Annotated in this window: 39 protein-coding genes and 2 tRNA genes (2 of these 41 cut by a window edge); 24 read left to right on the top strand and 17 right to left on the bottom strand. The window is 41.4% G+C overall.

The features are described 5' to 3' along the window. Positions 1–1,521, bottom strand: partial view of a hypothetical protein gene (locus tag WC222_03620; protein MFA6915459.1) — the beginning only. 8,274 nt of this gene lie to the left of the window's left edge; only the first 1,521 of its 9,795 coding nucleotides appear in the window; it begins with the start codon at positions 1,519–1,521; its stop codon lies off the left edge, out of view. Between the two features lie 183 nt (positions 1,522–1,704). Here WC222_03620 and WC222_03615 point away from each other — a divergent pair, with 183 nt between their 5' ends. The 6 genes from WC222_03615 (at position 1,705) to WC222_03590 (ending at position 15,373) form a co-directional block, all read left to right on the top strand. Continuing rightward, positions 1,705–12,327 carry a DEAD/DEAH box helicase family protein gene (locus tag WC222_03615; GenBank protein MFA6915458.1) on the top strand — a complete coding sequence of 3,541 codons (10,623 nt, stop codon included), beginning with the start codon at positions 1,705–1,707 and terminating at the stop codon, positions 12,325–12,327. 97 nt (positions 12,328–12,424) lie between these two features. After that, a complete protein-coding gene (gene eno, locus WC222_03610; protein MFA6915457.1) occupies positions 12,425–13,771 on the top strand; it encodes a phosphopyruvate hydratase in 1,347 nt (448 codons plus the stop codon). 77 nt (positions 13,772–13,848) lie between these two features. After that, positions 13,849–14,574, top strand: a complete 726-nt coding sequence (pyrH, locus tag WC222_03605) for a UMP kinase (GenBank protein MFA6915456.1) — start codon at positions 13,849–13,851, stop codon at positions 14,572–14,574. A 9-nt stretch (positions 14,575–14,583) separates the two neighbouring features. After that, positions 14,584–15,135, top strand: a complete 552-nt coding sequence (gene frr / locus WC222_03600) for a ribosome recycling factor (protein MFA6915455.1) — start codon at positions 14,584–14,586, stop codon at positions 15,133–15,135. A gap of 81 nt (positions 15,136–15,216) precedes the next feature. Continuing rightward, positions 15,217–15,291, top strand: a tRNA-Glu gene (locus tag WC222_03595). A gap of 8 nt (positions 15,292–15,299) precedes the next feature. Beyond that, positions 15,300–15,373: transfer RNA gene (locus WC222_03590), tRNA-Lys, on the top strand. 203 nt (positions 15,374–15,576) lie between these two features. Here WC222_03590 and WC222_03585 read toward each other — a convergent pair. Both WC222_03585 and WC222_03580 read right to left on the bottom strand, forming a co-directional pair. Beyond that, complete coding sequence (locus WC222_03585) at positions 15,577–16,536, bottom strand: mobile mystery protein B (protein ID MFA6915454.1); 960 nt, start codon at positions 16,534–16,536, stop codon at positions 15,577–15,579. Then, positions 16,529–16,996 (bottom strand): helix-turn-helix domain-containing protein, encoded by a 468-nt coding sequence (locus tag WC222_03580; GenBank protein MFA6915453.1) that lies wholly within the window; start codon positions 16,994–16,996, stop codon positions 16,529–16,531. The genes WC222_03585 and WC222_03580 overlap by 8 nt, the downstream gene beginning before the upstream one ends. Before the next feature lie 278 nt (positions 16,997–17,274). On the opposite strand from WC222_03580, the gene WC222_03575 reads away from it, so the two are divergent. The 4 genes from WC222_03575 (at position 17,275) to WC222_03560 (ending at position 21,066) form a co-directional block, all read left to right on the top strand. Next, positions 17,275–18,195, top strand: a complete 921-nt coding sequence (locus WC222_03575) for an alpha/beta hydrolase (GenBank protein ID MFA6915452.1) — start codon at positions 17,275–17,277, stop codon at positions 18,193–18,195. A gap of 331 nt (positions 18,196–18,526) precedes the next feature. After that, positions 18,527–19,048: a hypothetical protein gene (locus tag WC222_03570; protein MFA6915451.1), complete on the top strand. Its 522-nt coding sequence runs from the start codon at positions 18,527–18,529 to the stop codon at positions 19,046–19,048. Positions 19,049–19,073: 25 nt separating this feature from the next. Further along, on the top strand, positions 19,074–20,624 hold the full coding sequence (locus WC222_03565) for a hypothetical protein (GenBank protein MFA6915450.1): 1,551 nt from the start codon (positions 19,074–19,076) through the stop codon (positions 20,622–20,624). Continuing rightward, on the top strand, positions 20,614–21,066 hold the full coding sequence (locus WC222_03560) for a cytochrome c (protein MFA6915449.1): 453 nt from the start codon (positions 20,614–20,616) through the stop codon (positions 21,064–21,066). Before WC222_03565 ends, WC222_03560 begins: the two co-directional genes overlap by 11 nt. Positions 21,067–21,597: 531 nt before the next feature. On the opposite strand, the gene WC222_03555 is transcribed toward WC222_03560, so the two are convergent. Continuing rightward, positions 21,598–22,866, bottom strand: a complete 1,269-nt coding sequence (locus WC222_03555) for a hypothetical protein (GenBank protein MFA6915448.1) — start codon at positions 22,864–22,866, stop codon at positions 21,598–21,600. 171 nt (positions 22,867–23,037) lie between these two features. On the opposite strand from WC222_03555, the gene WC222_03550 reads away from it, so the two are divergent. The 3 genes from WC222_03550 to WC222_03540 are packed head-to-tail and all read left to right on the top strand — an operon-like array spanning position 23,038 to position 25,779. Next, positions 23,038–23,607 carry a UvrB/UvrC motif-containing protein gene (locus WC222_03550; GenBank protein ID MFA6915447.1) on the top strand — a complete coding sequence of 190 codons (570 nt, stop codon included), beginning with the start codon at positions 23,038–23,040 and terminating at the stop codon, positions 23,605–23,607. Next, complete coding sequence (locus WC222_03545) at positions 23,597–24,664, top strand: protein arginine kinase (protein MFA6915446.1); 1,068 nt, start codon at positions 23,597–23,599, stop codon at positions 24,662–24,664. The genes WC222_03550 and WC222_03545 overlap by 11 nt, the downstream gene beginning before the upstream one ends. After that, the gene (locus tag WC222_03540) at positions 24,664–25,779 is read left to right on the top strand and encodes a CDP-glycerol glycerophosphotransferase family protein (protein MFA6915445.1); all 1,116 of its coding nucleotides are present in this window, start codon (positions 24,664–24,666) and stop codon (positions 25,777–25,779) included. Before WC222_03545 ends, WC222_03540 begins: the two co-directional genes overlap by 1 nt. Before the next feature lie 43 nt (positions 25,780–25,822). Here the strand turns inward: WC222_03540 and WC222_03535 are convergent, their stop codons facing one another. The 3 genes from WC222_03535 to WC222_03525 form a co-directional block, all read right to left on the bottom strand. Further along, positions 25,823–26,542: a hypothetical protein gene (locus tag WC222_03535; GenBank protein MFA6915444.1), complete on the bottom strand. Its 720-nt coding sequence runs from the start codon at positions 26,540–26,542 to the stop codon at positions 25,823–25,825. A gap of 9 nt (positions 26,543–26,551) precedes the next feature. Continuing rightward, positions 26,552–31,483: a hypothetical protein gene (locus tag WC222_03530; protein MFA6915443.1), complete on the bottom strand. Its 4,932-nt coding sequence runs from the start codon at positions 31,481–31,483 to the stop codon at positions 26,552–26,554. A 227-nt stretch (positions 31,484–31,710) separates the two neighbouring features. Next, a complete protein-coding gene (locus tag WC222_03525; protein MFA6915442.1) occupies positions 31,711–36,372 on the bottom strand; it encodes a U-box domain-containing protein in 4,662 nt (1,553 codons plus the stop codon). Positions 36,373–36,693: 321 nt separating this feature from the next. Between WC222_03525 and WC222_03520 the strand changes: the two genes are divergently transcribed. Both WC222_03520 and WC222_03515 read left to right on the top strand, forming a co-directional pair. Beyond that, positions 36,694–37,167: a TspO/MBR family protein gene (locus WC222_03520; protein MFA6915441.1), complete on the top strand. Its 474-nt coding sequence runs from the start codon at positions 36,694–36,696 to the stop codon at positions 37,165–37,167. Continuing rightward, positions 37,167–38,429, top strand: a complete 1,263-nt coding sequence (locus WC222_03515; GenBank protein ID MFA6915440.1) for a replication-associated recombination protein A — start codon at positions 37,167–37,169, stop codon at positions 38,427–38,429. The genes WC222_03520 and WC222_03515 overlap by 1 nt, the downstream gene beginning before the upstream one ends. Before the next feature lie 71 nt (positions 38,430–38,500). Here WC222_03515 and WC222_03510 read toward each other — a convergent pair whose 3' ends face one another. Next, a complete protein-coding gene (locus tag WC222_03510; protein MFA6915439.1) occupies positions 38,501–39,478 on the bottom strand; it encodes an alpha/beta fold hydrolase in 978 nt (325 codons plus the stop codon). Between the two features lie 8 nt (positions 39,479–39,486). After that, complete coding sequence (locus WC222_03505; protein ID MFA6915438.1) at positions 39,487–40,644, bottom strand: hypothetical protein; 1,158 nt, start codon at positions 40,642–40,644, stop codon at positions 39,487–39,489. Positions 40,645–40,690: 46 nt separating this feature from the next. Between WC222_03505 and WC222_03500 the strand changes: the two genes are divergently transcribed. From WC222_03500 to WC222_03475, 6 genes are all read left to right on the top strand, one after another. Next, positions 40,691–41,629, top strand: coding sequence for an LD-carboxypeptidase (locus WC222_03500; protein MFA6915437.1), 939 nt, complete (start codon positions 40,691–40,693; stop codon positions 41,627–41,629). 162 nt (positions 41,630–41,791) lie between these two features. Further along, positions 41,792–42,085 (top strand): 30S ribosomal protein S20, encoded by a 294-nt coding sequence (gene rpsT / locus WC222_03495; GenBank protein ID MFA6915436.1) that lies wholly within the window; start codon positions 41,792–41,794, stop codon positions 42,083–42,085. A gap of 61 nt (positions 42,086–42,146) precedes the next feature. Further along, on the top strand, positions 42,147–43,793 hold the full coding sequence (locus tag WC222_03490) for a CocE/NonD family hydrolase (protein MFA6915435.1): 1,647 nt from the start codon (positions 42,147–42,149) through the stop codon (positions 43,791–43,793). A 54-nt stretch (positions 43,794–43,847) separates the two neighbouring features. Next, positions 43,848–44,531, top strand: a complete 684-nt coding sequence (locus tag WC222_03485) for a phosphocholine cytidylyltransferase family protein (protein MFA6915434.1) — start codon at positions 43,848–43,850, stop codon at positions 44,529–44,531. 207 nt (positions 44,532–44,738) lie between these two features. Then, positions 44,739–45,224 carry a hypothetical protein gene (locus WC222_03480; protein MFA6915433.1) on the top strand — a complete coding sequence of 162 codons (486 nt, stop codon included), beginning with the start codon at positions 44,739–44,741 and terminating at the stop codon, positions 45,222–45,224. 681 nt (positions 45,225–45,905) lie between these two features. After that, entirely contained in the window at positions 45,906–46,118 is a 213-nt protein-coding gene (locus WC222_03475) for a hypothetical protein (protein MFA6915432.1), read from the top strand. On the opposite strand, the gene WC222_03470 is transcribed toward WC222_03475, so the two are convergent. After that, on the bottom strand, positions 46,115–46,864 hold the full coding sequence (locus WC222_03470) for a DUF2608 domain-containing protein (protein ID MFA6915431.1): 750 nt from the start codon (positions 46,862–46,864) through the stop codon (positions 46,115–46,117). The two genes, WC222_03475 and WC222_03470, sit on opposite strands and share 4 nt — an antisense overlap. A 153-nt stretch (positions 46,865–47,017) precedes the next feature. Between WC222_03470 and WC222_03465 the strand changes: the two genes are divergently transcribed. Further along, positions 47,018–47,908: a polyprenyl synthetase family protein gene (locus WC222_03465; GenBank protein ID MFA6915430.1), complete on the top strand. Its 891-nt coding sequence runs from the start codon at positions 47,018–47,020 to the stop codon at positions 47,906–47,908. On the opposite strand, the gene recA is transcribed toward WC222_03465, so the two are convergent. The 7 genes from recA to WC222_03430 all read right to left on the bottom strand — a co-directional run bounded on the left by recA (position 47,905) and on the right by WC222_03430 (position 56,831). After that, positions 47,905–48,966, bottom strand: coding sequence for a recombinase RecA (recA, locus tag WC222_03460; GenBank protein MFA6915429.1), 1,062 nt, complete (start codon positions 48,964–48,966; stop codon positions 47,905–47,907). The two genes, WC222_03465 and recA, sit on opposite strands and share 4 nt — an antisense overlap. A gap of 276 nt (positions 48,967–49,242) precedes the next feature. Further along, positions 49,243–51,216 carry a hypothetical protein gene (locus tag WC222_03455; GenBank protein ID MFA6915428.1) on the bottom strand — a complete coding sequence of 658 codons (1,974 nt, stop codon included), beginning with the start codon at positions 51,214–51,216 and terminating at the stop codon, positions 49,243–49,245. Positions 51,217–51,455: 239 nt separating this feature from the next. After that, complete coding sequence (locus WC222_03450) at positions 51,456–52,736, bottom strand: Y-family DNA polymerase (protein MFA6915427.1); 1,281 nt, start codon at positions 52,734–52,736, stop codon at positions 51,456–51,458. A gap of 15 nt (positions 52,737–52,751) precedes the next feature. After that, positions 52,752–53,192: a translesion error-prone DNA polymerase V autoproteolytic subunit gene (gene umuD / locus WC222_03445; GenBank protein MFA6915426.1), complete on the bottom strand. Its 441-nt coding sequence runs from the start codon at positions 53,190–53,192 to the stop codon at positions 52,752–52,754. Then, a complete protein-coding gene (locus WC222_03440; GenBank protein MFA6915425.1) occupies positions 53,182–54,492 on the bottom strand; it encodes a hypothetical protein in 1,311 nt (436 codons plus the stop codon). Before WC222_03440 ends, umuD begins: the two co-directional genes overlap by 11 nt. Continuing rightward, the gene (locus WC222_03435) at positions 54,492–55,115 is read right to left on the bottom strand and encodes a hypothetical protein (protein MFA6915424.1); all 624 of its coding nucleotides are present in this window, start codon (positions 55,113–55,115) and stop codon (positions 54,492–54,494) included. Before WC222_03435 ends, WC222_03440 begins: the two co-directional genes overlap by 1 nt. 12 nt (positions 55,116–55,127) lie before the next feature. After that, positions 55,128–56,831 (bottom strand): hypothetical protein, encoded by a 1,704-nt coding sequence (locus tag WC222_03430; protein ID MFA6915423.1) that lies wholly within the window; start codon positions 56,829–56,831, stop codon positions 55,128–55,130. Between the two features lie 118 nt (positions 56,832–56,949). Between WC222_03430 and WC222_03425 the strand changes: the two genes are divergently transcribed. Then, on the top strand, positions 56,950–57,213 hold the full coding sequence (locus WC222_03425) for a YggT family protein (GenBank protein MFA6915422.1): 264 nt from the start codon (positions 56,950–56,952) through the stop codon (positions 57,211–57,213). Continuing rightward, positions 57,210–57,671, top strand: partial view of a tRNA dihydrouridine synthase DusB gene (gene dusB / locus WC222_03420; protein MFA6915421.1) — the beginning only. The gene runs 561 nt beyond the window's last position; only the first 462 of its 1,023 coding nucleotides appear in the window; the start codon lies at positions 57,210–57,212; its stop codon lies beyond the right edge, outside the window. The genes WC222_03425 and dusB overlap by 4 nt, the downstream gene beginning before the upstream one ends.

The following is a 57,671-nucleotide window of genomic DNA, read 5'->3' as shown; positions in this document are numbered from 1 at the left end:
GAATAGTTTTTCTAAATCACCAAGGGTAGTAAAACTTATCCCTATGAGAGGGCTGAGGTTACTCTGCACCTCGTCTATTTCTGATGTTACATAAGAACACTTAACCCTGGAAACATTTGAGTATGTGCTTATTTCTAAAGCCGGAAATGTGATTAAGTTTTTTTGCTCTACGGAGTTTTCTATTGCAGGGGATGCAGGCGTCATAACAATCTTACGCTGAATATCCAATATCTCATTTTCATATTGCTTCAAACGGGCATCAATATCATTTAATGTGGCCGTTAAACCGACAAAAAAACTGTTTTCTTCCTTTCCTCGTAGATAAAGCTTTTTTTGCTCATCCCTTAGATTGTTTACGATGTCCCCGATAAACTTTGCATTGATGTAAGTCAACCTTTCAAATGACCCATTTCTTAAATGCTTCATGCAAATTGAAACTAATAAATGAGAATGAATAAGGAGCTTTTGCAGTTTGTAAAATTCAGTTCCAAGGTTGATTTCAGGATTGCCTTCACTGAATAGCTTTGTAAAATGCAAATGCATGCCCCTCATCAGCACTTTGCCGGTGCATGTTGGCCCGCGAGAATTCTTCACATACAAATCAGGATATTTCTCCTGAGACAATGGCTCTAGAAAAATGCCGCCTAAAAGCTTCGGGATGCCTTCGAAAATGTTATGCTCATCTGCATGAAAATTCCTATCCCATGCGTGGCGTGTATTTAGCTCAAGCAGGGTTTCAAAAAACTCCATACTATAAAGCGCTTCTTCATTGACATTTGCTAGCGTCTTGAAGCATTGAAAACGATAATCTTGATCGATAGGATCGACTATTTTAGCATCCCTAACTCTATTTTCTCTAAAATCAATGATAGGATTGTGAAAGCTGCTCCCCGCCCCCATCGTGATGAAAGTAAAACGATCATCTTCAATCCTCGCTAATAAAAAATGTGATTGTGTTGTCGAGTTAACCCACCCAAAGGGAAGCCATCCGCTTCTCGCTTGTTTAAATTTTTCCAGCAGAGCAGAGGCTGTAATTTTAATGTTCTCAGTACGCTCATTTTCTGTGATGCCTTCTCTTGCAAGAACACGCCGTAAATGATTATATTTTTCGATAATCTCCATTATTGAATCTAATTCTCTTGAATAAGTTTCAAGATTTAGGAGTTCTAAAGTGGAAAGCTCCAACCCTGCTAAATTCTGGGATTGTGCCTTAAGTATCTCACTGATATATTTTGCTGCTTGATAGGCGTTGTCCACTCTACCGATCGGAACTTCACCAATAAAGGCATCCCCTGCAAACAGGGCAAATAAGTCCCAGCTAATCTCCACATCCACTTGTTTTAATGGATGGCCATGATTTAACCATGAATTTTCATCAAGATGCTTATTTGACGAAAGCTGTGCTTCCTGTATTTCGTATGCTTTTTTTAATACAAGATTTTCCACGACCGACAAATCACTTTGCGGCAAGGACGGTAAAATCTTGTAACTTGAATTTAATTCAACAATTCTAAAAGTCATAACTGGAAAAGTATAATATATTATGTTATAATATTAAATATTTTTTAAGATCTTATTAAGATACAAAGCATTATTTCACTGAAATTACATATTATTAATTTTAAATATATTTATTAACTTAAATAAAACTACTAAATTACAGTTTATATATAATAATAGTAAAATCCAACTAAGTAGGTTACTATGTCAACGCCGCGGATTAGTGACTTTGCAGGGTACATTCCACATCCCCCTTCAAATCCCCAGCGTAATTTACCTTCTCTACCATTTGTATCCCCCCAGAGAGAGGAACCCCTCTCTCAAGAGGAAATTAATCTTCTATCAAGAGATATTGAACACTATTCTCTACTTAATACCCGGCATGAAACAACAAATTACTTAGGTGCCGAAGGTAATATAAAGGGTGGGTTGGAAAACAGCCCCTTATTTCTTAATTTGGCGCATTTATTTTCACATCCCTGGTTGAATCTACCCGGAATTAAAAGTCCCTCCGTACAAAGCGGAATTGGTATGGCACGGGCACTTTTTGCCCATTTTCCCACCGCCTTAAAAATTTTTGATAGTTTGGAAAAGATAGAGGCTCGCATAGATAAAACTAAGACGCTTGTCAAAAACTCGACCAACTTTAGCGAAATTGCCCATCAAATTAAACAAGCGGCTTTAGAGACCGCCCATGAGGTTAGATCTCTACCGCAAAATCAAGAATATTACATTCCGATCCAATATCATACACAGGGAGGGATCCATAAGATTTTTGTTAATTTCAAACGCATTGATAATGACAAATACGATGTTTTACTGTGGTCAACGGATCGAAACACACAAGAATATCAAACGATTGAAGTTGATAATGCAGAAGCTAAAAATTCACCTATTATCCACTTCACCTCTATCCCCTCCTCCTATTTATTTTTTAATGATGATGGCAAAATACGGTCAGATTTCTTTGAGGCATTACTACAAACCACTATCACTGACAACAAAATCGAATTAGATTTCATCACTAATGGAATTTTTAAAAGTTTTTGGCCCCACTATAACAACCAAGCTGATCAAACCGGAACATTTGTTACAGGTCAGAGGCCTTATGAGTCTAATTGGAATGTTCTTAAAACAATGGGTTATCAATCCTTTGCCGACAAAGAAACTTACAAAACTGCAAAAATACGCTTTCTCACCAAGGCCCTTATCGAAGTGTGGGATAAAGCCCATAACGTTCTAGCTGAAGACAACCCCGGAGCTGAGAATTGCAGACAAGTGTTAAAAGATTCAGCAAAACATTTGCAAAAGATGGTCTTCAAATACTTTGAGGCAGGCTATATCGACGAGGATGAAATCAAGCAAATTCGCGTCACTACACAGGATATTATTGAACGCATCACTGCGCAAAACAATGCGATTTCTGATCAGCGTCAAAGTAGTAAAACCCCTATAGACCCTTATGCAGTCACGCTTAATACACATAAAGATGCATCTCGAGAGGCTATCAATAGTATTAAAATTACCCGGGCAGCTCAACCTGCAAAAATTGCTGCAAAACCCCTTTTCACCTCTACAAGCTTTGTATTACCGGCCAAGCCTAAGGAGATTAAAGAATCCTTAGAGACCTTAGCCACAGCGATGAAAAGTGAGGGTGCTCTGCAAACTCCCCTAGCTTTAATTTCTCAGGTTGAACAAGTCGTCAGCACCCTTTCCCTTTTTGATGATAGATGGGCTCAACTAGATGCTGAGCAACTTGAAAGTGTTCTTAAAAGCTTGGATAGTCTGGGTGATGTGTATCAGCAAGCGCTTGTTAATACCAAATCGGTTACCCAATCCAAACATAGCGCCATTTTTGACAAGCTATATGCCTTAACCCATATTCTAGCGCTAAAATATGATTCCCTGAGCACCGTTAAGACTAATTTAAAAAATTATATTGTCCATTATGGTGCTCCTTCTGTAGACCAACCTGAAATCGAATTCGATCCCCATACAGCAGCAACTAAGCGTCAAGCGCAAGAATACTTCAAACAATGTGGAAGAAGTAGTATTGCTCACAGTATGAAAATTCACAGTGATCTGAGGAACTTACCGCAGAGCCTTTTTAATTTTGAAAACTCCATAGTATTTGCTGAGAACGAAGAAAATTCTCATGATGCAAAATTCTATCTTGAGTTAGCAGGTGGAGATAGGCATAAGGCCCTGCAATATGCAACCAATGTTAATCCGGAAAAAAGAGGATACTATTCCTACTATTCCTCCCTTTTAAACTCCAAAACACCCCACATCCACCATCTTCGCAGCGCTGCTATGCGCAGCCAATTTTTCCAACATCAAAAAAACTTTAGATTTGCCTCTGATAAAGCCTCTTTTTGGGAAGCAAAAGTGGAGAGATCGTCCCATTACAAAACCGATACAATTTCTTATTTTCTTGCAGCTTTGAATAGCGAGAATAAACCTACAGAAATAGGAAAGTTCCAACAACCTACAGCATCGCCTGAACATACTTTTCCTTTGGATTACTATCGAAGCCAACTCATTAAAGATAATACATTCCGTAGAAAGCTCAATAAAACAGAAAACGAAACATTAACCAATAAAGAGACTGAAAAATTATGGGCCAATACTCCCTATACACCTAGGGATTTATTATTATGTACTGCAGACAGGCAACTTCTGCCGTTTCAGTTGATCGAGCATTTTACCAGACACATTGCCGTTCTCACCTCAAATCAAGAGCAGGCATTATTTGAAACGCTTTTCTTCCGCACGTACATCACCTCAGATCCGATGAGACATGATATTTCCGTTCAATACAACAATGCACCATTCCTAAGTGAAAACCACTATGATCCTACAGGCCAGCTTCTTGAGGATGAGCTCGCCTTGCAAGCGCGATGCAAACAGTTTATTGAAAAAGGCTTGGAACGGTATGTAGAGTTGCAGTATAAAAAAAGACCCGTCGTCGATGCTGCCCTATTTTTTGTCCGTTTTGGTGCCAATCTGCATCAAAGAGGGGTCTATGATGCAAAACCGCTGCTTGCATTAGTCAATCAATGGCTGGAATTAGATGACTTAACCCCTAATGAAAAATATGCACTGCACCAACACCGCCTTTATCTTTATTCTGTTCTAAACTCTAATCAGATAGGAAATGCTTTAGAAAGCTGGTATTTCCTAAATAAAGAATCCCGCAGCCACGAATGGACCCATCCCTATCTTACATCCGAAACTCAAGCTTATGCACAGTTATGCGTACAAAAAGCATTAGAAACGTTTGACAGTCCGCAATGGGAAAAAGTAGCTCAAAATATCCTCTCCCAAAATCATCTTCTCAAACAAGACACCTCCTTAACTATCAAATTTAATAGTCCAGGAATCCTAACTGCAACTACACCAAGCAAGGAAGAATGGAACTTCTACCTCTCCCAAGGGATGTTAAAACTTTTTGAAAATACACTCACAAAACAAACCGGGAATTGGGACAAATCCGACCTAGAATGGGCAAAGGAAATCCTAGGAGAAGATCCCTCTGCCCAGCTCACTCATATCGGATCAACTTCAAGATATGTCTCAAAAAAACTTGGCCCCATCCTATTCCCTAACAATTCACCCGGTTTATGCACCCAAAGGGAAATCAATGGTTCATGGTATCAGTATTTACCCTCTCATAAAATTAAAGAAGGTAATATCCCTAGCTCTTTATTTAGAAATACGACGGCCTGGGTAAGTCTTAACACTCCACGAGAGGTCATTTACTCATCGAAAGAAAACGGAAACCCGCTTTATGTGCAATTAAGTGACGGTACAATTCACCCAGCTCATGACAGATCGATCACGTTGCACCCCTATATGCCTAAAGAAATGGGACAAGGCCTAGATCTTATTGAAGATCCCGCATACATATTAGTGGAAGAAAATTCTGAGGGAGAAATCACTGGGTACAGTCTACCGCGCTTCAATGCGCGCTTCCTAGTGAAAGATAAAGAAATTGTCCTTGAAAGCCATCCTCATCTAGTTCTCGCTCCTCTTAGGCAAAATGGTTTGCTGTATGGGAACAATAACTACCTAGTTTTGATCAATAAATATGACGGCTCCTCCAAAATCATGTGTTCTAACCGCAAGATCGTTAAAAGTAGAGGTGAGAAGTCCGCCCATATTTCGATCCGCCGCCCCGACAGCTCCTCATTTATCTTCTTCGACTATGCCAACGGAAGCGTAAAACCTAGGACACTTTCTGAAAGGGTTATTTTATCGAATATTCTGTTAGGGCAAGAGGAATATTTGAAAGCGAAAACGCTCCTGGATTCTATCGAACCGACAGAGAACGTAGACATTCTAAGTGCCTATTGCTTGGAGAGAATCATCACATACGCAGAAAAATACGATTCTTCTGTGGAAGCTGCTGCTATAGGGCTTAAAGCAAATTATCTTCTAAAGAATGCTGTATCGGAAACCCTCATTCAAACTTATCTAAGCAATATAAAACGGCTTTCTACACAGCTAGAGCTTCCCAAAGAAATGGAATTAGCTCTTTTGAGACTTGCTAAATTCATTCGCAATACAAATCTCGATAAAATTATTAAAAATCGCAAAGAGATCTTAAATAAGAAAGTGCCTTCCAAGCAAATCTCCTCTTTACCAAATATCCAATCCCTGGCTGATATCAATACTCCTTCTATCCAGAGGCATTTTAATGAAAGCTTATCCACTCGCTATGGAACACATCAACAAACGCAAAATGCTGAACGTAAAATTCAGCAAATACTTAATTCCTATGACTTTATTCCAACATTAGAAAACCCTGAAATTTCCTTCGAGAACTACTTACAGCCATTTATTTTCACAAACACCCTAGCCCAAGCTCATGGATGGCAGACATGGAAAAAAATGTTTTACTCGGCATACCTCATCGCAAGAGGCAATGTCCAGGGTAATTCCAAGTCTCAATCGGAAGCCGAGAAAAAAAGGCTTGCCTTCAGGCTGCAGTTGTGGGGGGCAAACTCTGACAATTTTAAAAATGAGATTGACCGAGAGCTTTATGCATACCTTCAAACCGCACTGCAACCCAATGCCATGGTTCCTGACGCCGTGACGCCTGTAAAAACCTATTTTGACGAGAGGGAAAGTAAAGCAGAAACGATCTGGAATTTTATTTATAAACTAAACCAAGTAGTAAAAAACAACGAAGGTATAAATCAAAAAAAAGGCTCCTCGCCCTTAAGCCCAAAGTGGGCAGAGCTCCAAGGTCCTCAGCTGCCCTATAAAACATTGAAAAAAGCTCCCAAAAAGGTGCTGCGTCCTCAAGATAATGACTTAACATTCCCTATTCAACCTTCTGCTCTGGCATCTCTTCGGGAACAGTTCATCCCTCCCCTGCCTGAACAAAATAAAGTAAAGCGGCCTGAACCTACCCTCTTCAGTCCCCCTCCTATCACGGATCCATCAGAAGAGGTACTGGAAGAGTTAATTCAAACCGCTTTTGACGAGTTCAATCCTGACTATATCGCCGGTATCGAAGAAAATGCAAACCAAGAGAACAAGCCGATAGAGCCTGAGGTTAGCCCGGATCTATTCTCAAAAATGGCTACTGTTCTCACTGCAAAAGAATCGGAGAATACAAACCGCTCTGAAACCCTCCTCAATTTAGCCAATAAAACGATAAATGAATTCCAACGGTCAAAACGCGAAGCCGAATTCCAACGTCCTTTGATCATGGAAGACCTCCATCACCTCTTCAACCAAAAGAGCCGACAACAATATCTAAAAGCGAATCCAAACCTCACTGAAAATGAAGTTTCCCAGCTTTATCAAATGACCGCTGAACACCTTCAGGCCAGCATCGAGATCCGTAAGATTAAGGAACTGATGGTACTCGGCTCCAAACTAACTGCAGAAACGGATAACAGTAAAAGACAGGACCTTCTGCGGGAAATACGCGCCCTTATGCGTCCTCTCAAAGAGATCTATGACCCACAGAAACTCCCTACCGTCCTGGTTTTTGACTACATGAGCAAGATGACTCCCCGCCCCAAACAGGTCTTCTTACTTGAAAAAATGTCTAAGCTTGATAAAAACGGTAAATATGTTAACCGCATAGTACAGCTGATCATGGGAGGAGGTAAAACAGCCGTTCTCTCTTCCATCCTCCTTTCTCAAGCTGCACGCTCCGGCCGCCGCGCCATCCTAATCGTTCAGCCGGAACAGTTAGGATCTGTCAAAGCAAATTTGAGGAAATCTCAGCGCCAAAACTTCAACCAGGGAGTAATCTCCCTAGAATATCCCCCTGACAAGCTTAACTCCGTTGCAGTCTTAAATGAAATCATCCAGAGAATGAACGCAGCGGAAAAAACCGGCGATGTCATCTTAATGACTCCACAGCTCATGGAATTCCTATGGGCTTACCTCAAGAAAGAAAGTTTAGAAGCTGCCTACTCAAATGAATCCATTGAGCTGATGGCTGATATCTGCAATAGCCAGCGCGAAAAAGGAGATGCTTTAGGCGATGAAATAGACCAGCTATTAAACCTAGGATATGCCGTCGACATCCCCGGAAACGAACCGCAAAAATTAAAACATGAACGAATACTCCTTGTAGAGCAGATCTACAAGTATTTTAACTCAGACAGCCTACAGATTCCTGATGAAAACGGTAAATTAACTTCCCTAAAAGAGTGGATGAACCTTAAAGAAAACAAACAAAAAGGGCTTTCTCCTTCACAATTCAAAAATATTTACTCTGTGATAGCGCAGGAATTGGCCAACTCATTCCCTTCGATGCGGCTCCACCGCCATCCGGATCTTCATTCCGCCTTCATCCGCTATGCCGTCAACTCCATCAATCCTGAATTACAGAGATATGTGGATAATAGTGACAAGTATCAAAAAGAAATAGAACAGCTTAAGGGTACAGAAAAAGATGACTTCCTCTTTCTGCAATACTTTAAAAAACTTAAAAATTCTAAACGCAGCGAAGAAAGGGAAGCTGCGGACGAAATAGCTATTGTACGCCATCTCTATAAAGATATCCTCCCCACAGCTTTTGCTGAAGATGCCGGACGCAACTTCGGCCGCTTGGGAATAGATATTGTCCCCTACGAAGGTGCAGGAATTCCTGCCCTTACCGAAATAGGCTACCACTACCGCAAGCTTGTCCTCTGGTTCCAAAACCTCTTCGGATTCCCTCCAGGCAAAGACCAGCTAATATTCTTCACGCAGAAAATGCGCCAAAAAGCCGAGCAGGAAGTCCTTAAAACAAAAAAACTACTCAACGATACTCCATCAGGGGTAGAGTATTTTGAAGCAACCGGCATCCGCCTCTCCGAAAGCGATAACCCCGCTGCTATGGATGCTGCAGTTAAAAATGTGCAATCAGATCCTTTGCGTTCAATACGCATAGAAAGGGAAATAGCTGCTGAAAAGGTGACTTATTTTCCTGAAAGGTATACTGCCAATGGGCTTACACTTGCCTGGTTGTTTAATAGCTTCCGTGGATTTTCAGGCACACCCTGGAACTACCTAACCTTTGCCAGTAAATTAGTCAAAAACATTCTCCTGGATGTCGGGACCGAAGGCTCTATCATTGACAAACTTTTCCGTCGCGAAAGCAACGGCGAAGTGCCCATCCATGAAACGACAAATAATGATCCTGAATACATCCTAAATAAAATCGTTACCAACAACCCTAATAAAGAAAGGATTGTCGGCTTCCTCGATGCGTCGGCACTCTCTAAACATATTCCTTCTAACGATGTTCCGGGAAGGATTTGGAAATTCTATAACCCCCGCCCTGAAAAAGGATCCGAAAAAATTCCGGAAAGACCCATTAAGAGGCCTATCAACCATATATTCTATCTCCATCATCCCGGCGGCAACGGAACTCCCATTCCCTGTGTGTATTCAGAAAAGGCTGACGGAACCTCTGTCAGGACTTTCCTAGATGGAACGCAACCGGAAGACTTCCAGAAAGCCAATGTCGACATCAATGCCTGCTTTTTCCTTATCAATGAGAAAGGCTGCACCGGCACAGATGTACCACAACCCGATGATGCCATTAATATTCTCTCTGTGGACTATATGATGCTCCGACGCACCTTTTTTCAGTCCCTTTTCAGGCTGCGTCAAATTTTGAATAAAAATCAAAACATCGAAATCGTCCTCAATACTTCTTCCATGCCTAAAATGGATCAGAATGGAAAAAACCTGCGTGCGCAAATGAATACCTTTATCAAGAATCAAGCCATTGAACTAGGAAAAAGGATCGATGAGGCATTCCAATATAAAGCGGATTTCATCCTCGAAAGCACCATCATGGAGCATTTTATATTAGGACCTAGGGCACGTGGAGAACATATCGACTTACGAGAAATCAAACCCTATCAAGAATTTTTGCGTACAACTGTTCAAGATAAACCCAGTGAGGATTTCGGCTCCCTTGAATACACTGTCGATACCAAAGAAGATTTGGTAGGTTACGCCAATGATAAACTAGCAAAATTAAAAAAGATTCCCGGTACTCCCCAAGGGCTCATAAAAAAAATCGAAACCCAAATAAAGGAACTTATTGAAGAAATCAATGCATCTAAACATTTAGCCGAGAAAAAAACCGCAAAAGATATGAAGGGATTAGGCGTACAAGTTACCGTGGTGCAGCAATCAAGCCGTACAGTAACCACAGAACGTACAGTAGAGGTTAATCAGGAAATCAAAACAGAGCTCAACCGCTACAATTTCCCAAAAGAGGAGAAACCTGCCGGTGAATTTGAATGGACCCGAGAAGACATTTTAGCATTCCTAAAAGACCCTCTGAAATCTGCTAGAGTAATGTCGCTGCATGATGCTTTAGATAGAGATAAAGCGCGTTTAAGTTTCAGCTACGAACGTCCCTATAAAAATATTTTCGGTAATCTTCACTATGCCACAGATAACTTTCTACACACTCAAAGCAGCATTTTGCCCATCTTCCACAACTCCTTTAAAAGATTTCAGCAAATACTCTTCATTGAAACCAGAACAGGCATAGTCTCTGTTCAACTTTCAAAAAAAGAAGCCGGTCAATTTATCAACCTTCTACGCCACAGCTCAAGCTATCAGAATGTATGGCTTGTCGACTCCAACGGACAATCTTATTATGATAATCCCCGTCCCCTGCCCAACAATCCCGCCATTCGCCAAACTCTTGTTGAAGTGAACGCCTCTAATGGGAATATGGCATACCTCGATGCCAACGAAGAAGACACAAGCATATGGCTGAACACAGAATGCACTCACGAAAAGCCCTGCACCTGTTTTGATACAAAACAAAAATTTGTCGCCCTGAAGGTGCTGAATACACCCCTTCAAAACGAATTATTTGTTAAATCGGACATCTTCCATCCCAACCTTGCGGCCCTTAAACCCGGCGGAAATGGAAGACTACGCCTTAATCCCGACTCCATCGCAGAACTTGACACACCTGAAGAGATCGAACTCCTCCAAAGGGATCAAGTCAACCACCTATCTTCTTCCCCTATTCTAAATCTTAAAGAACTTCAAACCTATTATCTTAAGGAACAGCAGATCGGCTGGCTACGTAAACCGGAGCTCATTGCCACTCTCACCCCTCAGCAGTTTATCCACCTCCACCCAGACCAAATGCAATGGATACACCCCAAACAAGTTCCTTGGATCGGCAATGATGAAAAACGCCTCCATGCGCTTATTCCTCCTTTACTCGACTCTCTAACAAGTATCCAGCTCACGCATATTCTGGACGAGCAAGTTGAGGAAATACAATTAGAAAAAACCCTCGAATTGCTCAATGATCAGAAAATAAAATTCATCACTCAACCGCAAGTAGCTTTGATCACTCAGGAAAAAGAACTGAAAAGAATCCCTGAAAAATGGAAGTGGATTACCCCTGCACAAGTGAAAGCAGGAATAGTGACGGACGACATGATCCCCTTCCTTGAAATCGCTGAATCTATACAAGCCCTTCCTATAGACAAAATGCACCTAGTTCCAATAGAACGTCGTCATCAACATATTTCTGACGCACAACTACAAATTGTGCACACTAACCTCACTGTTTTCAACTCCCTTGACAAAAGCCTTATTCAACGCATTCATGAAACTGTAGCAATCCAAGCTTTAACAAAAGATTTCGTTCCACATATGTCTCCTCAGGACTACGGCAAGCTTTCAGAACACCAAGTCAAACAATTGGAAGATGCTGATGTATTGAAAAAGTTACCGCAACATCAAATAACGCATGTGGCAAACGAACAGATCCAACATCTTGCCAAATGGCAGCTTACTAGCCTTAACGAAACCCAAGTACTTTCTATTAAAGATCAACATTTTTTCTGCTACTTAAGCAACGTAGGCCTGGGGTATCTTACCCCCGCTCAAATCGCTCTCATTACGGATCGGAATATCATGGCATCCGTCATCCCAAAGCTTCCTCCTAAACAAATAGAACTACTAAATGCAGACCAAATTAAATTTATCAAGGATGATAACCTACCTGACGTTCTTAAACTTAAAAACGACCGTTGGAAAGACTTGTCCGAAGCTCAATTAGATAATTGGCGCATCCATTATGATGTAGCACGCAAAGTCCAAGACATACCTTTTTTTGATTTCATTGATTTGCCCAGCAAACTCCGCTCTAAGGGCGATGGCATACAAAATTTCTTTGCCTTCCCCTATAGAACCATCACCGGACTCATTAGCGCTGCATTCACCACCGTCACTCTTTTCACTCCCATTTTCTGGCTGCGCAATTACTATACCCAACCTCTTTGGAACTTTATCAGTCGCCCTGTCAGAAGGCTATTTTCTTGAAATAATGCTTAGATTTTGGCAACTTCTAGCACAAAGTGCCATTGCCTATACGGCATGAAAATTTTCTGTCTTCAAATGCATATCCCCAGAGTCACCCATGAGCAAAATTAAATCCGTTAAAGCCATAGAAATTCTAGATTCCCGCGGCTTCCCTACCCTCAAAGTTACCGTAACTACCGAATGCGGTGTCTCAGGTTCTGCCTCGGTTCCCTCCGGCGCCTCTACTGGAGAATTTGAAGCATTGGAGCTCCGCGACAATGACGCAGGCCGCTACAGGGGCAAAGGTGTCCTTAAAGCCGTTTCACATGTCAATGGCCCCCTCGCCCAACTTCTCGTCGGCGAATGTGTCCTCGATCAAGAGAAACTGGACCGTCTCATGATCACTACCGATGGAACCGCCAACAAGGAAAGACTAGGTGCTAACGCCATCCTCGGCGCTTCCCTAGCCATCGCACGGACAGCTGCCCATACACTCAAGACACCCCTCTACCGTTATATCGGCGGAACGTTCACCTCCCTCCTTCCTTGCCCTATGATGAACATCATCAACGGCGGTGCACACGCTGACAATAGCCTAGACTTCCAAGAATTCATGATACGCCCCGTCGGCGCATCCAGCTTCCGCGAAGCGCTGCGTATGGGGGCAGAGATCTTCCAATCGCTAAAACAACTCCTTAAAGCCGAAGGGCACGTCACCGCCGTCGGCGATGAAGGCGGCTTCGCCCCTAACCTCCCTTCGAACGAAGCAGCGCTCGAAACCATCATCCAAGCCATAGAGAAAGCCGGCTACCGCCCCGGAAACGATGTCACCTTAGCGCTTGACTGTGCTGCATCTGAGTTTTTTGACAAAACCAGCGGCAAATACATCGAAAAGAAAAAGAAAGCCCAAGGCCAGGAATTTCAAGAACGCACCGCAGCAGAACAGATTGCCTACCTCGAAGACCTCTGCAAAAAATTCCCCATCGACAGTATCGAAGATGGCCTCTCCGAACACGATTGGGCAGGATGGAAACTTCTAACAGAAAAAATGGGTAAGAAAATCCAAATCGTCGGCGACGACATCTTCGTCACCAACTTAAAATTCCTCGGCAAAGGCATCGCAGAAAAATGCGCCAATAGTATCCTTATTAAGCTGAATCAGATCGGTACCTTAACCGAAACCCTGGAAGCGATCTACATCGCCCATATCCACGGTTATACTACGGTTATTTCACACCGCTCCGGCGAAACAGAAGACTGCTTCATCGCCGACCTCGCCGTAGCTACCCGCGCCGGACAAATCAAAACAGGATCTCTCTCCCGCACTGACCGTATTGCAAAATACAACCGCCTCCTCGAAATCGAAAATGAGCTAGGCCAACTAGCAAAATACGTCGACAGCAACCCCGCCTTCATCACCGGCAACAGCGCCGGCGGCTGCGGGTCAAACTGCCATTGCAAATAGACTCGCTATTTTCTTAGGTGCGCTTTGAATAAAGCGCACCATTTTGCAAAATATTTTCTTCTGCTATAACAATGCTTATGAATTCTTCACCCCCCCAACGCATCCTTTTAAAATTATCCGGCGAAACCCTTATGGGTTCAGAACCTTTCGGCATCCAACAAGACGCCTGCCACACTCTAGCCCTTTCCCTTGCAGAACTTCAAAAACAGAACCTTCAAATCGCTCTCGTCATTGGCGGCGGCAACATCTTCCGCGGTATTAAAATTACCGGTAAGGGCCTCCCCCGCGTCCCCGCAGACTATATGGGTATGCTCGCAACGATGATCAACGGCATCGCACTCCAAGAAGCTCTCCGCAGTATAGGCTGCGACGCCATCGCAATGAGCGCTCTGGAATGCCCTAAAGCTATCACCCCCTACGACCTACGAAAAGCGCAAAATTTCCTTCAAGAAGGAAAACTTCTTATATTTTCCGGCGGCACAGGCAATCCCTTCTTCACCACCGATACCGCCGCCGCCCTGCGCGCCTGTGAAATTGGTGCCCATGTCTTATGGAAAGCCACTAATGTCGACGGTGTCTATCCCGCCGATCCGCGCACTCACCCTGGTCTTGAAAAATACAGCCAAATTTCTTACTCCGAAGTCCTTGCGCAAAAACTGCAGGTCATGGATGCTACTGCTGTTATACTATGCCGCGACAACGGCATTCCTATCGACGTATTTAACAAAGCATTGCTCCGCGATCGACAGTTCCTCTCAAAAATGGCTCAAAGCACCTTAGGAACACGTATCGCCGGAGATTAAGGAGTACTTATGGGTATTAAAGAACAAACAGAAACCCGTATGCTAGCAGCTATCGAACATCTTAGAAACGAACTGCACAGCATCCGCACCGGACGCGCTAACCCCGTCATGGTGTCCAACGTTAAGGTCAATATCTACGGCGCTGAAATGCGTCTCCATGATATCGCAGGGATTACAGCACCGGAAGCGCGCCAGCTGCTGATCTCTCCCTATGACCAGACATCCACCCAACCCATAGCAAAAGCTATTCAGGAAAGCAACCTAGGCTACATGCCGCACATCGACGGACATATTATCCGCATCAATATCCCCCCGATGGACGACAACCTGCGTAAAAAAATGATCAAAACTTGCCACGAATACACAGAGCAAACTCTTGTTGTTATCCGTGGAGAAAGACAAGCAGCAAATAAGGCCATCCGTAAAGATAAAGACGATAAAAAGCTGCCGGAAGATTCAGCAAATAAGCTGGAAAAAGAAGTTCAAATTCTTACAGATAAGTACTCTAAAGTAGCTAAAGAGCTATGTGACTCTAAAGAACAAGAAGTTTCTAAGATATAGCTTGCGAAAAAATCAGAGCACTCTGTATATTTGAGCCATCCTTTCTGAGGGATACTGCGAGAGCAAGTGTCCCCTAGATATGGCCCCATCGTCTAGCCCGGCCTAGGACACCGGATTTTCATTCCGATAACAGGGGTTCGAATCCCCTTGGGGTCATTCATATTGGGTCTTTAGCTCAGTTGGTTAGAGCACCTCACTTTTAATGAGGGGGTCGTCGGTTCGAGTCCGCCAAGACCCAATTTTTTCTTAGGGACAATGAACTCATCATTGTCCCTTGTTTTACTCAATCTTCAAACACGATAACTCCCCAACATCGCATAAGGTTCATAATAATACTCCTTTATGCTGCGAAGGGTAACATTTTTCATTTGTTAATAAGACAAATATTTAATCGCTTAGCAAGAATATCGCTTACATCTTTCATATTTTTTTAAATAGAGTTTACTCACGGTATAATTTGTAATATTTCTCATAGCCTACGCCTATAGGTGGTTGTTTCTTTGCTCCCTTTGACAAAAAGAAATCAGCAAGAGTTATATTTTCTTGCAAGACCGCCATTTGAAAAGGGGTCAAACCGCTCTTATCTTTGGTGTCAATATCAGCGCCAAAAGTTACTAAAAGCTTAACGATCTCATTTAAACCAGCTTTTACAGCTAATTGTAGAACTCTATGCCCGTTTAAAGTTTCATCATTTGGATTGCTTCCATTTCTTAACAAGGCTTTCACGATAGCATATCCCTTTTCTCCCTGTATGTATGTTCGGTAGAAGCTATTCTTAATCAGCTCGCTAAGATTCGGGTCGCTCGCTCCTAGCATCTTCATAAAATCAACTAAAGGCACATAATCACCTTTGTCAGCGCTCTTAAGTGTTTTAATATAGTCTTTGCGTACAACACCTTCTTGATTCAAAAGACTTGGCCATATGGGATATTGACATCTGAAAGCAAGAAGAAAACGATCGGCGATTAAGCGCGAAAAGCGCCCATTACCATTCTCAAAAGGATGAATAAAAACTAAGCGATGATGAACCCTTGCAGCCATCTCCAAAATGGTAAGTTCAACAGGATATTGCGACCAGGAGGAAACTTCTAGACAAAGCTCTGCAAGCTGTGTAGGTATCAAACTGGGATTGATACCTATGGATGTTATAGATTTTCTGTATACTCCAGCCCACTCCCATACATCTCCAAACATAACTTGATGAATGGCTTTTAATTCCTTCACTTGAAACCAGCTTTTTGGATCGCCAACTACTCCTCGCAGATATTTTCTTTGTGCATTCATGATATTTTCCGCTTCCACTCTATTGAGATCATTTAAATCCTGAACCCAAACAGGGATGAGCCCACTGCAATCACCTATTGAAGTGGCTCCTACTGGAAATTCAAAACGTTCAGGCATTTTCATCCCATAGTTTAGAATTTGGTCCTTGCAGAAGCCCTTCTTCTTCTTGTTTTATTAGTTCTGCAATAAACCTTGAGTCAGGTTGTTGGTCTTCTAAATTCATTGTTCCTTTAAGGTAGCGTACCTGCTTTTCAGCCATTTTTCTTGCTTGCTTACGCCGAATAGCACCTACCGAATCTTGTAGAAGAGGAACAATCACAAGATCACATGAAATTGCGCCTAAAATTTTGTTCAATGTTGACAGATTGGCATCTCTTTCCCCTTGTTCAATGCGGGAGATTGTAGACTGGGGAACTCCAGCTCGCTTTGCCAATGCCTTCTGCGACATCCCTAACTGTATACGAATAGATTTAATAAGAGCTCCAATCGTAAGACCTCTAACTGCAACCTTTGTTTTTTGAGCAGCTTGCATAATTTCTTCAATAAGAAGCTTTTCTGAAGCAGAATAGGATTTCATAAGTTTACCTCATATTTTATATGATAGCGTATACGACATAAATTTTAATATAAAATATGCCTATTTGGCATATAAATTCATGTAAAATATATCACAAAAGCTGTATATTACGAGATAAGGAGCTGATTTGAAGCATTCCAATAAATAAATACCCTCAAAATGAAATATTTATTTATTGGAATTCCTGGGTATTTTTTAGGTTCATAGATTACTTCTTCGGGGTTTGGTAATCTAACCCATAATGATCGCTATATCTGCTCAACTGTAGGAAGAAAATAATGAGATTTCTCATTTTTAGTATTTGTTTAGGAGTATTTTGCATGCAGGACGCCTTTGCCCTTTCCTGGTGGGACATGACGCCATTGGAAGTTCGCGAGAGAATCAATCAGGGAATTATGAATATCGAAGCACCTATACCTACAGTTTGGGCTATAGAAAATCGAATTATAGTAAATGATTCAAGATCTACTCCAATGCGTATTTATTTACCCAATAAGAAGAAAGATCTTCCAATTGTTCTTTTAATACATGGGGGAGCTTGGGTAGCAGGTAATCTTGATACTCACGACAATTTGGCAAGGTATTTATGCTCACAAGTTGAAGCTGTCGTAGTTTCAGTAGGGTATATGAATGCGCCCGAAGGAAAATTTCCTCTGCAGCTACAGCAAAGCTTAGATGCTTTAACTTGGATAATTAGTCATGCAAATGAATTCTCAGCCAATTCCTCAAAATTAGCTGTTGTGGGTGATAGCGCAGGAGGCAATATGGCGGCTGCTCTCTGCATAATGGTAAGAGATCAGCAAGGACCGAAAATTGATTTACAAGTGCTCATCAATCCGGCTCCAGACTTGCGATGTAATGGCACAATTGATCGCCAAAACGATTGCCTAGATATATTAAGATGGCAAGCTAACCAGTATTTGTCAAATTCAGAAGAAGCTAATAATGCTTACGTTTCACCCCTTAATGCTAGTGATTTACGTAATTTACCCCCTACATTAATGTTACTTGCTGAAAAGGATGAATTAAGGCTAGATGGCGAGCTCTTCGCTGTAAGACTAAAAGAATCAGGCGTGCCTACTTTTATTCATTGTCAGACAGGAATTGGACATTTGGCCGGTCATGGAGCACGTGCTTCTTCACAAGCTAAAGAATCTCTTGATATTGCTACAACTGCTCTTAAGAACGCATTTCTATAAAATAAGGTTCTTCGATGATTTGCGTGGTGAATAAAATTTCTAATTCAAAAAAAGAGTTAAATAAAAATAGCATTTGTCACATCCTAAGCTCTAAGAGGTAAATGATAAACAGTTCGTATTAGAAGACCTCAAAGAATAACATCGTCTGAATATTCTTGTGGACGTCCCTTTTCACCCATATTGTGTTGTTCTGGCTCCGAAATTGGAATTGATTCCCGGGATTGAAGGGGCTGGCAGAAAGGCAAGCTTACCCAGACACGAAAAAAATCAACATTTACATTATTTATATAATTTTTTATACATGTTTGTCATGAAACGAAACCAGGTAAATATGTTTTCTCACATCATTTTAAGATTTGTTTCTGGTTATTTATTTCTCAGTTGTTTCTCTTTATATTCTTACCAGGCATCCTGGGAAACGCCTTCAAATAATAATACAAAGGCTTCAACTACGTCAACATCTGGATATAACGCTTCTTGGGAAACTTCCTCTCCTGATATCCCACCTTCTACCCACAATACATCCACAACTAATAATCAATCTAACACCTCTTCTAACTTAACTTCCCAAAATGGGTATTCGCAAGGTTATCCTTCAAGCCCATCAATGGCAGAGGTAGGTCAAAACGAAAGACAAAAACAATCGAGAACTTACTCTAAAACTGTACTGAAAGAACAAAAAAAAATTGGAAGCGAGCTTTATAGCGAATATGGCAGCGCCATGCACAGGCTTAGACTTCAAAACGAACTGACTCCGGCACAATGGAGGACGACTTTATTGTTTCATAGAGTCAGACTTCCTCTTACTGCGGATGATTACCGCAGCTTGGAACTGGTTTTGGGAGAAAAATAGATTTACTTTAACAAACTGACTCAAGATGCGTACATTACCTATGATGGGAGGCCTACTCCTTTTCTCATTTGCTCTCCTGCAAGCCGATAATAAGCAGGAAATTCAGCAGGAAAAATTTGATAATAATCAAATTTTATGGATTGACGAAGGATACGGAAACCAAAATAATCAAGATGCTTATATTGTCGATCTAAGTGCTGATTCTCCATCTGACCCTTTCGATGAAGAATCAAAGCAATTCTCACCTCCCGATGATCAACCAAAAGACAATAACATCAAAAAAGTAATCACTCTAGAATCCCAGCCTCCACCAAATATTGAAGAGAAAATTGAAGAAAGGTATCCAGTAATAAAAAATTCTAAAATTATAGGATCATGCGACGGTTTTGGAGATTGCGATAAGTCTATTGCTGCCAATAGAAGCCTGTCACGAGATGTTGAAGCTGAACAGATACAAGAAAGCTTGCAAGCTTTGGAACAAGAGATTGTTGCTCTGCAAGAAACGATTGAAGTGTTATCTACACAGCCTAGCGAAGAAAGTGAAGCGCTTTCAAATTTTTTAATTAAAGGTTCTGCTTTTACAAACTACACAATGCTTCACCGTCACAATGGTACTTTTGAAACCGGCTTAACTCCTTTGTTTCTATGGAGATATTCTGATTTCATTTTGTTCGAAATGGAGCTTGAAATAGGTCTAGGAGAAGATTGTTCCACCGAGATAGAGCTAGAATATGCTACTATTGATTACATCTTAAATGATTGCTGGACCATCCGTGTAGGTAAGTTTTTAACGCCTTTAGGTATTGTATGGGAAAAAATGCATTCCGAATGGATAAACAAGCTGCCCTTTTTGCCTCTTCCTTACGATCCTGAGGATCTGTCATTGATACCAAAAAGTGAAATTGGCTTGGATGTACGAGGAGCGCGTCCGCTTAATTTGTATTTCTCGTGTGATTGTATACCAGCCGTCGTTACTTATGATTTTTGGATTAGCAATGGACCCAGTGAAGTTGATGGAGACTTAGTCCTTGGTTGTAATTTTGAGGATAATAACCGTAACTTAGCCTTTGGTACGCGAATGGCTTTTCGTCCCCTACCTTTTCGAGAAATAGGTATTTCCGGCATGCGTGGACAGTGGTCAAGCAATAGTCTGGCCGATGATTTTACGACCAAAAGGCACCTTTATTGGAACGCATTAGTTTTGGATTTAAATTGGAACTTTAATCCGTATTTTAGAGTGATGGGAGAATATATTTGGACAAAAAGGAACCAAATTATCCTTCCTGAAGAAGAGGGAGATTCCCCATTCTATAGGAATGTCGTTGACAAAGGGTTCTGGATTCAAGCAAGTACATTGTTCGGATTTCTTGGTTGCGAATGCTATAATAGTTACGAAGCTGTAATACGTTATGCTGAAGTGGACAGACAGAGTCTTGATATTAATACAAGACGCTTATCATTAGGTTTCAATTATTATGCAACTAATAAGCTAGTTATTAAAAATGCCTATGATATAAACACTGGTCGAACAAACTGCGATAACCGCTATACAATACAGGTGGCGTATGGCTATTAAAATTTTTAAGAATACACTGCTATTTACGCATTTTCTCTGCATTTTTCAAGCATTTGTCCAAGGTCAACACTATGATGAAAGCAATGACAGAACAAGAATTCCCATTTATTTAATGGCTGGTCAGAATACAGGCAATATCAGAGACCTTAAATCTTTGTACGTTCAGAAGTGCAGCTCATGTCATTCTCTTTCTAAATCGAACTATGCAAAGGACATTTTGCCTAGCGATTGGAGGGATACTATCTCTAGAATGGCCGCTTTGAAAAATGCCAATATTTCAGGTACGGACCAAGAACTTATTTACGATTATCTTGTCTATGATTCTGCAACGAGGCGTAAAATAAAACTGGATCAGCAGGTTCTGGCACTGCCCCCCGCTCAACAAGAAAGCGAAAAAGCTAATATTATTGAAGTTTTAAGAAAATACGGACAGATGAACTAAGAAATTAAATTTATGACAATAGAACTACTTTTCGGCAAATTTCATCCTGTATTCGTGCACTTTCCTATCGTTTTAACTTCTCTCCTTTTCATCTGTGATATCATGGTCGTTTTTGGAAAATATGAATTTGAAAAATTCGGTGATTTTGTTCTGTTGCTAACAATAATATTTTTTATTCCCACAATTGCAACAGGCTTTATTACCTCTTTTTCCTATTCAGTAGAGGAAGTATTTTGGCATCAATGGATGGCTGTTATCTCATTTCTTTTTGCACTAATATTTTGTTTATGGCGCTTTCATCTATCAAAAAAACATTTACATAAAAAAATGAAATTGAATTTTCTCTTCAGCTTCATTCTGTTTATACTAATCTCTATTACTGGAGATTTAGGTGGTGTCATTACTCATGGTATTTCACCGTTCATAAATCTTTTTTGGCCAACGTAGAGTCAGTCATACCTCTACCCACAATCTTGCCGGATCTTACGATTCAAGATTAAACATTCTTTAAAGTATTCTAACAATCGAGTCTTATGCTTGCATCTTGTACGGAATAGGGACTGCACGCTGTTCTCCTAAGAAATCTTCCGTACCTACTTTACCTAATTCACCAGGGAATGAGGTATCGTCAGGAAAATGCCAATCGCAATAAGCAAAACCACATTCGATTTCAATAAAAGAGGGGGAAAGATGCCGCCCAAAATCAATTCTCTCTTGACTGTTCGGCACAAAGACTTCCTTCAAAGCCTTTACACGCACTTCTGATGTGATGATTTCAACACTTATTCCTCGTTCTGCGTCCTCTTTTTGATCATATTGAATGTTGCGGTTTAATATATCGTAAGCATAGGTTGACATGAACGGAACGACAACTATGATTTTTAACGGCTTTTCTACCAAAAGTCTGAAAGTTTGAATATAGGAATTTAGCTGTCTTCCACTGTAACTAGCATCTTCCAATAATACTAAAACATCCTCCTTCATTTTTTTCATATTTCCCCAACAAGCTGTAGGGGCTCCCACTCCAATAATTACTCCGCCACCATCAACCGAAAGTCCGGAAGTAGGCGCATAGTTTAAATGCGGAGAGGCTAATTCTGCACACCAATGGGAGCTTTTATTTTCCGATACTCCTACAGCATACGAAGGCATTCCTAGTTCTAACAAGCGGTCATTAAGCTTGCCTACGCATATTTCTAGATGAGTATCTAATTGATCCATAGTAAAATGCTGGATATTGTCCATCGCTTTACGGGCGATGCCCTTATATTTTTCCTCTAACGAATTCACATAGGCTGTTTTGACTTCTTCTCTAATCGGATAAGACCTTACCGGCCTGGCAGGATTTGCCCTAAGTTTAAGGTTTGAATTCCCAAGGATGGACATCTTAGCATAATGCTCATTGCATTCTTCCACTCGTCCTTCTTTTAAATGGAGTCTGCATAATCGCGTAGCAATTTTGATAATTTCTTGAAGATCTCTTTTACATTCCGGACTATTGGCTAACGTCCTTAGCTTATCCCTGACTTCTACAGCATCCAAGTCTTTACGAAGATGTGTGATAAAAAGCTGAGTCGGCACACTGTTCTCTGGTAAAAGCTTCATTTCATCTAATAAAACTGTAAAAGAACGGCTGATACATTTTTGTGCAGTACTTTCACATAACCACACCTTATATCCAAGGGAGCGAAAAAACCTTTCGATACAGCCTACTTGTCCCATGGAATCTTTGCCCGCAAGAAAGGACCCGTTTTCACCTAATTCTATATAACTAGATAAAGTTTTACTTAATGGATTCATTAATTAAACACCATTTTTTCAATAATAATGCATTATTTTAAAATATTAATATTAAGATTTTATAAATCATAATACTCCAAATAACAGCCCCTCTTGAAAATCTAGTGTGGTTAGCATTTACATAATTTTTTCTTTGACCTAACATGCGACTACATCTACAGAGTAGCCGCCATGACAGAAAAACCTCCTTCTGAACAACAGCCCGAAGATATCCTGAAAAACACACCCGAAAGACCTCTCGAGTGCAGCGAATGCCGGCGCGCCATACGGGTCCGCTATACGGAAGTCATCGGAGACGTCCTCTCTTCCATCAGCATGTGCTCTGAATGTCCCGAATTGGAAAAACGACTCCGTGGAAACAAAGGCGCAGCCTACGCCACCCCTCTGGAAGGCGGAACCGGTCTAGCTTGCGGCAACTGCGGAACAACCCTGGAAGCTATCCGTATCGGTACGCTCGTCGGATGCAGCAGCTGCTACGAAGTATTCGAAAACGTGATCATTGACGAGCTCTACCGCGCACAATCCATCCCGCCTAAACTTACATCCAGCAAACGCACCCAAATGCTGCACATTGGTCGCGCACCCGGTGAAAGCAAGGAAATGAGCCTATCGGTCCGTATTGTGGCACTAAATGAAGCTTTGAACGAAACCCTTGCCCGCGAAGATTATGAACAAGCAGCGCTCTTAAGAGACCAAATACGCGATTTGACCGAGAAAAAAGGGAATGATAATGTCCAATAACGAATTAGCCCCCTCTGTAGCCAAGCTGGTTTCTCCGTGGGACCACAATCAAAACACCGTACTTCTTGCTACGTCGCTCTCGTTGCAGCGCAATATAGAAAAATTTAAATTCCCCGGAAAAATGACGCCTGATAGACGTCAGCAAGTTGTATCTATAACTTCCAAAGGTCTGACAGACTCAGGAGCCCTAGACCAAGCTGTGCTGCTCAAAGGAGATGAGATCTCCCCCCTGGATAAAGAATACCTGATGGAGCATTTCCTTAGTTTGCAGTCCTTTCAGCATGCTCATGTCGGCGAAGGATTTGTCGTCGACAATACAGGAACATTTATCGCCTCGTTCAACCTCAATAACCACATCCATTTTACTCAGCTCGATACAGAAAATGACCTTGAAAAGGCATGGAATACCCTCGTCAAAATCGAATCCACTCTAGGTGAAGACCTTGGTTATGCCTTTTCGCCGAAATTCGGCTTCCTCACCGCAGACCCTCATCAATGCGGAACAGGCTTCAATGTATCAGCCTTCCTTCAACTCCCTGCCTTAGCGCAGACCAACGAGCTAGAACCTCTCATCAGAAAGCTGCAAGACGACCAGCTCATCGTAACGGGCATTCAAGGCAGCCCCACAGAAATCATCGGAGATGTCATCGTCATCCAAAACAATTATACCTTAGGCATCACTGAAGACAATATCCTTAGCACAATCCGCAGCGCCATCACCAAAGTACAGGTCCAAGAAAACGCCATACGCTTAAAGCTAAAAGAACAGGATAAACCGGAAATTAAAGACCACGTCGCCCGTGCTTACGCCGTTCTAGTCCACTCCTACCAGATTGAAACCATTGAGGCTTTAAACAATATCAGCTTACTTAAACTAGGGGTCGATTTAGGATGGATCAGTGGAATTACCACAGCAGAATTGAACCACCTCTTTTTCTCGTGCCGCCGTGCTCACCTCCTAGGCAAAATCAGCAGTTCCATCCTACCGGAGGAACTCTCGCATAAACGTGCAGAGCACATTCATAAAGCCCTTACTAAAATCACGCTAGGGATCTAATGACTACCTCAGCAATCAAAGGAGTTGCATTTGTAGGCGATCAGCAAATCCACAATGCAGACCACTTAGCTCCCATCGCCTTCATCATGGATATCCCGCTATTATTCTTAAGCGACAGCGATACTGAGCTCTGCACACCCTTATATCCTAACGTAAATATCCAAACGCAACCCTACGGATCTTTCGGCCCCGAAGAAATGATCCAGCTATATGACGTCCTGTTCATTTCAGATATCTGGCCACAAGCAAAATTTGAAAATACCTTCCGCGAATTGGAAATAGAATATAACAAACGCATGCGGCGTGTGTTCTGCCCCCATGGCTACTCTGATAAAAGCTACTACTTCAAAAATGCTATTTATGAAGATATTAAGCTGGTTTATGGAAGGAACCTACTGGACACCTTTAAGGATTTCCATGTGGATCACCTCCTAAAAGATTACGTTATCACAGGCAACTACCGCTATACCTATTACAAACAGAATAAGGCATTCTACGATCAAATCGCACAGGATAAGTTTACTTCTCAATTTGCCCGCAAACAGCTTACTGCCATTTACGCCCCCACCTGGATGGATATCCAAGATGCAAGCACATTTTTCGATGTATGCGAAACTATGCTCGACAATCTTCCAGCCGAGATGAATATTCTCGTTAAATTACATCCGCGGTTAGAACTACACTCAGATCCCGATAACAATATGGCTCCCCTCTATCATCATTTAATTGGGAAATATTCCAATAAGCCGAATATTGTTTTTATCGAAAATTTTCCGGTTGTATTTCCCCTTTTAAATGCCGCAGATATTTACATCGGAGATAATTCTTCCGTTGGATACGACTTCCTCGCTTTCAACAAACCGATGTTCTTCCTAAATAAATTCCGGCTAGACCCCCATACAGACCGCAATGCCACTCTATTTAAAACGGGAACAAATATTCTCCCTGAAAACTATCCCCAGCTTTATTCCATCATAGAAAAAAACCTTTCGACAGATCAGGTCACTTACGAACCTGCCAGAATAGCTCTGTGGGATTACACTTTTGGAACGGAACGCGCATTTGCACAAATACGTAACGAAATCAGCGCTTTAATTAAAACCCAACTTATTTAAACAAAGCCGAACTTGCAAATGGGTTTAAATCTGAAGGTACCGACTATCCCCTCCTTATATTCAAATTGCTATGGACACTGGAAAATACAAACCCTACAAAACCTGCTAACACATAGAGAGGAGTCTGTATAACCACCTTTTCTAAGCCTTTGTAAACACTTCCGATGGGCTTAGCATTAAAAAGTGCCGTAGCTAAGAAGTAGATACCTTTTACTAACGCCTGCAAAGCACGGCTTAAACCGCGTATGGGACTTATGAAATGGGCTCGTACTGGAGAAAGAACCAAGGATTTCTTACTATCCTTCACACTTAAAAAATCGATAAAGCGAGTTATATAGGCATTATTTTTAATAAAGTAGTCCTGCTGTTTACTATCATCGCTATGATAGCTTAAAGTAACATGTTTTACAGTAGTGTGAGGAGCCAATACTCCGGAAAGAGTGAAAATACTTCCGACTAAAATGTCCGCAAAAATTCCCTTCAATTGCCTTCCCGTAGCATAGAAATAACTAGACTTTAGAGTAAGGACAGTGATTGCTGCATTTTCCAGGACTTTTGGAACACGAGAAATAACAGAAGCACCTGTACCTACAATACCGTGTACAGCGAAAGAAACGCGCGCTTTAATGTTTCTTTTAAAGCAGGAAAACATTGTATCTAAATCATTGTCTCTCCATTCAAGATTCCGTTCAAGTCGGCTGCCCTCTCTTCCATTCAAAACACGGTCAATAGCCCATCTCGATCTTGATATGTATAATGACATAGTCCCCTCTTAATAATTGTAATCAGGATGATTTGCTTTCCAAGTATCAATCTTATTTTTTAGTTTTACGTCCGGAACAAAACACTCTTTATCAAAAGATGTTCCCCCATTAGGATTCTTGCCGGATAACAACGGTATCGTTGATCTATTTACAATAAAAATATTCTTCAAAATATCGGTTACAATAACGGGATCGCTCATTGGTTCGCCAGTAATAAAATCAATATATTCATCCGGCATACGGATAGAAAGTTGACTGATCGCATCACGCATCTGTTTGGCTTCTTTTAGTGCCGTTCTCACTTCATTTTTAAAACACTTAAAATAGGTTTTGATAAATCCGGACGTTTCTTCGTTTTTAAGAGCTTTTTTCAATTTAATTAAACCGCTGTCTAATAGCATTTCAGAAGCTAAAAGGGGAAGATGCGGCTTAAAGGCAGCCTCTAATTCTTTGACCTGGCGATTTATCAGTTTAATACTTAAATTACCCTTAGCTGCATTCCAAGCATCTATAAATCTATGTCTCAACCCATACTTCAATATGAAATCTTCTTTCTGTTCAACTGAAGCAAAGTAAAGATAGTCTGCCTGTTGATTCAATGACATCCCTTGCAAGCAATAATTAAAATGAACACTATCAAGATGTGGAATAAGGATTGCCATCTTGGACAGCGGAAGATAAGGCAAAAACTGCATCAATCTCTGTTTAACTAAAAAATTGGCAGCCACAATGTCTACAAAAGTTATCTTCGTAATGAAATCCTCTAACTCTTCGAATTTCTCTTCTACGCGTAGAGTATTCATTGCAGAAGCTTCTTCCAATTGCAGCTTGCGCAAGGGCAATACTGTATTAGAATAAACATGCTCTAAGCCTTCTTTCAACGAGAATTCACGACCTTGGAAATAAATTAACTTTCCCCTAGCCGTGGCCTTTATTCCCTTTGGGAGGGAAGCAGATTCCTGCATAATAGCTCTCACACCAAGGAAGGGCAGAAGTTCTCTTTTCTCCTGTCTATTTAAGGGTAGTGAACGTACATACTGTAATATATTGTCATTTGCAGCATCAAACAGCATTTTGGAAAGATCATTCCTCTTCCTGAAGAATTGAAAATAGGCCAAGGCTCTCTCACCTTGCAGCTTCAACCGCATCCAATCCAAAACTTCTTTCTCTCTTCGCAAATGCAATAACTTATTTACAAGAGGTACTTCCACCTTAATGTTGTGATGGGAAAAGCTACAAAGCAAAAGACTGCGCAAAATACCCGGATTGTCTTCCATCTCTAATGCAACGGGAAGAAGTGCTTTGATTTGGTCTTCCGTTATACCCCAGCCCTGCACAAAATTGTCTAAAGCCTCCGAAATATTCAAATAGACACAGAAATATAAAATATCTTCTTTCTTACTTACCGGAGCCAAGCTTACATAGCGTTTATCAATAGACGCCAAATAACAGAAGGTCGGGCTTTCACAACTTGCAGTAAGCCATCTAAGGGTCTCCCAAGGAAATATAGGTGTTATTTTTTTGAAGATGCTGCGGTTCTTATGAGTGATATGCTCAAATATTGTGGAGGGGGGGGTCAAACGGACAGCTAACCCTCCCACATTATCTTCATTGATATAGGGAAGTATAGCCTCTGCAAATTCATTATCATTGTTTAGCACCACATCAAAAAGAATGAATTGATTACCTCCGTAAATATTGATGACGATTTCTTTCTTTAGCGGTTCTGAACATAATAGGAACAATTTCAGACGTAACTCTTTGTATTTTGAAAAAGATTCGCACACAAATAAGCGCCTTAGAATGCCGTCATCCAGTAATTTCAAACTATTATATGCTTCAAGAATAAGGAGAAGAGTCCTCTCTGTATTTTTGGCGATCTCTTTACTAAACCAGCCTAAAGAGTTCTCGGTGAATGGAATATTATTCAAGACAAGCTTTAGCTTATTTTCGGATACTGATCCGAAAACTATACGCAATAAATCCGCTTCCCCTTCACTCAAAGCATTCTCGAACAATGCATCCACAAATAAATCTTCTTTTCCAAATATTTGGTCTAATCCGCTGACATAGGCCAACTCATTCCAAAGCTGAGGATATAATTTTGGATTACGAAAAAACACATTCGCCATCGAACCCTTAAGAAAAACCGAAAATTGTTTTTGCGCAATTCCTTTTAGAAACTCGTTCTTCAACCACTCATTCATTGCCTGCAATAGAAATGTAGCCTGAATGCCTGAAGCTAATCTTGCAATGATATGCATCTCAAAGCCTATCACATCTACCGCGAGGTTTTGCTTCAATTGTGGAGGCTGTTGCTGGTTTCTTTGTTCCAAAAAATGCTTTGGAGACTCAACGCTAATAAACTCTAAAAGATTTATTAATGCATCCTCTGCAAAATTAAGCCGGTCTAAAAGAAGGGTTGAAAGCTCTCTATCACGCTTCAAACAAGCACAAAGTAAAAGAATCTGTAAAAGACACCGTGGGAAAGTCTTAATTGCCTTCTGAATGAATTCAACTCCCTGCACAATCCTAAGAGAAAGAAAAATATCTCCCCAATACATCTCCAACCCGGGAACCTTCTTATCGGGATGTTTTATTCCGAAATAACTTCTAAGCTCTTCGTAAAACTGTTTCTGCTTTTTTTTCTCTCCAATTTCTAAAAGCATTTTTTGTGCTGAAAAATCATGCAACAAAAATGCATACCGTAAAAATTTACAAATTAGATTTACAGGATAACTTTTCAATTGAGAGACCAGAGCGAGGTCAAAACAGAAGAAGGGAGTATTTAAACTTTTCCTTAGAAAATATTTTATATAACTATTTAATTCTAACTCATCCAGACAAAGAAAAATACAAGCGTTGATAAACTGGCTGTCAAAATTATTCCCCTGCAAAAGGTCTTTTAAAAGCTGAAGGTCTCCGCTAAGCATACAAAATCTTATGAGCTTTAACATCTGGTCACTATCAAGCAAGCTAGCAAGAGGAGAGTGAGCCTTAAGGGCTCTTGATATTAATTCAGGGGAACCGTTCTTTAGGAAAGTTGTAACACCACCTTGCATCTCTGTCAGTATGTTACTAAAAAGCTGCTTCCACTCCTCACTCGTATCGATGTTGACCTCATCAAAGTAGCTTAACACAGTTTTATCTTGTGAGTCGGTCCTATTGACAACCTCTTCCTTCTCTTCTATAGGCAAATGCGAACAAATCCAAGTTAACGCCTTGAGTTTCTCAAGACGGCTGCAATCTGACTTGATCACTTCAAATAAGACAGAAGGCATGCTTGCATACTCTCTACGCAAAATAAAGCAATGCATTGCTGTTAATACTTCTATAAGGGCTTGCTGCCGTTTACCTTCTTCCTCCGCACAATAGGTCACTCCTGAAATCAACTGCGTAAAAAAATCGATACAACCAAAGACTTCTTCCTTTCCGACACACTTTGACAAAGGCAAAAACTCTAAAGGTGAAGCTCTCAACTTCTCCTTAAATCCGGGACAATTGAATACATATTTCACTAAGCTCAAATAGTGTTCGATATTTCTAAGGAGATAGGCTCCGTCACTACTATTGAAGATGTTATATATTTCGAAAGGAACAACGACATCTTTATCTAAATTTACTCTCTTAGTCCCCTCAAGCGATTTATTATCTAAACTTACCCCTTCTAAAAGCAAATGAAGAGCAACTATTCTTAAATTGATTTGCTCGGGTAAGCTTTTGCTAAGATAAATTGCACCATAGTAATACTTTCTACTAATACAGGAATGATACATACGCAAGATTGCCGCTTCGTCAAACCCCAAAAACGGCCATAAGATAGATAGATTTCTAGCTTTATGATGTATCAAAGACAGTGTAAATACGTTTCTTAGGACGCATGCGGGAAGTGTCCTTACACATGCAACAAGCTTTGTCTCATCCTCATATAAACTGTTTCTATACCCTAACATTGACCCTTTCGAGCTAGGTAATGTCGAATAAGGTATTCGTATAACTTCTTCTCTCAATAAATGACGAACCAATAGGCTCCAGGCATGATTTGAGAAATTCACTAACTTATATTCAGCAAATATATCATTAATTTTTCTGAAAAATTTACATAGTATCAATGCGTGTTCCAGATTTTCCCTCTCATACAGCTTGCTCAATAGGCTATTTGAAAGAAAATCACTGCATTCTATACCGGAAGTTCTCACAGCTCTCTTAATGAAGTATTTTAACATTTCTAAAGATCTTTCTTTCAGATCAAGCAAAAGGCTCATCTGAAACATCTCTTTATTCAAAGGATAGCAATCTAAAATCCTTAGTCTAACTCCGGAAAACTCCAATTCTAACATCGAATGTAAATCTTTTAACGCAGGCCTGTGGGCATCTTCTAATAATTCTAGTAAAAACACGGATATATTTTCCCGTATCCCACGTGTCAAGTTTTTGAAATCTTTTCCTAAATATACTCTTAAGGACTGCTTATGTTCGGGGATATCTAACAAAAATGCCAATACGCTGCATAGAGCCTTGGTTTTATCCTCCGTCAAAATTTGAAATGATTTTTCCTTAAATAACTGCAGTAATAGCATTAATTTATCTGCAGGTGAAATTTTCGCATTAAAAAGAAATTTAAATATTCGATATGTATCGATTGTAGATGCTTCTAGAAGGCGATAGATCTCGTTTTGTACGTCAACTACTTCTTTCCTCGGAAATATTAAACCAAAGATAATAGGATTGATGGGACATCCGTACGTAATATATTCCCAATAATTTTTTAGTAACTTCTTCTCACGGATAAGATAATTAAGTTTTTGTACAAATTCTTTGTTATCTTCAATTATTTTATGCTCCAAAGTAGTACTAACAGCATCAATTTCTCTAATACAAGAATGTAAATGCGTATACGCTTCCTTAACAGATACTACAAGGGGATCTACTCCTGACACGACAAACCTCAATAAAAAACCCACATAGGTTAATTCATCTAATCAATTGTTATTAACAGAAATTACTATTTGAAATTTCTATGTAGGGGTAGCGCTTAAGATATGAAAAGCCAAATCTCTCGAAAAGATGCCCCAATCAGGTATGGAATGGGTTACCTCAAACTGAAAAAGTATTTTCAGTTTGAGGTAAGAGAAAGCAAAGAAAATTTAAACATAAGTTTATAATATTATTCATAAACCGGATTTTCTTTAATCCATTCTGAAATAGTGGCTTTTAATTCCAGATCAGATTCTGCGATATGCTTGCTAAATGAGCCGCCACCAATAGGGCTTTTGTTATTCAATAAAGAAAGGGTTGAGCTATCCACCCTGATCCTAGCATTATTTTCATCCAAGATAACAACAGGATTTATCATGATCTCAAGAGTTATCGGATCCTTATATTCAGGGGGTACTACAGCAGCACCTTGAAATGAGTTCAATTTCACATAGGTTTCTCTTACTTCAGATAATGCGCTCTTAACGCACTCCTTGAAAGCTTGGAAACCGCTAATAATAATAGAGGAAGTTTCTACACTGTTTTGAAGGACATTTTCTAAATCCACAAGAACACAATCCAACTGCGGTTCGATAGTAATTAATCTAATGTGCTCCTTAAAATTCAACTTCGCATGGAAAAGTTTTGAGGAATCCTCCATAAGCGCATTAATGTTTTCTTTTGCTTTATTCCAATGATCTACAAAGGAGTGTTTCAGCCCTACACAACTCAAAAAGTGTTCTTTTTGTTGGATAGAGGCAAATCGCAAGTACCGGTGTTGTTCATTCAAAGGGAGTTGTGTCAGAAAATGGCTGAAAAGCTCCCTTTCTAGAAGAGGAATAAGAACTGCGCATTTAGATATAGGTAGATAAGATAAAAACCGTATTAATTCTACCCTAAGTGCAGGAGCACTCGATGCTATGTCTAGAATAGAAATTTTTGAAATAAAGCACTGAAGCTGTTTTGACTTCTCTAAAATAACGACATTATTAGACTCGGAAGGTTCTTCCAACTGAGCTATCTCCAGGGGTTCAATAATGTGTTGGATGCAGTATCTAAGGCTTGGAATGAGCTCGAAATCATATCCATCCCACGAAATGATCTTAACAACCTCCATATCATCCTGAACCATCTTTTCAGCTACCTCAATGATAGATGCGACCTCAAGAAAAGGCAAAAATTCCTTTTGCTCATTCTCATCTAAATTCAATGAGCGTACATAAACCAAAGCACTTGCACAGCTTTTGTCAAAAAGCATTTCACAAAATTCAGACCGATTTTTAAATATTTCAAAATAAGCACCCACATTTTCAGATTGGAGTTTGTGACTCATCCATCCCAACACTTCCTTATACATTTCCCATCGTAATAACTGATCAATGATGTGGAATTCATAACGAATATGTTGTTGAAGAGAAAAGGCATTAAGCAAGACCAATAGAATTTTGCGGTTATCAATACCTTGTGAAAGGTTTAGCGCCTGTGAAGTAAGGGTCTCCAAAAGATCGTAACTCTTATTCCAAACCTGGAAGAAATTCAGTAAGGCCTCTGAATGATTTTTCTCTATACACAGTTCGAGTATAACTCTCATTTCAGCTTCAGGAGCAAGTTTAGCATACTCCGTCCCTAGCGACGCCAAATAGCAATAGCGTTTTATCTCCAAATTACGGGTGAGTTCTACTAAATGTTCCGAGGGCACTAAGGGTAATATTTTTTTAAAAATACCTCGATTACGGCGTGATATATAGGAAAAAATTGTACAATGATGGTCATCTTGTCTGCTTACAAGCTCTTTGCCAGATTCAGACACTATTAAAGGTAGGGTAACTTCTGCTAGTTCGTTATTATTATTCCTTACGACTTCAAATAATATAGAAGGGCCATGAGGGCCCTTGTACACTTGAAACATTCTTTCTTGCATCGATTTTGATAGGAAAGAAAAAACCCTCGCTGAAAACTCTCTATATTCCCTTAAGGCGTTTTCACCAAAAAGCTTCTCTCCCAAGGTATCATCAAATAACTTAGCCTTTTTAAAAACCTCTAGCAGCAAAATAAGTGTCTTTTCCACATTGAACAAAATAGTTGTGGTGAAGCAATGCACTGTAGATTGAGTTCCCCTCAGCTGAAGAAGGACATCTTTTAAGTTTTCAAATTCCAAAACTTCAAAGATCTTTTTTAGAAAAGCTACCATTCCATTCTTCAGGCCGATCTTGATTAATGGAAAGCAATTCACATGTATCCTGTTAAGAATAATATGTAAATCGGGCAGGTCCACGAAAGCTTCAAAAAGAGCAGGATATTTGTCCGGTTCTTGAAAAAAATGATGAGCTTCAGAGCCCGACAATATATTGTAGAATCGCTCCTGATGCAATATTTGATGGTTTGAAGTCCCGCTTTTCCACCAACCATCCAATATACCTAATTCCACCTGTGTTTGTTGAGCAGGTGGAAGAAACTGAATCACATTGAGTGTTACCAAGTGGCTATAGGGAAGATATCTGAGATGGTTTAAAAGATTTAAAATTGCCTTAGGACCAAAATTCAAACTATTTAGTGCATTGAATATTGTAGTTTGGTCACTCTTCAATATACCGACATGCAGGGCAATAAACGCAAATACTTCAGGAATACTGAATACTCTTCCTCTTTGTTCCGTCAGTCTACCCTCAGTTGATTTTATCGCACGTTTTTCAAAATAAGCGGTAAGCTCTTGAAAAAGTTCATTTTCCCCCTCACATAAATGCAGGATATGTCTCTGCGTATGAAAATCATCTGCAATAAATGCATAGTGAAGAAACCTAATTTTTATCGCTAAGGAGGCTGAAGTTAATAGTGAGAAAAGTGAAGAACAGAATTCAAAATTCTCCGCTTTAATGACTTTTCTCAGCACATATTTTAGAAAGGCATTCTTTTCTTTTATGCATAAGCACAGAAGCAAAAAGTGATTAATTTCATCATTGCTGAGGGAAACCTCTTCCATAATCTCTCTAAAAAAGCTGCTATCTCTTATTGCAATACAGTCTTCTAATACAGTTTTTTTTTGATCTGAAGTTAAAAATCCGGCTAGGCTAGGATCTAATTGAAGGCTTGACCAAAGCAATTCTTTTCCGGCACATATCACAAAACGTTCTTTGCTACCGTTTAATAAGTAAAGCATCGCCGTATAGGTCTCTACCCATTCCTCATGGAACACAAAGTTCAATGGATCTATGTAATTTAAAACCGTCTGTTTACTACTATCCAAGCGGTTGATTAACTCTTCCCGATCTTCTTCAGAAAGAGCCGAAAGTACCCACTGCAGGGCTTTTATTTTCTGGTCATCATTGCTTAAGCTATCATGAATAATCTCAAACAATACAGAGGGAGAGGTCTGACTAACGCGTCTCTTCAAAAAATCCGTTAAAGAGGCCTCAGCATTTTCTCGGGCTTCCACAAATTCTTCATCGTTTTCTTGCGGAAGCTTTGATAATAAAGATTCAAAAAAAAGTATGCCTGTAAAAATATCACTTACTCCGACGGTTCCTGCCAATTCAATATAACGGTAAGGCATCTCCCCCACTTTATTATGCAGATCAGGATACATCAAAATATATGCTGTGAGACGAGGGTAAGATGCTATATTCTGAAATAAAAATTCGGAATGCTCACTTTCAATAATCTGTGAGATTTCATCTCTAATTTTCCCCGACAAGTCCGCTGCAACATTTTTCTCATTAGGACATTCGCCATCCCCTCCAATATCTATAGCTATTTTGTGAAGTACTTCTAACTTTAGCTCAATATCATTTGTTAGGGCTCTACAAAGAAAGAGGGCGCTTTGATAATATTTTTTCTCTTTGCAAAGCATGAGCAGGCGTATTATTGCCATTTGATCCAAGCCTATTGAACTCCATAAAAGTTCCAGATTTGGGGCATTATGGTGCATAAGCGAATAGGTAAATGCCCTTCTTTTAAGGAGTATTGGCATGCTGGGTATAGCATCTCTAAGCTTGTTTACGTCATTGATATGACTTAACAAATAACTGCTAAGGGAAATATTTCTGGCAGGAGTGATTAGATTAGGATCCTGTGCAGCCTCTTCTTCCATCAGCTCAGAAGCTTTTACCACTCTCACCCTATTCGAAAAATCCAGCAAATTGTATTCAGCAAATAAGTCCTGAGTATCTCTCATCACCTTTAAGATGCTTTTAAACACTCCATTGCATTTTCGTTGGCATAACTTAGTAGCTATAGTCAAATTCAATCCCGAAAAGCCAAAACTAAATCCTGGCATATTCAAAGCTAACGAAAGCAACAAACGTAAATATTCCCATGCTTCTGTTTGAATAGCTTTGCAGATATGATGACGGAATACATCCACAGCATACCTCTCTCCGCTAAATAGATCTCTGATCTTTTCAGAAGGCTCTAAAAGATCAAAAATAAACAGAGTCGTCTTGAAGGGCAATTTTCTACTGTAGTCTTCAAAATTGTCTCTAATGTGAGAGATAATGGGAAAACGATGAAGAGGATGCCCCAAAATTATTTGTAGCAGAGAACATATCCCTGCAAGTTTGTCATCCGTGGGAATAGAATCACGCGCCTTGCATTCACTGAGATAATCAAGGAATAGATCAAACTTTTGCAAGGGCGGGCATTCTAACCTGTGAAGGTATTTTATTAGCCTGTAAGTATCTAATGAATCCGCAGACAAAAGTCGAAGGATCTCGGCAATAATTTCATCCTGAGATAAGGATCTAGAGCACTCTTTTTTGAAAATTAGATCAAAGGCATAGTAATGGATAGGATTGTCGCATGTAACAATATTCCAATTATTCTTTATTATTTTTTTATGATCTCTAAGATATTGCAATTCGCTTTCAGATGGTAGAGTACTTTCAAATATTTTATTAGTACAAATTGGATTAGATCTAAAATGTTCTGAAATAAAATAATTAAAATGAATGTACTTTTCCTTAACATGATTCAGATGCAAGAACACAAAAACCCCTAATTGATATTAAATAAAAAATGTTTCGACATCATAATCAGGATAAATAATAATTTCAACAATAAGTTAAATTAAAATTGGTTTAAAACAATTCACACACATTAAACAAATATTTATTTTCTTCCTCATTGTCCTTAATTTTTAAATAGAATAAATTAAGAAAAAACAAGTTGAGGTATGACTATGACTAAAGAATGGTGGGTGCTAGCCGCCTTTTTATCGCTTTGCTTTGTAAGTGAATCTATAGGCTCCTATTTTACTGCATTATCAGTAACTGATTGGTACCCTACATTAAATAAACCCTTTTGGAATCCACCCGGCTGGTTATTCGGCCCCGTATGGACATTCTTATATGCCTCTATGGGTATCGCTGCGTGGCTTGTATGGAAAACAGTGGGAAAAATTTCCAATGCTCCCCTGGCATTTTTCTTCTTCCTACTACAACTAGTCGTGAATACTGTATGGTCCCTCTTCTTTTTTACGTGGAAAAATCCGGTCTTCGCTCTCTACGACGTCATTCTCTTAGATGTGCTAGTACTCATTACAACATACTTATTCTGGCGTATCTATAAACCTGCAGGCTATCTAATGCTGCCTTATCTAGCTTGGATACTTTATGCAACCAGTCTGAACGCCTATATCGCATTTAACAATTAATGTATGTCCCTCTCGCTGAAAAAATGCGCCCCAATGATCTTGCAGATGTCGTCGGCCAGGAACACCTCCTCGGCCCCGGCAGCCTCATCTCCTCAGTAATAGAGAGAAAAACCCCTCTTTCACTGTTGTTATGGGGTCCCCCAGGCTGCGGTAAGACCACTATCGCACGCCTTTATGCCAAAGCCTTCGACGCTAGTTTTTTTGGCTTAAGTGCAGTCCATAGCGGTACAACAGAAATAAAAAAAATCATTCAGCAAATCCAAGATAATCCCTTGCTTCATAGACTTGCAGTCCTATTCATCGACGAAATCCATCGTTTTAATAAAGCACAGCAGGATGTTCTTCTCCCCTTTTTAGAAAAAGGCACCTTCGTCTTAGTCGGCGCCACCACAGAAAACCCCTCTTTCACCCTTAATAATGCCCTGCTATCCAGATTGCGTGTACTGACACTTAAACCTCTTGACGATTCTGCACTAGAAGTCTTGCTAAAACGTTATGAAGAACGACACTCCCCCCTCGGTTTGACAGAAGAGGCTAAAAACTATCTTATCGGCCTATCCCATGGCGATGGAAGATACCTTCTTAATCTAATTGAAAATATCCAAGGTGTCTTCCCTGAAGGCATTGAAATCCCTTTGGAAGAACTTAAAAACCTCTTACAACGACGAGCCGCCCTCTTCGACCGTCAAGGCGACGGACACTATAACCTTATTTCTGCCCTGCATAAATCTGTCCGCGGATCAGATCCTGACGCAGCCCTTTATTGGTTTGCTAGAATGCTTGAAGGAGGAGAAGACCCGTTATACCTAGCGCGCAGGCTCATCCGGATGGCTGTAGAAGACGTCGGCTTAGCCGACCCGCAAGCACTGCAAATTGCGATGAACGCACGCGAAGCTTATCATGTGATGGGGTCTCCCGAAGGCGAACTTGCCCTAGCCCAAGTTGTGGTATATCTCGCTTTAGCCCCAAAAAGTAATGCCCTCTATACAGCCTTTGGAAATGCAAAGCGCTGTGCGGCTCAAACAGGACAGCTGCAGCCGCCTGCGATTATCCTCAATGCTCCGACTAAGCTCATGGAAGAGCTAGGTTATGGCGACGGATATCAGTACGATCATGAACAACCCGATGCATTTTCAGGCCAGGAGTATTTCCCTGATGGAATGGCGCATCAGCACTTTTACCATCCTGTGGAACGCGGTTTTGAGAGGGAAATGGTCAAGAGGATGGCCTACTTCCAACGACTTCGTCAAAAGCGGCTGTAATGAAGTTTGTGTTCCGCCCAGCAAGAAGCCTCTCTCTCTTCTCTCTCTCTTTCTCTTTCTGTAGTGTTATTTTACAGCGCAAGTTTATTGCGGATAAGGTTAAGCAATACACGCTCTATCCAACGGACACCGTGAGGATGAAACGGCGACCCTAGAAAACCCATATGTCCTCCTCCGGTAGCCTTCAACACCTTCACATTCTTCGGAAGATGTAGGTCATATAATGTATGGATATCCACCACAGGATCATCATCAGAACAGATGATGTCGCAAGGAACCGTGATATCACTGATAAAAGGGGCACAACTGCTAGATTCATAATAATGTTCTGCATCGCGGAATCCCCAGCGTGGGGCAGTATGAAAATCATCAAAATCTTTGATACTCATACGGTAAGGCAGCTTTGGAGGATTAAGTTCAGGGTTATTGTCCGCCCACTGCTTATACTGCGATCGCAAGCGCACCACAAAATAGGTTTGGTAGAATCCTAGCTTTGTAGCCAAAATCTTTTGCACAGTTTTGCTCAAATCAAAAGGAGGACATACGGTAACCATCCCTTTAAGATAGTGTCCCATTTCCTCTTTCCTCTCACCGGCTAATTTCAGCAGGATGTTTCCACCCAAAGAATACCCGAGCGCAACAGTAGGAGACGTTTTTACTTGAAAGTGCTTGACGATATTAAAGATATCATCGCTGAGACCTCCGTGGTAAGGGCGAATGCAGCGGCAGCTCCTATAGCGAGGTCCGCAGCTGCGCAAATTTGCCCTTATCACGCGATGCCCTTCTTCTAGTAAATGCTTGCCCATGCGGAGCATATAACGCGAATTCTGATCCCCTCCCAGTCCGTGCACCATGATTGTCGTCGGTTGATGGGGGTTCCATAAAGTGGGGCGCGACTCTTCACATGATAGCTGATCGCCATCAGATAAAGTCAGGGTGTGATGGAAAAAAGGGTGATGCAATTTATGCCTACGTCCCAAACTTCCTAATACAGTCTGTATATGACCATTAAGGAATCTCCCCGGAAATTCTAAACGTTCAATTTGCATCCGTGCTTTTACCTACTAATCAGGATTTTTTGGGCTTTTCGGGCGGGTTCGATCAGGAATATATGGGTTTTGCCCTTATATATTCCATAACCAACCATTTGACCTATGTCATTAATATCTGTAGCTTCTATCAGAAAGAAGTCTCCACCGGGATTTTGTATCAATGCGTTCAAATCGCGAGGATACTCCCCTTGCATTTGAATAATAGCACGCCCATTTAGCGAGCCTACAAATGTACCTGCGCTATTCATTGCCGCAATACGGAAGCCGCCTTTGGTCACAGTCTCAAAATTCTCGTAGCAGGGCTCCCAGTGGAATATAGAGTGATGCTCAGGATTACTGGCACAATAATAGGATCCATAAACAGTACCATCAAAAGCAAATAGCCCATTCGAATATTTGACATTGCCCGGAGGTTTTTTACAAGTATCGGCTAATATTAAGAAACCGCCCTTAGGATGCCACAAGTAAGGTTTATTCCAACAAGAGCTGCTATCATTAGCATAGACATACCCCTTATCGGAAATTGTCCACGCGACGCCTGGATACAGAATATTGAGCGGCCCGTCGGGACAGCGCATTACACCATAATACCCTAAGCAATTGCCGCAATCTTTTTCCAAAGTTCCAACTACCATGCCTGCATCATTCAAGTCCCGGTAGAAAACTCTTCCACCATCATCACAGTGACAGCCGATGCCTATTGCATTCATCTTGCGGCAGTTGGTGCTAGGCCATAAATACCAAGAAGGTGAACCATTATCTTCAACCACGGAAGCTAAAATTGTTCCATTCTTTGCGATAGCATGAAAGTGCGCAAACTTGGCATCAAACGGCAAGCGGCGTACTTCCAAAGTACTGCTCCACAGTGCTCCCCCACAACGGGTATTATAAATAATGTCTCCGGAACTATGGATGCGGGGAGCATAGCTTATCGGTAAATTGAACCGAGATAGCTCTTCCCATGACATATCAGTCTGTGCAATGTCCACCACAGCATAGTTTTTATAGAAAACGTCTTCGTTGCCAGTGGGAGCTTTTCTACCAGCCTCCAATCCTTGAAACAACATTAAAAAGCATAGAATGATACTCGCTATTCCCCATCGCATTTTGTATGAACCTTTTTTAATCATCGGTTTTTTATAGCATTTAAAACCTTTCTGCATAAATATTTCAAACCGAAATCCAAAGTATTTTACCCATCTTATCCATATGGCATCTTTTCCCCCCTTACTTTCTCCCGGTGATACTATCGCCCTCGTCGCACCTGCAAAATACATTGAACAAAACGAAGGGGAATTAACTGCAAGATATTTAAATTCAATAGGTTATAAAACAGTCTTCAGTAATAACCTCTATGCTAAAAATGGGTATCTTGCCGGAGAAGACCAAATACGTGCGGCCAACTTCACCGAAGCTTGGTGCAATCCTGAAATAAAAATGCTGTGGTGTGTGCGTGGTGGTTTTGGTTCTACACGCATACTTGAATACCTCGACTACAAAAAATTACGCTCCCATCACAAAATTCTCGTCGGCATGAGCGATATCACAGCACTTCACTGCGCCCTCCAAAAAGAGCTGGATATCATCACATATCTTGGGCCGATGCCCTATAAACTTCTTATTACAGCAGGCGACGCCGCAGAAAAAGAACATTCGCTAAAACATCTATGGTCCATGATTCAAGGCGCATACTCACTTGCAGATCATACTCTAACATCCCCGCACCTAACGCGCACCCTTGTTGCTGGAATTAGTCGTGGAAAGCTCGTCGGCGGTAACTTGTCTCTTATCGCCAGCCTTATCGGCACTCCCTGGCAACTAGAGACTCAAGGCAAAATCTTACTTTTAGAAGATGTCAATGAAGAACCCTATCGCATCGACCGCATGCTACGCCAGCTTAAACAGTCGGGAGCTTTGCAAGCACCTGCCGGCGTCATCCTCGCATCCTGGAAGGGCTGCGCTGCAAGCTCTCCTTCTCAAAGCCTGACCCTAGATGAAATTTTCGATAGCTATTTCAAAAATGAATCTTATCCTTCCTTTATCGGTTATCCCAGCGGACATACCGATGCACAGCTAACCCTGCCGCTGAATGCTATGGTAGAATTAAACTCCAACTCCTATCAAATCAATCTTATAGACTCGTATTGAAAGGACGCCGGCAGCATGGATAACTTAGCACACATTCTCCTCCACGAAGGACCCAAAAAGTTATATGCCGGTCACAGTGCAATATTGATTGACGAATTATACTTAACTACTTATACTTCTAACTCTAAGATAAATGTTCGCTTAATAAACATTTGAGGACAAATGGCTAAACAAACAGATGAAAAAAAGGGCAAAGTTAAACGCCCGACAGCCCTCAAGCGCGATATACAAAACTCAAAACGCCGCTTGCTAAACAAGGCTTACAAAAACCAAGTTAAGACTGCTATTCGTAAACTAGAAGAGACTGCTAAGAGTAAAGACGAAGCAAAAATCTCCGCATCTCTTAATGAAGTCTATAGCCTAGTTGACAAAGGCGTTAAACGTGGCGTATACAAAAAAAATAAAGCTTCGCGTACAAAATCCCGCCTCGCAGCGCACGCTTTTGCTTCAGTATAAATTTTAGGGAAGATTAGAGGGCACTTAAACCCTCTTATCCCCATTAACAATTTGATAGAATATGACACGATGTAAGTCATTCTGCTTCTTACTTGTTGTCTGGGTAGTTTCACTTGTCCAGCTTCATAGCAACAACGTCCCTTCAGCTTCCTCATATAATCCCTCAGAAACTTTAATGATCCGCATGCGAGACGGAACATTCCTACCTACTGATATTTACTTACCACCAGATCTATCAAAAAAATACCCTGTTATCCTTATACGCAATCCATCTGGACGACAATCCGAGCCTTGGATCACTTTTGCAGATCTTGCTAAAGCAGGTTTCATCGTTGCATTTCAAGATACACGCAGCGCATTGGATACTGAAGGTAAAACAATGCCCTATTTTTCCGACGGCTGGGGAGAGCAAAAAGATGGCTTTGATGCCGTAGAAGCATTAGCAAAATACCGCTTTTCCAATGGTAAAGTCGGAACTGCAGGCTACTCAGCTCCCGGTATTACACAACTCATGCTTGCACCCACAGCTCCACCTTCCCTTTGCGCTCAACATATCGGCGTTGCAGCATCCAATCTTTACGAACACGCCATCTATCCAGGGGGATGCTTACAAAAAAACCAAGTAGAAGGATGGCTAGGCATGTATGCCAAACACCCTTCCATGATGGACGTCTTGCAAGAAGAACCCCTCTACAATAATTTTTGGCAGAACTTCAATACCATTGAAGTCGCAGATAAAGTCTCAGTCCCAGCCTTAATGTACGGCGGATGGTATGATACATTCCTTCAAGGAACCATCGACGCATTTATTGCGCGTCAGGAAAGAGGAGCGGAGGGAGCCAAAGGTACGCAAAAACTGATCATAGGTCCCTGGACTCACACTTGGCCACGTAATACAAGACTTGGAGAGTTCGATATTCCTGCTACAGGAAAAAGCCCCCCTTGGGATATTTCTCCTCTAGCGTGGTTCAATCACCACTTGAAAGGGCATTCATCGCCCATAGAAAATGTCCCCCCTGTAACCTATTACGTCATGGGCCCCTTTGACGGCTCATCATCCAAAGGGAATATTTGGAAAACAGCCCCAGCTTGGCCTGTCCCAGCACAGCTTACCCATTTTTATTTGGCTGATGGCGGACGCCTGCTTAAATCCGAAGCGCCCGACACACTCATTAAACAAACCTACACCATCGATCCGTCTAATCCCGTCCCCACTTTAGGCGGTCCCAACCTCTTTCTAGAAGCGGGACCCAAAGATCAGACCTCCATTGAAGCTCGTGAAGACGTCTTGACCTATACAACGGCCCCCTTAGCAGAAGACACTGAAATCACCGGACGTCTACAAGCAAAAATCTACTTCCAACGCCCTACCCACAATGCGGATATTATTGTCAGACTTTCAGATGTATACCCTGATGGAAAAAGCATTCTAATCCACGATGGAGTCTACCACTATTCCGCTAAACAGCCCGGAATCTGCTATAACGACATCACTCCGCAGCTTGCTCAAATAGATCTATGGTCCACCAGCATCGTCATTGCCCAAGGGCACCGTATTCGCGTATCTATCAGCGGCTCAAACTACCCCCGCTACGAGAAAACTAGCCTTCCTCCAACCACTCATATCGGCGCCACAAAAAAATACAGCCTAACCTTTTTAACAGGCGGCGATTTTGCATCCCATATCATCTTACCTTTAGTAGATTGACCTTAGCCTAATAAACCGCTATTCTCCAATCAATCAACGGTATAAGGTAAGAACGTGCAAATCATCATCTTAGCAGCAGGCAAAGGCTCTCGCTTAGGGAACCTAGCATATCCAAAGGCCCTTACTCCGCTCGCTAACGGCGAAACAATATTGGGCCGCCAAATAAGACAAATCCAAAAACTTATCCCTGAAACTCTTATCCATATTGTTGTCGGCTATCGCAAAGAACTCATCATAGAGCAGTATGACAAACTGAATTTTATTATTAATGACAGCTTTGCCACAGAGAACACTGCAAAAAGCTTGTTGCGTGCTCTAAAACCTAGTCAAGGCGATATTCTTTGGATGAACGGCGATGTTGTTTTTCATTCCGAAGCATTAGAAACCCTTTTGAATACTGGGCCCACAGCAATGCTTGTAAATATAGGACGTGTTGCTGAAGAAGAGGTTAAGTATCGTTTGAATGACAATGGCGATATTGCCGAAACATCTAAAGAAGTTCAAAATCCCGTAGGCGAAGCTGTAGGCATAAATTACTTCAATGAAAAAGATGCACGTCTTTTACAAGCGGCACTCATTAACTGCAAACAGAACGACTATTTTGAAAAAGGCATCGAAGTCTGTATTCAGAATGGCATGCAAATTCATCCGGCTACCATTCCTTACGATCGCTGTGTAGAAATAGATTTTCCTACTGATCTAGACCGTGCCAATCAGCTCCTAGCCCAATGGGAGTAGCCTAGTAAGAAGCTGTCTGTAGCCATCCCTTTATCTCCGCTAACTAGCTTGCGATTACCGACTCAAAGCTATGTTTATTTTTGCAGTAAGTATAGTAAAAGATGGTTCTAGAAATATTAATGATTGGTTATTAATATTTACAACATGCACTTACTATGCTAAATTAAAAAGATTACAATTTTTTTAATATCTTAAATAGAGGTTAATATGAAAAGTATTTTATTGAATTTATTTCTTTTTAGTTATTTCAGTTCAGTTGCAGCATCAGGATTCTTCCTTCCAGAAGATTTCGCTGTTTACACAGATGGCAAAATAGTTATCAATTGGCAACCTTCAGAACGCTACGAAAAGAAAATGTTACCTACCTTTAACCATTATCAAGGTCAAGATGGCGGCTATGTGGCAATCTACACACACGACAAAGAAGCTGCCGTGTATGGTGTGGGTGGCGATATTTATGTGATAGGCCAAATACGGGTCCAAGGCCATTACGATGGACGTATTTTTATCCCTAAAGGCTACAAGCGCGGTGATAACATTACTCAAGATCCTGAATTGCTAGAAATCTGCGCTACATACTTCCCTTCTATGTCAGGCAATATGTGGGTGGGTGGAGATACCGGCGGCTGGTTTGGAATCCAAAATACTTCTTCTCCATCAGACCGTCCTTCTAGAAGACCTTGGAGAAGGTAATACTATTCTCTTCTACTTGACGTGCCTTCGTCAATGCGACGAAGGTTCAACGGTGGCAGCTGGGACGGTGGGGCTCGCCAGTTTCCTTGATCTTATCAAGGCGTTTTTTTAGACTCTGAACTTTGAGTGATGAACGCTAAGTTCAGAGTCTTTTTATTTGGAGGATCATTCGCTTTTCTCCAATAAGACAAAGGCATCGGCTATTAATGCCCTTCCAAAAACATCTTCCTGCAGACAAAATAATCTTCATTACAGAACTTTAAGCTTGGATGGAGGGATAAAGATGGTGTGGGTGCTCCAATTATCATTTCATTTCCTTTTTGGATATGATAGGAAAGAGAGCAATTTTTCCCTATCAAAAGTTCTGAATGCGTCTCTCCACCTCCATTAACTATCCTCCACAAAGAGAATCTATTCCCTACGACACTGTGTAGAGATAGATTTTCCTACTGATCTAGGCCGTGCCAATCAGCTCTTAGCTCAATGGGAGTAGCCTAGACATAGTCCAGCAAGAAGCTTCTCCGCTTTCTTTGCACCCTAACATTCATAAAACGCTATACAAACCATGCCAATGATAACTTGCGCTACTAACACTTTTTATGCTTTACCCCAATAGCACAATCCTGATACAAAACTCCTATTACCTTTTGACTAACGACACAGACACAAGACTTATCGCTAATGAGCTATAGTACACAACTCGACCTATTCAAAGCTTCTGAAGCTGTAGAAGATATTAAGGGTGCTTTTAAACTTCTTGCCAGACAATTGGCGGAGACTCAAGACCTCTTCAACCAGCAGCAGCAATTCATCGGATCGCTCTATATCGATCTAAAAAACGATTCCGATGACTACGCCTACCGCATGAAATGCCTCGAAGAAAGAAATGCCTAATTTTGAATGTTAGCGCACATCACTAACGCGCGCTCAATAGTCTTTTTCCAAGCTTTTTTAGCCTCTGCAGCGGCAATTGCAGGAATTAAAACCTGTTCGATTCCTTTGTAGTGGTATGCTTCACAGTTAACGCCCATATCAAGCATCACTTCACGGACAGAAACAACATTATTCATGACATCATCGACAAAAATAACTTTCTGAGGTAGGTGTCCTGTTGCTTCAAAAAACTCTTTAAGAACCTTTCCTTTCGGATTGATTAGCCCATTCGAAAAAATAACGCCTTCTCTATAATAGGGAAGTGTTCCAAAGTTCTTCACGCCGTTAGTAAATTCAAATGGAGCGATTTCAGGAAAAGATCTGCTGAAATCTATGCCAAAACCTTTAAGTTCTTGCAGGCGGCGTTCAATATTATCTATTCCTTCATAGGAATAGGTAAGCTGTGCTGTCAAGGCTAATGCATGGTGTCCATGATCATAGATAGCTTTTAAGACGTCAGGAAAAGTATTTTCTACTAAGGTTCTTTCAGGATCTGCAGCAATCAAGCTGTACATCATCTCTTCTTGTTCTTCCCCTAGTACAGACACTAACGGATCTAAATGTTGCTGATGTCTTTGGAATGTCAACGGATGAAAGACGAGGTCTTTTGCCATAGTGATCACGAGATCTACATCAAAAACAAAAAGCGCCTTGGGCTCATTGGGGGATAAATTTTCTACAAGCTCAGTAAAGGTATATAGTTCCATTTGTAAACCACTGATTTAATCTTCAAAAAGGAAATAAGTATAAACCAGAATCCCCGTACCGTAAAGGTAAAATGTAAAGCTGCTTTACATTGCGACTAGACAGATCTCCTTAAGTGCTATATTCTATTGAACTAACTAAGACGAGTTCTCTTTATGACAGTACTTACCCCCGCTGAGATGCAAGCAATTTACACAAATTTACAGCCTTTTCAAATCAGAGCCCAAGAAATCATTCATAGGCATGTAGAGGGATTAGATAAGTCCTCAAAACTGAATGAAGCTTATGCTTATGCTTTGACAAATGGAGGTAAACGCTTCCGCCCCGCAGCAGTCTTTATGCTAGCCGACGCATTAGGGGGAAAGTATGATGTATCCCAAGCTGCGCTGGCAATCGAACTATGCCATACAGCATCCCTTATAGCCGACGACCTGCCTATGATGGATGACGATAATGAGCGCCGTTCAAAACCCTCTCTCCATAAAGCGTATGATGAACCAACAGCCTTGCTTGTCAGCTATGCGATGATCGCTGATGCTTATGCGGCCATCTCTGCCAACGCACGCGTCCTAGAATTAGCAGGCAACCCTTTAAGCGCTCAAATAGGATTGGTTGGCGTAGAAAGCGCATCCTATAATACAGGGTTGCAGGGAGCTTCAGGCGGGCAGTATTTAGACCTATTCCCTCCACAACTTTCTGAAAGTATTCTCAGAGAAATTATTCACAAAAAAACTGTTGTGCTATTTGAAGTAGCATTCGTTTTGGGATGGATCTTTGGTGGAGGAGATTTAAACTCTTTGGATAAGGTCAAAAAGACCGCTTCCCACTTCGGAACAGCTTTCCAAATTGCAGATGATCTTGATGATCTGCAACAGGACGCCTATAACCAGCATAGCGTCAACTATGCCGCCTTCTGCGGAGAAATTAAAGCTAGAGAAGTGTTCCACGCGGAAATTGAAGGATATTACAAGACGCTAAAAGAGCTGAGGATCGATTCCCCAGCTCTACGTGATTTAGCACAACTGCTACTACAACTGGCTGGCTAGTCGTTAGCATCCGCAGTGTCAGGCGCTTCAACGCGGACAATGTTCTTTAGCGAACCCTTATCCTTGATTTTCTCCATGATCTGCGCTTCAATTTCTTCCAACATACGATGATTTGAAATCAAAATTTCGCGTACAGATTCACGGCCTTGGCCCAAACGCTGGCTGTTATAGCTGAACCATGCACCCTTCTTATCGATAATCCCTAGGTCTACGCCTAAGTCAATCGCTGCTCCTGTGCGTGAGATGCCCTCGTTGAACATGATGTCAAACTCAGCAACTTGGAATGGAGGCGCGCATTTGTTTTTAGCAACTTTCACTTTCGTACGACGGCCCACTTCCTCTGTTCCGGACTTGATGCTACCGCTAGAACGGATATCAAGACGGATAGAAGAATAGAACTTTAACGCACGGCCGCCCGTTGTCGTCTCTGGGTTACCATACATCACACCAATCTTTTCACGGATCTGGTTGATGAAGATCGCACATGTATTACTACGTGCCAAAGTAGCCGTTAGTTTACGTAACGCTTGCGACATCATACGCGCCTGAAGACCTACGAAGGTATCTCCAATCTCGCCATCAAGTTCTGATTTAGGCACCAACGCCGCAACAGAGTCGATAACAATGACATCCACAGCATTAGAACGCGCTAGCATCTCGGCAATATTAAGCGCTTCCTCTCCACAGTCCGGCTGCGATATCATCAGATCATCCAAGTTAACTCCAATCTTCTGCGCATAGGCTGGATCCAGTGCATGCTCAGCATCAATATATGCTGCTAAGCCGCCTGACTTTTGCGCATTCGCCACAATATGCGTAGCCAAAGTAGATTTACCTGAAGACTCAGGTCCGTAAATCTCAACAATACGACCACGCGGCACACCGCCTATCCCTAATGCTACGTCAAGCGTCAATGCGCCCGTCTTTATAACCTGGAAATCCCTTTCCAACTGGTGCCTACCCAACGACATAATCGCGCCATCGCCAAACTGCTTTTTAATCAGCCCAACAGCTTGTTCTAGTGCCTTCTTCTTATCAACATCCGGTTGCGAAGCCATAACCTTATCTCCTATTTTTTATCTACAAAAACGGCCCCAGCATAAGCGATATCTCATATGCACCGCCACTAAAATCCCAAGGCAGAGCTTCGCCCTGCACCCGCCAAAGGACTGCATCATTTGGAATCCGCGCCCTTTTTTCACTTACTTGGAAGCATGTTTGCTTTTGTGTGAGAACAAAATAATATCACCAGCATTTATTTGTATGATGCTGTCTTCCTTCATTCACAAACCTATTGATATAATCCAATTGCACCCTGTTAACAGGAACAAATCCTAGCTTTCAGAATGTTTTTCTAGCACGTTGTAGTTTCGAATGAAGTGACGGTATTCAGGATGTCTTGCTGCAGCATGAAGATAGTAGATGGGAACTATAGACAACTCCTCGAGAATTTCCTGTAATCGAGGTTTATCCCTCATAGCAAGTGATCCTTCGCTTTTAGGAAGTGAACAACTTATGGCTTCGTCCAAAAGTTCTTTTAAGTTGAGCTGGTGGAGGTTTCCTTCTTTGTGTAATACAAATTCTTTTGATATGCATGCTTCCCTATAATTTACCTTTTCTTCTTTTGCTCCGTGTATTCTACGAAGCATTTTCTTTTGAGAGACCGCAGGAAGTACGCTAAAAAGAACTTCTAATGAAGGGTTAGATAATTTTTTACTAATTAAACCAATATTATTATTTCTAACCAGTTTTACAAGTACATTACAGGGGAAATATAGAGAAACAGAACACATTTTATTTAGCCAATAATTAATATTGTAATTATCTGTTTGAAGCGTATTCAATAATTCATTAACAGCCTTTTCGATAGCTTCTGAGGTAATTTCATCAGATAAAGAATTGTATAAGGAGATAATTTTAATGATATGTGCTGCAGGATGTTGGAGAGAAATAGTGGATAAACTAGCTTCAAAATGCTCGGGAAGTATAAAACTGCCCCTATCTTGAGTAAAATGCTCAACAAAGGAATCCAACACGATAGAGGACAAATCGCCTATTAATTGGGCAGAGTGTGCCTCTGCAGAGTTGTCCTTATCCAAAATTGTTAAATATATTTTTATTAGATCAGAGAGACATGCCTGAGTTGGTTTCCATACATTTAATATTTTTTTGAGTAGAGCATTTTTATGCTGAATTAAGCACAAATTTATGAGGTCTATTACTTTCAAATGACCCAGCTTTTCCATTAAATCCTGAGTAATTAAACTATCTTCTATTTCAAGTAGCTCAAGACATAATGAAGCAGGAAGCATTTTGGCATGCTGTGCAAACCCTGCTTTGGTATGGATTAAAATATCCTTGAGAATCTCATGCCATCTAACACCTAATTCACTTCTCCATACGACAGGTGAATCTGGTGCAAGGATTTCACCCTCCCTGCAAATGTCATATAAAACACTAAAGCCACTTTCATTTCGTCGTGAATATACCTCTTCCTTTATGTCTGCAGGTATATTTTTACATAACCAAGCAAGAATTTCTACTTTTTCATTTACATCCGATACGACACGTACAATGGAAAATAAATTGGACGGACATGAAATGCTGCCTCTGAGACAAAATGTTCTAAATGTTTTCTGTAAGAAGGGGTTATCGGGAGAGATAGATAGGAAATGCTGGAAAAAATTTATAGCGGGGAAAACATATAAGGTTTCAAAAGAAATATGCTTCCACGGGAAACTATCTAACATAGATTCACTTATAGATCCTAGAATATGGCTTAAGAATGGAAAAGCTCTAATAAAACATTCGATGAAAGTATTTGGATTTTTGAATTGTTCAAATAGGTATATTAAAATGTTACAAATGACTTTTGCTTTTGTAGGGTTTGTAGCAGGGATAGAATGTTCAAGCCTCTCTAAAACTTTTAAAAATATATCAAATGTTTGAATAGCATTTTCATTTAAGCTTTTCAACAGTGTGAAGATTGTAAAAGTATTTATGGTGGGGCTGGATAGTGCTTTTTCAAGTTCTGCTTCAATCTGCTTAGAGTCTTGCAAGGAGGAGGGAAATAGTATATTAAAAACAAAAGGATCCACTTGAATGTCGTCGGTAATACATACCCAACTTGCTATAATCAAATCCTTTTCTTTATTTATTAAAGTAAAATACTCACTTTCTTTCATTACCTCCTGAGCGAACTCAAGAGTTTTATTCTTAGGGCCTAATGAAGTCTTTGCGCGAACACAGCTATTTATTTCAATGAATGCTGTTTTTATAGAAGATAATGACTCTGATGGTGTTGGCATAATTTAAAATTCCTTATTTATAAGGTATTATAAATAACATTGATAGAGCTTTACATTAAAGAATTTACAATCGAACCAACAAAAATATCATCGACAGTACTACCCAAGGTGTTTGTTTCTAGTGTGGTCATAAAATACCTTCTGTTTGCTTTATGACCCTACTTTTTTTGAATCAATTTCTTCCAAAACTTTCTCTTATTTTTTCAAATGTCCAAACTCCAGCCAAAGAACTGCGTCCTTTAGCGGGCGTGGATAGTGAGGAGTTCGTTCCAGTTGGTGGTGAAGGCTGGGGATTGTAGGTCTTGGCGATTTTTCCAGGATTTGAGGAGGCCTTCGGCAGCAAATTGAAGGGTGTGGGAGCCGTAGCGTTGGTTGATGGAGTCTAGGGCGAGCATAGCTTGGGAGTGTTTGATATTTTTGGGTGAGGGAGGAGAGAAGAGGTCAGTTTGGTAGGCGTTTTCTTGGACGATGTCAGTGAGGATAATGCCCGATTTACGGTAGTTTTGGCCGGGAGAGAAGAGTTGTTCTATGCCTAATTTAGCGTACTTGATGAGCAGGGGTGCGAAAGATGTAGGTGTGGGCAAGGTAAAGTGAACGTAGGTTGTTTGGGGTGTTCCTGGGATATAGGGATGTGGGGAGAGGAAGATTGAAATGCCTGAGGCGAGGGAATTTTGTTCGCGGAGTTTTTCGCTGGCACGTGCGGCATAATGTGCTGTGGCTTCCCATGCATCTTCGATAGTGTTTACAGGTCTTCCATAGCTACGTGAACAAGTTATGCTCTTTTTTGGCTCAGGAATTTCGTCAAAAGAGAGGCAGCATTGACCGCGCAGTTCCATGACGGTGCGCAGTCCTACGACGGAGAGATGTTTACGTATCCAGTTGTCGTCACATTGAATTAGGTCGTAGGCGGAGTGGATGTTGAGGCGTGAGAGTTTTTGTGATATTCGCCTTCCGATGCCCCATACATCTTCCGGAGCCATTTTTTTCAGTTCGTTTTCCCATTCCTGGGGTTGAGAAAGAATACAAAAGCCTTGTAGAGATTTCTTTGCTAGGCGTGCAGCGGCTTTAGCTAAAGTTTTTGTGGGAGCAATGCCGAGGGAGACGGGAATTCCCGTCCATTGGAGGATACGGCTGCGAAGTTTCCTGGCGAAATCTACCGGGTCGGCGTGGTGTAGATGTATGAAGGCTTCATCGATGGAGTAGACCTCCACATCTGGAGATAGGGTTTCCATTGTTTGCATGACGCGGCTGGACATATCGCTATAGAGGAGGAAGTTCGCGGAACGGACGATGACATGGTAGTCATCAATAAGTTTGCGGTATTGAAAGAGTGGCGCTCCCATGGGTATGCCCAGGGCTTTAGCTTCATTCGAACGCGCGATGATACATCCATCGTTGTTGGATAGGATCACAACGGGTTTATTATGCAAACGCGGATTAAATACACGTTCGCAAGAAGCAAAAAAGTTATTGCAGTCCACAAGAGCATAAAGCCCTTTAGGATCATTTTGATTAGCCATTAGAGTGGGAAAAAGCTAGGTTTTATGGATGACATAGGTGACGACGCCCCAAATCTGGAAGTCGCTTCCTTCTTGTATCTGAATATCGGGATAAGCCGGATTTTCTGCTACTAAAACAATTTTTGTGTTTTTTTTGGTGAAGCGTTTGACGGTGAATTCGCCGTTAAGGATGGCGATAATGATTTTGCCGGGAATGGGTGTTAAAGCGCGGTCTACAATTAGGATATCGCCGGAGTTAATGCTGGCATTCAGCATGGAATCGCCTTCGACGCGGACATAAAAAGTTGCTGCAGGATGCTGTATGAGGAGTTCATTTAGATCCAGCTGTCTCTCAATATGGTCATCTGCGGGGGAAGGGAATCCGGCTTGTACGGAGGAAGTGGCGAATGGATGTGAGGAATTGCGTTTCTGAACGGCCTGTGCAATTTCGACAGGCCTGAGGGGATTATGGCTCATAAGGCCTGCCGTGGCGGTAGATCACTTTACGCAGGAAGTTGCCTTCACCATCATAAAGGACAGCCAAGCCATTGCCTTCTTCGACTTCGGAAGCGAAAGATTTCTCCCCACGACGATAGTATTCCCCTTTGACTAGGGTATCATCTTCGTATTCTTCGACTAGCATAAGAGAGCCGTCGCGATACCAGGCGGTTAAGACACCGTTTTTGATGTTATTGGTCATTTCGCGCTGGCTTTCTTGGTAGCCGTTGTTATACCAGGTTCGCATTGTACCGTGGATTTTGCCTTTGTACCAGGTCACTTCCATTTTAGGTTGAGCTTTTTGGCTGAGGAAGGAGGGGTAGTATTCTATTTCGACGCCATGTTTTTCTTCGTCGCGGATTAGCCATGTTTTCACAACAGTACCGTCAGGGCCTAGCACGCGGACTTCACCATCAGGCACACCGTTGACATACGTATGGAGTTCTTTTAGACATGTCTCCGAGAAGGCTGCGCGCTGTCCGTTTCCATTGCAAATAGAACTGACGCAGGTGCCGCTTCTATCCAGGTACTTGCCTTCGATCAATTTACCACAAGTGTATTCTTCAATGGCAGCAATGGAGCCGCAATTCCAATAGCGTATGCTCTGGCCATGGCGTTTGCCGTTGCTGTATTGCGTTGTCTGGAGGGTGCTGCCATCTTTATAGTAGATTTCGAAGATACCTTCTTCTTTGCCGTCACTGAAAGAGCATTTTTTCCACAAGGAACCTGAAGTATGATAATAGGAAGATTCGCCTTCGAGCTTACCTTTGCAGTAGTTGATATAAGCTAATATATTTCCGCATTCGTCCCAGACTTCTGCAGGACCATCAAACAACCAGGTATTTTCCGCCGCCATGGTAATATCTGCTACACCGCCGATGATATTGGTATGCAGATGGAGCGTTCCGTTATCGTACCATTCGTAATAGCTGCCGAAGGCTCTATTGTTCACGACTTCAAGGTATTTTTGTACCTGGCCGTTTTCATAATAGCTGGTAATGGTAGACGGTGTATTGCCGCAAGGATCGCGTGAGAATACGCGCAGCACTTTTTTATAGGGCTGATTTTTTAAGAAGTCGATGCAGGCATATTCTTTAAGTCTGTCTGGATTACTGACTGTTTCAGTCAGGCCGTTGCGGTCTATGATATGGATACTGATGAGGCAAGGGGATTCATAGCTGCAATAAAATGGGTGTGAGCAACCGCTAGACAGAAGGGGTAAAGCCGCTGTAAGTGTGAACAGGCGGAAAGCCAGACGGCGTATTTTTGTATAAATCATTACAAATACTCGCGTTTTAACAAGCGCATATTAAGTTGGAACACATCATTATCTTCACTTAAGCGCTTCTTGTCGAGCCTGAAATCTAAAATGATCAGTTGGGGATGTTTATCGGGTATTTTATTTCCACCTAAGGGGACACCTTCAACAAGGCTTAAGATGCGCTGGATATCCTGTATGTTAACTTCTACGGGCCGCACCTGGGTTTCTACAACTTCACGGAACAATGGGTAGCGGACAACAGCCCCTTCATTGAACATTAAAGCATTGGAAGGGCCGACAAGAAACTCATACCTTTTTCTAGCTTCTTCATCGTCGGCAAATTTCTTATTGCTGATGATTCTTTGAAGGGCCTCGACCTCAGGCTCTAGCAGTTGAAGCTTCTCTATATATTTATCGAGATAAAAGTTATCGCTGCCGCGGTAGTGGTCGATAACAGAGATATTGGTCGATTGTTTTACGTCGCGGTTGATGGCTTTATCCTGTACACGTTCTATGCGGGTTTCCAGCACATCCAGGGACTCGGCTTTCTGCCAGATATTAAACAAGACTAACAGGACAGGGAGCATGCCCAGAATGCCTAAATAAATAAGAATTCTCCCCTGAGGGATATTTGAGAACATATTCCGCTACCTTTATGGGTTGGGATACACTGTTTTATCTTTAAGGAAAAACGATACTCGGTATTTTCCGTTTGCAGCGGTCCATTTGACTTCTCCTTTGGGATCAACAAAATCATTGGGAGCGATCAAGGAGTCATAGAATAGGCGTGCAGCCCGCGGAGAATCGCTCACGAAATCGATATCTATCTGCGCCTGATATTTATCGCGCAGTTTTGTCAATTCGGGCCTTTTGGACATGCGGTAGTTGAAAGAGTCGATATGTATTTGGGCTTGAGGCAAACCGTCTTTTCCCGGCATGGCGACTTGAGGGTGGTTGCTTAGCCAGGCCAGCACATCACTGACACGTGGAACGTTTGCTGATAGGGCTATTGTATTAGGCGCGGCGTCAATCTCTTTTTCAAACAAATCCAAGCGTGTATTGATCTGGTTAGGCGTCAACTCTTTAGGCGATGGAGGGGCGTAGCCTACGTCATTACTGATCTCACTGGCAATTTTCTTCTCAAATTCAGGATAATCTTTTTTCAATGTCCCGACTAGGTTGACATAGGATTGACGGGCACTATCTTCTTTTAATCCGATGTACGCTTGCCCAAAGAGGTAGGTGGTAAAAGCCAGCAATGCGCACATAGCTATATATGCAGCTATAGGCAGACGCAAACGCTTCCAGGGGTGAGGATAGGCAAAGTCTTCCTGCCTGAAATTAATCTGAGACTTATAGTTTGGCAGGGCAGTTAAGGCTAAGCCGATAGGGATTGCATTGCTGCAAGCACGTTGTTCTGTGATTCCGAAGCCGCCAGGCAATGTAATGGGAATAAGGGGTTTTCCTATAGCTTGGGCAATCAGTCCGGGCAATGTCTTTAGCTTCTCGCCCTCCCCGGTCACAAGTATTCCTGCGACATCGCCGACGCGGGCATATTTAGCCAATCCAAAGGCTGAACGCACACATTCGCGCTGGTATTGTTGGAGTGTAGAATGAAATTCAGGCTGCAAGTCGGAATTATTGTGGAGCAAGTCTACGCCGGCCAATGCTTCGAAGTCGTCATTACCATCCAGTTCTTTATTCAAGTCATGCTGATAAGCGATAGCGAGATCATGCAGGCCTTTTTTAAATGACTGGGAAGCTAAGAGTTTTCCTTTTTGTACTAATATGACAGAGGTGGAAAGAAAGCCGATATTTAAGACTACAACGGGTTGTTCTTCTGTAATGAAAGCTGCGGCAAAACTGGATAACCCAAATGGAATTGAGCTGACTATTTCAGACTCCACTCCTAATTGAAGCCATCCCTCAATGTGTTCTTTCAGCTGCTCTTTTTTTACTGCATAGAGTGTGAGGATGGAGCCTTCATCATAGGTGTTGATCAGGGTTTTATCCAACACGGCTTCTTCAGGCGAAAACGGAATAACAGGTTCGGCTTGGAAGGACAAAACAGCGTCAATATCCTTCTCTTTTTTCAGCTTTACATCTAATTGGCGCACTATGGTTTTAGCTGTATCCATCCCTGTCACTACAACAGAAGCACGCGCACTCTTCTCCAAACTTTTGCCATACTCGCTCATGTAAAGCGGCTTTACATCCTCTTCGCCCTTCGTGGCATCGATGATAAAGGTGCGTTTACAGAAGATCTTTTTGCGCGCATAGGCTAGCTCGGCCCCGCGAATGTGCGGACCTTCGTGTTCTAGGCCTAAACTGTGCGTAGCCGTAGGGCTTTCAGACATATAAAGTCTCCCATCTCTCCATAGCTTAGGAGTAAATTTTGAATGGAATGAAAATTGAAGTCAAAAAATTCATGATTTCCATTATACTAGATTTTGATTTCAATTATCCCGGTCTATAATGATTATACTCAAGATTATCGACACCTTATTCTTAGTCTATATGGTCATGCTATTTATTAGGATCCTCGTTTCTTGGGTCCCCGAATGGCGCGATACGACATTCATCCGCTTCATCTCCTTCTACACAGACCCTTACCTGAATTTTTTCAGAAGATATATACCTCCCCTCGGGATGTTTGACCTCAGCCCTATCGTTGCTTTTTTCTGCCTTCAAATCATCGAGACCATCGTTAAAGTATTAGTTGCCCTATTAATCAAATGAAAAAAAATCTCTCAGATCCTATTGCAATCGGAAGAAAAATCCTGCCTAACAGAGTGTTTTACGCTCCTTTGGCAGGATGTTCCGACTTTCCTTTCCGTAAAATGAGCGCCCGGTATCAGCCGGGCCTGATGTTTTGCGAAATGGTCAAAATGGACGCCATCATCCGTAATGACTATAAAACCTTCCGCTTACTGGATTTCTCAACAGATATGCACCCTATTGGCGGCCAAATCTGCGGCAGTAAACCTCAGATTGCAGGACAGGCTGCACGCATTATCGAAGACTTAGGATTCGATACGGTCGATCTCAATTGCGGATGCCCCGTCGATAAAGTAACCAAAGACGGTAGCGGATCCGGCATGTTAAAGAATCCCAAACTCATCGGAGATGTCGTCTCTGCAATGGCCGCTTCCGTATCCATTCCCGTCACAATCAAAATTCGCGCGGGCTGGGACGAA

It is taken from the genome of Parachlamydiales bacterium, from assembly GCA_041671045.1.
In the GTDB taxonomy this organism is placed as follows: Bacteria; Chlamydiota; Chlamydiia; order Chlamydiales; family JABDDJ01; genus JABDDJ01.
Note: the sequence above shows the minus strand (reverse complement) of the source record. Positions and strands in the feature narration are given on the sequence as shown.

Bases quoted from the DNA above. Each gene is read 5' to 3' on its own strand.
- WC222_03490 (MFA6915435.1), top strand. From the start codon at position 42,147: ATGACACGATGTAAGTCATTCTGCTTCTTACTTGTTGTCTGGGTAGTT.
- rpsT (MFA6915436.1), top strand. From the start codon at position 41,792: ATGGCTAAACAAACAGATGAAAAAAAGGGCAAAGTTAAACGCCCGACA.
- WC222_03470 (MFA6915431.1), bottom strand. From the start codon at position 46,864: ATGGAACTATATACCTTTACTGAGCTTGTAGAAAATTTATCCCCCAAT.
- WC222_03430 (MFA6915423.1), bottom strand. From the start codon at position 56,831: ATGTCTGAAAGCCCTACGGCTACGCACAGTTTAGGCCTAGAACACGAA.
- WC222_03580 (MFA6915453.1), bottom strand. From the start codon at position 16,996: ATGAAATCCTATTCTGCTTCAGAAAAGCTTCTTATTGAAGAAATTATG.
- WC222_03615 (MFA6915458.1), top strand. From the start codon at position 1,705: ATGTCAACGCCGCGGATTAGTGACTTTGCAGGGTACATTCCACATCCC.
- WC222_03515 (MFA6915440.1), top strand. From the start codon at position 37,167: ATGTATGTCCCTCTCGCTGAAAAAATGCGCCCCAATGATCTTGCAGAT.
- WC222_03500 (MFA6915437.1), top strand. From the start codon at position 40,691: ATGGCATCTTTTCCCCCCTTACTTTCTCCCGGTGATACTATCGCCCTC.
- frr (MFA6915455.1), top strand. From the start codon at position 14,584: ATGGGTATTAAAGAACAAACAGAAACCCGTATGCTAGCAGCTATCGAA.
- umuD (MFA6915426.1), bottom strand. From the start codon at position 53,192: ATGAGCCATAATCCCCTCAGGCCTGTCGAAATTGCACAGGCCGTTCAG.
- WC222_03555 (MFA6915448.1), bottom strand. From the start codon at position 22,866: ATGAATCCATTAAGTAAAACTTTATCTAGTTATATAGAATTAGGTGAA.
- recA (MFA6915429.1), bottom strand. From the start codon at position 48,966: ATGGCTTCGCAACCGGATGTTGATAAGAAGAAGGCACTAGAACAAGCT.
- WC222_03540 (MFA6915445.1), top strand. From the start codon at position 24,664: ATGACTACCTCAGCAATCAAAGGAGTTGCATTTGTAGGCGATCAGCAA.
- WC222_03560 (MFA6915449.1), top strand. From the start codon at position 20,614: ATGGCTATTAAAATTTTTAAGAATACACTGCTATTTACGCATTTTCTC.
- WC222_03480 (MFA6915433.1), top strand. From the start codon at position 44,739: ATGAAAAGTATTTTATTGAATTTATTTCTTTTTAGTTATTTCAGTTCA.
- WC222_03450 (MFA6915427.1), bottom strand. From the start codon at position 52,736: ATGGCTAATCAAAATGATCCTAAAGGGCTTTATGCTCTTGTGGACTGC.
- WC222_03435 (MFA6915424.1), bottom strand. From the start codon at position 55,115: ATGTTCTCAAATATCCCTCAGGGGAGAATTCTTATTTATTTAGGCATT.
- WC222_03505 (MFA6915438.1), bottom strand. From the start codon at position 40,644: ATGCAGAAAGGTTTTAAATGCTATAAAAAACCGATGATTAAAAAAGGT.
- WC222_03550 (MFA6915447.1), top strand. From the start codon at position 23,038: ATGACAGAAAAACCTCCTTCTGAACAACAGCCCGAAGATATCCTGAAA.
- pyrH (MFA6915456.1), top strand. From the start codon at position 13,849: ATGAATTCTTCACCCCCCCAACGCATCCTTTTAAAATTATCCGGCGAA.
- WC222_03545 (MFA6915446.1), top strand. From the start codon at position 23,597: ATGTCCAATAACGAATTAGCCCCCTCTGTAGCCAAGCTGGTTTCTCCG.
- WC222_03585 (MFA6915454.1), bottom strand. From the start codon at position 16,536: ATGCCTGAACGTTTTGAATTTCCAGTAGGAGCCACTTCAATAGGTGAT.
- WC222_03570 (MFA6915451.1), top strand. From the start codon at position 18,527: ATGTTTTCTCACATCATTTTAAGATTTGTTTCTGGTTATTTATTTCTC.
- WC222_03455 (MFA6915428.1), bottom strand. From the start codon at position 51,216: ATGCCAACACCATCAGAGTCATTATCTTCTATAAAAACAGCATTCATT.
- WC222_03510 (MFA6915439.1), bottom strand. From the start codon at position 39,478: ATGCAAATTGAACGTTTAGAATTTCCGGGGAGATTCCTTAATGGTCAT.
- WC222_03440 (MFA6915425.1), bottom strand. From the start codon at position 54,492: ATGATTTATACAAAAATACGCCGTCTGGCTTTCCGCCTGTTCACACTT.
- WC222_03520 (MFA6915441.1), top strand. From the start codon at position 36,694: ATGACTAAAGAATGGTGGGTGCTAGCCGCCTTTTTATCGCTTTGCTTT.
- eno (MFA6915457.1), top strand. From the start codon at position 12,425: ATGAGCAAAATTAAATCCGTTAAAGCCATAGAAATTCTAGATTCCCGC.
- WC222_03535 (MFA6915444.1), bottom strand. From the start codon at position 26,542: ATGTCATTATACATATCAAGATCGAGATGGGCTATTGACCGTGTTTTG.
- WC222_03465 (MFA6915430.1), top strand. From the start codon at position 47,018: ATGACAGTACTTACCCCCGCTGAGATGCAAGCAATTTACACAAATTTA.
- WC222_03425 (MFA6915422.1), top strand. From the start codon at position 56,950: ATGATTATACTCAAGATTATCGACACCTTATTCTTAGTCTATATGGTC.
- WC222_03475 (MFA6915432.1), top strand. From the start codon at position 45,906: ATGAGCTATAGTACACAACTCGACCTATTCAAAGCTTCTGAAGCTGTA.
- WC222_03565 (MFA6915450.1), top strand. From the start codon at position 19,074: ATGCGTACATTACCTATGATGGGAGGCCTACTCCTTTTCTCATTTGCT.
- WC222_03575 (MFA6915452.1), top strand. From the start codon at position 17,275: ATGAGATTTCTCATTTTTAGTATTTGTTTAGGAGTATTTTGCATGCAG.